Below are 57671 nucleotides of genomic sequence, written 5' to 3'. Positions count from 1 at the left end.
GCGCGACGGCGGGACGGTCCTGCTGCTCCCGCTCGGCCCCGGTGAGGACGCCGCCGAACTGGCCCGGCAGACCGCCAAACACCTCGGCGGAGCCCTGCGTGAACCGGTCACGGTGGGCGCCTCCTCGCCCGTCCCCTCACCGCTCGCCGCCCCCGGCCAGGTCGCCACCGCGTACGAGGAGGCCCGCCGCTGTCTGGACGCCCTCCGCCTGCTGCACCGCTCGGGCGAGGGCGCGGCCGCCGAGGACCTTGGCTTCCTCGGGCTGCTGCTCGCCGACACCCGGGACATCGAGGGCTTCGTCGACCGCACGATCGGTCAGGTCATCGCGTACGACCGGCGCCGGGGCACGGACCTGGTGCGCACGATGGACGCGTACTTCGCGAGCGGGATGAGCCCGGCGCGTACGAAGGACGACCTCCATGTGCACGTGAACACCGTGGCCCAGCGCGTCGAGCGCATCGGCCGTCTCCTCGGCCCCGACTGGCAGTCCCCGGCCCGCGCCCTGGAGATCCAACTGGCCCTGCGCCTGCACGCGATGTCGGCGGCGGTCGCCCGCTGAGCACAAGGGGAAGGCGCCGGCCCCAGGACGGGGGACCGGCGCCTTCATTGGTGCGATGCGCGCGCTCAGACGTCGGCGCGAACGGCGGTGGTGTTGGTGTCGGCAGGGGCGTCCTCTGCGACCTCGGAGAGATCGCGGTTGCGGGTCTCCTTGGCGCAGGCGATGGCGACGACCGTGAGGAGGGCGGCGGCGATCACGTACAGGGAGATCGGGGTCGAGGAACCGTAGTCGCTGAGCAGCGCGGTCGCGATCAGCGGTGCGGGGGCGCCGGCGGCGACCGAGGAGAACTGGGCGCCGATGGAGGCGCCGGAGTAGCGCATCCGGGTCGCGAACATCTCGGAGAAGAACGCGGCCTGCGGCGCGTACATCGCCCCGTGCAGGATCAGACCGACGGTGACGGCGAGCAGCAGCGAACCGAAGGTCCCCTGGTCGATCAGCATGAAGAACGGGAACATCCAGGCACCGACACCGACCGCGCCGATCAGATAGACGGGCCGCCGGCCGATCCGGTCCGACAGCGCGCCCCAGGCGGGGATGACGGCGAAGTGGACGGCGGAGGCGATGAGGACGGCGTTGAGCGCGGTCTGCTTGGAGAGGCCCACCTGGGTCGTCGCGTAGACGAGGATGAACGCGGTGATCACGTAGTACGAGATGTTCTCCGCCATGCGGGCGCCCATCGCGATCAGTACGTCCCGCCAGTGGTGCTTGAGGACGGCGACCAGCGGCATCTTCTCGACCTGGGAGGCGGCGGCCTTGCGTTCCTCGGCGGCGGCGAGCGCGGCCTTGAAGACGGGTGACTCGTCGACGGAGAGGCGGATCCACAGACCCACGATCACCAGCACACCGGAGAGCAGGAACGGTATGCGCCAGCCCCATGCCAGGAACGCCGAGTCGGAGAGCAGCGCGGTGAGCGCGGAGAGCACGCCGGTCGCGAGCAACTGCCCGGCGGGCGCACCGGTCTGCGGCCACGAGGCCCAGAACCCGCGCCGCTCGGCGTCCCCGTGCTCGGAGACGAGGAGCACGGCCCCGCCCCACTCACCACCGAGCGCGAACCCCTGCACGAGCCGCAGCGCGGTGAGCAACAGGGGCGCGGCGGACCCGACGGTCGCGTGCGTGGGCAACAGCCCGATCGCGAACGTGGCCCCACCCATCAGCAACAGACTGAGCACCAGCAGCTTCTTGCGCCCGAGCCGGTCACCGTAGTGCCCGAACACCAACGCCCCGAGCGGCCGGGCGGCGAACCCGACGGCGTAGGTGAGGAAGGAGAGGAGGGTGCCGACGAGCGGGTCGGAGTCGGGGAAGAAGAGCTTGTTGAAGACCAGCGCGGCGGCCGAACCGTAGAGAAAGAAGTCGTACCACTCGATGGTGGTGCCGATGAGACTGGCGGCGACGATGCGACGGAGGTTGGACGGTTGTGGGGGAGCAGTCGCGGGGGAGGACATCGGCACCACTTCCTGAGGTATGACGGGGACGTTTTCGTGTTGCCACACCGTAGAAACACGCAGGTCACCGGCGTATGTGGCGGGACACCATAGTTCAGGGTGCCGGAGTGCGCGTGGCCACCATGGAGGCAATTCCTGGGCCTCGTCGACGGTATTGATAAGGCCACGAAGGAGACTGTCCGAGTTGCACCATTCCGGAAGGTGCACGTCCGCAGACCGGCACCTATACGGTCCAGCCGGGAGACACGCCAGCACGGACCGCTGACGTCGTACCGGTAGGGATCGCCGCCCCGTGGGACCTTCTCCCAGTCGATCGGGAGCGTCCTTCCCTGCGCCAGTCGCACGTGCACCGGCCCCGCATCGACTCCGCTTAGGCCGGATCCCCGACCCGTCGTAGTGCCACCACGACGCCGACTCATACATCGGGGCTGTGCTGCCCACGTCGAAGATCACCGGGCGCGGCTCGCCCCCGTCTGCCGGCAGGACGCCTACGTGGCCCTCGTGCGACTCGAACCCGTCCCGTTCCCAACTCATCGCGCCTCCCCGCTCTTGCATCGTCCCGCGAGCCCCCCGGTCGGCGACCCGCACTCCACGACGCAGAACCCTGCGGCCTCCCCGCAGCCGAATCCGGCATATGCCCCGGGTGATTGGCTCGCGCTGTGCGGGCGCGCGCCCCCTCCCTGCGCGCCACCGTCCCGTGCGGCGATCGCTGCCGTGCGGAGCCTCGACTCAGGTTCGCGGCACCGGCTCCGCACGCGCGTGGCGTGGTGACAGGGTCAGTCCGTGATCACCGGTTTCGTACCCGGATCAAGCTGCTCATTCAGGCAGGTCTGGACGCGCTGATAACTGGGGTCGAGAGCCCGTCCCTGGCCATGCTGGCTGGACTCCTCCGGAGCGAAGAGCCCGAAGCGCCAGGGCTCTTCGACCAAGTACGTAGGTGGCTCCGGAGGTGATGGTGATGACCTGTTCCGCGGAGGTGAAGGGGCCGAGCTTCACGTTGTAGGTGCCGGTGCGGGGATGCGCTGTCTCGACCGAAGCGGCCGAGCCGAGAGACCAGGGAGCGGCCGTGCTCGTCTCGAACCCGGGGTTGCCGACGACGTTGGTCCCGTTGCAGGCGCTGTCCGAGAAGGAGGATGCCTGGTGGAAGCCGCGGTCCGGGGCACACGCCTGAGGAAGCGCCGAACCGAAGTAGTCCTGGCCGCCGTTGCCCACCAGGACTGCGCCGGAGCGAGTTCCCGGCGGCCCACTGCACGACCAGGAACAGCAGCGAGAAGATCAGCGTGGCGACGCTCAGCACGCCGAGTCCGACGACCTTCAACACGTCGACGGAGCGGTCGGAGATCACGTGATACCCGCCGTCAAGCCTCGGCAGCACCAGGGTGAGCACGGCCCCGATCGCGGCGGCCGACAGCTGCGCGGCACCGGCGCGCAGCGTACGCCGCGGACGCGCCCGGCCGACCGATCCGGACCGAACAGCAACGTCGGCAGGTCGTCCACAGAGGCTCCGATCACGCGCAGGCTCGCCAGAGGGAACCTTCGGGCCGTGGCCCGGCCGAAGAGAAGACGACATGCCGTCGTTCGCCCGACAGGACCCGAGGTCACGGCCGGTACGGGCGGCCGGTACCGCGGCCCGTACGGGCAGGTTCCGCGAAGGTCGTCCGATACGGCCCTCCCTGTGCCACCTTCCCTCTGTGTCTACGACACCCGAGACCTCCGTCCGCAACGAGCGCGACGGTCCCATCCGTACGGTGATCCTCAGCCGTCCCGATGTCCGCAACGCGGTCGACGGCCCGACCGCCACCCAACTCACCGACAGCTTCCGCGAGTTCGAGAAGGGCGAGGAAGCGTCCGTCGCCGATCTGTGGGGCGAGGGCGGCACGTTCTGCGCGGGCGCGGGCCACAAGGCCGTCTGCACGGATCGTGGCAACCAGGTCCTGGCCGAGGGCGACGGGCCGATGGGTCCCACCCGGCTGCTCCTCACGAAGCCGGCGACCGCCGCCGAGGCCCACGGCATCGGCCTCGTCAACCGCCTCGTACCGACGGGGGAGGCCCACCGCACGGCGGAACGACTCGCCCACAAGTTTGCCGGGTTCCCGCAGTTGTGCCTGCGCCACGACCGGCTCTCCGTGCGAGAACAGCACGGTCTGAGTGAGCCGGAGGCGCTGGCCGCCGAGTACCGGCACGGCCTGGTCCCGCACACGGCGGGGGAGACCCAGACGCAAGCCGACCGCTTCGCGGCCGGCGCTGGCCGCCACGGCTCGGTTCGCCGACTGACCGCGGCAGGCGGGTCGCGCGCCGGGCGGTGAGTTGCGTCGCCTTTCGGTCAACCATGCTGCTGATCATGGGATTTGACGAGCCGTGATGTTAGCTTCGGCCGCAGTCAGACGGAGTCGGGGGACTCATGGTGCAGGGACGGGGCAGGGGTGCGTACGCGTACCCAGGTGTGGCGGGCGCGGCGTGCGGAACGGGCGGAACGCGCCGATGAGTTCGCCCACCCCGAGCCCGACCGGCACGGCGTCACCGAGTACCAGCCCGAGCCCGCAACCCACCACGACACCCACACCCGGTACGACACCGACGCCCGGCACGACGCACCTGCCGTCGCCGAGTCAGCCGTCGGACACGTCCAGCCCCCAGCCGACGCCGTCACCGAGCCCGAACGCGTCACCGACCCCGCCGACCTCCGGTCCGCCGCCCCAACTGCCTCCGCCGACCCCGCCCTCGGTGACCAACCCGTGGACGGCACCCGGCGGCTTCGACGTACAGCCGTTCCACCTGTACCAGGTGTCGGCGGCCCTCACCGTCGAGCAGCAGTCGTTCCACAAGGCGCTCGTGCAGTTCCTCGACGTCCACGCCGGCTACTCCAAGGTCGGCGGATCCGGCACCGTTACAGCCGAGTTCGCCACCCAGTACGCCGCGGTCGTCACCCTCCTCCTGGAGGTGCACGGCAAGGCCGTGGTCGCTGTCGGCGGCGCGGCGGTCGGCTTCACCACCACGGCCAACAACTTCCGGCAGGCGGACGCGGCGACCCACCCGCTCAACCCACCCTTCACACCACAGCCGCCGCCGCAGGTCATCACCGCCCCGCCGGCGTACACGGCCCCGCCACCCTTCGGCGTGCGCGACGGCAACCCCGTCGACGACTTCGCCGACGTCTTCGACGGCGACATCCCCGGTTCCCTGATGCGCACCGTGATCGAGGAGGCCCTGCGGACCGGCCGCGCACTGGAGATCCTGCCGCTCCCGAACTACCTCAGGGTCAACGAGCTCTCACAGGCCTGGCTGCCGTACCAGACGAGCATCGGCACCATCCAGGGACAGCTCACCGGCACGATCGACGCCATCACGGACAATGCCAACGGGGACTGGCACGGGGCGATGCTTCAGTTCGTGTCGTCGCTCTGGGGCACGACCGCCTGGGGCAAGAACACGGCCGGCTACGAGTGGGCCCACAAGCCGCCGACGGGCGCGGGCACGAGCCTCCCGGTCTTCGGCGTCCTCAGCACCACGGCCCAGGTCCTGGCGCAGGCCATCCGCTCGTACGCGGAGGCCGCGGAGAAGGTCCGTACCGAGCTGCGCGAGATCCTGTACAAGGCCATCAAGGACGCCTTGGCAATCCTCGACGTCACCGACATCAAGAGCTTGGGGGACTTCTTCGAGCGCCTCAAGAAGATGTGGAAGGGCCTGGGCGCGGCGGTGCTCGTCGCCATCGACACGGACGCCGTCAACGCGGCGGTCGACACCTACGAGACCGAGCTGCGGGCCCAGATCCAGAAGGTGAAGGCCCTGCTCGAACCCCTGCGCGAGGCCTCGCGCGCGGTGCCGACCTTCCAGTCGCAGTCGGCGCTGGCAGAGGCGTTCGGGGCACGCTCGCTCTTCGAGTTCGACAGGTCGATCGTCCCGCTCAACGAGCAGTCACGGGACCCGAACAACCGGTTCGGCATAGACCTCGCGTCGATGGAGTGGGAGACCAATCCCTACCAGGCCTCCCCGAGCGACCCGCTGAAGCCGGGGAAGGACGCCCACACGATCGACCGGCACGTCGGCCTCACCCCGGACCAGCTGCGGATGCGCGTACGGGACCAGGGCGTCGACGCCTCGGCCTTCCGGGACCTGCCCGCAGCCCAGAAGCATGTCCAGGCGGCACTGAACGACCCCGCCAACATCCGGAGGATCGAGGACTGGATGGAGAAGCAGAAGCGAAGGGTGGCCAACGGGACGTTCAGCCCGGCCTCCTCGCCGGACATTCGTGTTTTCACCGTGAGAGACGCGAACGGGAACAACGTAGTGACGGGGTCCTCCGTCTCGCAGTCCGATTTCGCCTCCCAGGGCTTCAACGCCCAGCCGGCCCAAGTCCACAGCGTGAAGCTGGTCCTCAACTACTCGCCGGAGGCTGGGACGTTCTACGTCCGGACCGCCTACCCGACCCCCCCGTAGAATGCGCTTTGTGACCACGAAACATCACGAGTTCCTCACCGAGGGCGCGGTGGGGCTCCTGCTGGACGTCGCTGCCTCCTCGCGCAACCCGGGGGCCGCGCCGCTGGAGGACGAACTCCAGCGGCTGTCCCGGTTCCTGCAAGACTCCAGCGCGATCGCCGACGTGATGCCACTGGTGGCCTTGGCCTCGCTGCTCGACCTCCTCGCCGACGAGGTCGGCATGGAGGCGTTCGAGGCAAGGCCCGTCGCGTATCGCCAGACGCTGGCGCGCGCGGCCGGCGACGATGCGCCGGCGGACTTCCTGCGCTCGCTGGCCGCGCTCGTCCGCGACAGCGAGCTCCGCTCCTACCCGGACATGACAGAATTGCCGCTCGCCTTCTGGGAGGCGCGCGGACGCTTCTCGCAGACATCGCACTTCCTCTCGCTGATGTACTCGGGGGAGTACGACAGCGTGGACGAGGCCGTGGACGAGATGCTGAGCAGCGAGCACCCGGAGGACTGCCATGAGCGACTCGGCAACCTCGCCGGCGAGCTGCAGCGCATCATGTACCTGTTCCGCACGCCAGCCGAGTTGGACGCCGCTTTCGCCACTGTCATGCCGTACGTGACCCACGCACGCGTCCGCCTCCTCCTCGACGCCGTCCACGCCCACTTCGCCGAGCAGCACTGACCCTCCCAACCCCGGAAGGATCAAGCGCCATGCCCATCGAGCCGACCCTCGCCGTGTCGGACGAGGACCTGAAGCGTCTCGCCGACGACCTGGACGCCGTGCGGACGCACATCGACGGGGTTGTCCGCCGGATGGAAGCGCTCGTGGACCGGGCCGAGGTGCGGCGGCGCAGTGGGGCGGCGACGGAGTGCGCATGCCTCAGGTGACCGAACCGACTGACGCCGTCCTCACCAGCGGGGTGCTCGCCCGCCTCGTCTCCCTCGCTGTGGCCTCGCGGAACCCGGGGGCCGCCCCCTTGGAGGACGAACTCCAGCGCTTCTCCCGGCTGATGCAGGACTCGCACACGATCGCCTGGGTCATGCCCTTCGACGCGGTCGCCTCGCTCCTCGACGGACTGGCGGACGAGTACGGCACGGAGCGGTTCGCCACACGGCCCGCCGTGTTCCGTGATCGGCTCGCCCGGGCGGCCGGCGACGAACCCGTCGACGCCTTTCTGCGCTCCCTGGCGGAACTCGTCCGCGACTCCTGGTTCGGCGTCATTCCCGGCTACGACGAACTCCCATTCTCGCAGTGGGAGGCACTGGCCCGTTTCGACGTCGTCAACGAGTTCGCGTCACAGCTGCCCACCGGTGAGTACGGCAGTGACCCGGAGGCCGAGGCGCGTGACCTGGTCTCCATGGACCACCCCGAGTGCCACGGCAGAATCGCCGACCTCGCAGGCCGGCTCCAGCGCGTCCTGTACATGTTCCGCTCGCCCGCCGAGCTCGACGAGGCCTTCGCGCCCGTCATGCCGTCGGTGACGTACGCACGGCTGCGCCTCCTCCTCGACGCCGTCCACGCCCACTTCGCCGAGCAGCACTGACCCTCCCAACCCCGGAAGGAGCAACCGCCATGCCCATCGAGCCGACCCTCGCCGTGTCGGACGAGGACCTGAAGCGCCTCGCCGACGACCTGGACGCCATGCGGACGCACATCGACGGGGTGGTGCGCCGGATGGACGCGCTCGTGGACCGGGCTGAGGCGCGATGGCGCAGTGAGGCGGCGACGGAGTACCGGAAGCTGCATCGCGAGGCCGGTGCCGACGCCGTGCGGGTCCGGGAGATCCTGGGCGTGCTGGCGAACGCAGTCCGGATGAGCCGGGACGGGTTCACGCGCCAGGAGCTGGACATCCTGCGGGGGTTCCGGGCCGAGATGAGCAAGGTCGACATCGACGCCGAGGTACGCGAACTGTCCGGCGAGGGACGGAGCGGCGCGGGCCCGGCCGGCGGAGCGGCGCCGACCAGCAGGATCAACGACATTTGAACGCGTACCTGAAACAGACGTAAGGCAGGGGGAAACGTGAACGACGACGGCTCGATATCCGTCGACGTGGTCGCGCTGCGCGAGATAGCAGGCGACCTCGAGGACATCGTGAAGAAGCTCAACGAGCGACTGAGCGCGCTGTACGACCGTACGGTGCCGGTCGTCCTCGCCTGGGAGGGGGAGGCCCGCGAGGTGTTCGTGGACGAACTCGACCGATGGGACCGGCAGATGGAGGACCTGCAGGCCGCGCAGAAGTGGCTGCACGCCGTCGTCACCACCGGGCAGGCCAACTACTCTGCCGCCCAGCGGGCTACGCTGCGCGGCTGGGGCGGGGCCTGACATGACGACGCCTCCCGAACTTCCCATACCCCCCGCGTCGCCCGTCCCGGCCCGCGCCGACCGCGCCGCGACGTACCCGGACCGGGTGACCGCCCAGTGGGCCACCCAGCAGGTGATCGCGCTGAACGAGCAGGTCATCCACCGCTGGCTCGCCCAGTCCACCCGGCAACGGCTCGTGATCGAGGCCGCCTGGCCCACGCGGCCCGACCCGGTGGGCACGCTGCTCACCACCGGGATGGCGCTGGCCGGCCAGGAGCCGATCCCGGTGCGCGCCGCCCGGGTCGTGCTCCGCAGGAAGGTGTCCGGCGAGCCCGGCGCGTACCCCTTCACCGTGCACTCCTCGCTGCCCATCGACCTGTAAGAGGCCTGCGTGTCCCTGAACCCCGCCGAGCACGACCGCAAGTACGGCGAGCTCGACCAGGTCGTCCGCGCCCACCTGGGCCTTGGTCCGCACGCCCCCGAGGCGGTGGCCGGCTATCTCCGGCAGACCTGGCGCACCCGGCCCTGGGCCATCGCTGTCGCGGCCGAGCAGCTACGCGTATACGCCGCCAATCCGCCGGGGCGGCTGCGGTTGAGGCTCGGCGAGTACTACCGGCTGCCCGACGTGGGGCTGCCGCCGGAGGAGATCCGGGACTGGCTCACGGGCCTCGCCGACCGGCTCGACGAGAGCCTGGCGACCGGCCAGGCGCCACCGCCTGCCGCGCCCACGACGCCCTGGGAGTGGCGGGCCCGCTTCCCCGAACTGGCGCAACTGGTCGGTGGCTGGTTCACGCAGGACTTGCCGGACGAGTTCGGCGACCACCAGGCCGCGCTCGCCGACTACCTGGAGGGCACCGACACGGGGCTCGTCGCCCAGCTGACGGGGGAGTTGCACGACCTCCTCGCCCTAGGCCTCGACGAGGACGGCCTGGCCCTCGCGCTGGTGACGCTCGGCGCGGAGGTCGAACCCCCGGCACCCTTCACCCCCGGCGCCTGGCTCGCCACCCTCGCCGTACACCTCCGCGGCTGACCTGCCGGAGCTCGATGGACTACGGCAGGGTCCAGCACAGCGCCGCGTACGCGGCCCTGACGCGGCGGAGTTCGCGCCGCCAGCCCGGGGCGGGGATTTCGGAAGGGCCAAGTGCGCTCAACCGCCATGAGCGTCACGGTCGGATTGCACCGGCCCTAAGCGACCTCGCCGATCCTTCGTGCAGGGCCCCTCGCCCCGTCGTGGTGGATCGGTGTGTGGGCTCCTCTCAGTGAGACGCCGGAGCCGCCGCGCCGGGCGGCCACGATCTCCGCCGCGATCGAAAGGGCCGTCTCCTCCGGTGTCCGTGCGCCCAGGTCGAGTCCGATGGGTGAGCGCAGGCGGGCCAGTTCCAGTTCGGTGACGCCGGCTTCCCGAAGGCGCTCGTCGCGTTCCAGGTGGGTGCGGCGCGAACCCATGGCGCCGACGTACGCCACGGGCAGCTTCAGCGCCCTCTCAAGCAGGGGTACGTCGAACTTGGCGTTGTGGGTGAGGACGCACAGCACCGTCCGCGAGTCGAGCGGCGTCGCCTCCAGGTAGCGGTGCGGCCAGTCGACGACGACCTCGTCCGCCTCGGGGAAGCGTTCCCTCGTAGCGAAGACGGGGCGGGCGTCGCACACGGTCACGTGGTGGCCGAGGAGTTTCCCGACCCTGACGAGCGCCGACGCGAAGTCGATCGCCCCGAAGACGATCATGCGGGGAGCGGGGACGCTGGACTCGACGAGGAGCGTCAGCTGCCGCCCGCAGCGCGAGCCGTCCTCGCCGATGACGATGTCTCCGGTCTGCCCGGCGTCCAGCAGGGCGCGGGCCTCGCCGGCTGCCGCCCGGTCCAGGTCCGGGTGGTCGCCGAGCCCGCCCTCGTACCTGCCGTCGGGGTGTACGAGAAGGGCGCGTCCGAGCAGTTGGGGCGGCCCCTCGGCGACGCGGACCAATGCCGCCGGCGATCCTTGCGCGGCGGCGGCGCAGGCCGCGGTGAACACCGCGCGGGCGGGCGACTGGGCCAGGACCGGCGTGACGAGGATGTCGATGATGCCGCCGCAGGTCAGGCCGACGGCGAAGGCGTCCTCGTCGCTGTAGCCGAAGCGCTCGACGACGGTGGTGCCGTCTTCGAGGGCCTGCCGGCACAATTCGTAGACCGCGCCCTCCACACATCCGCCGGAGACCGACCCGATGGCCGTGCCGTCACTGTCGACGGCGAGGGCCGCGCCCGGCTGCCGGGGTGAGCTGCCGTTCGTGGCCACGACCGTGGCGACGGCGAACTCACGTCCCTGTCGGGCCCACCGGTCGAGCTCTTCGGCGATGTCCAGCATCGCGGTCTCCTTCGCTGGGGGACTCAAGGAATCAGGGATGTGTGTACGTGAAGGACGGCAGGACGGCGGTCGAGAACGCGCCGCCGCCCGCCGGTTCATCGATGGGGCTCTCGCTCGAACCCGTGCCGCTCGCGCCACAGCGCCGCGAGGCCGTCCATCGACGTCAGAGCAGTGCCTCGGGACGAATCGGCAGGTCCGTCAGGCGTTTGCCCGTCGCGTTGAACACCGCGTTGCCGATGGCGGGCGCCACCCCGACGATGGTGATCTCACCGAGTCCCTTCACACCGATCGGATCGGCCTGCGGGTCCTCGGTGTTGATGAAGGCGGCGTCGAGGTCGGGGACGTCCGCGTTCACCGGCACGAGATAGTCGGCGAGGCTCGCGTTGACGATGCGGCCGTCGCGGTGGTCGGTGACGGTGCCTTCGAGGAGGGCCATTCCGATGCCGCCGACCATGCCGCCGATGGCCTGGCTGTGGGCGAGTTTGGGGCTGATCACCCGCCCTACGTCGTACACCGCGAAGATCCGCCGGACGCGGACCAGGCCAAGCAGGGGATCGACGGAGACTTCGGCGAAGACGGCTCCGTAGCCGTAGGTGGAGATCCTTGAATCGGCGTCGCCCGGGCCCCAGTTGCCAGTGGTCTCGAGGCTGGGCAGACCAGCGCGGCGCAGGATGTCCCGGTAGCTGTCCCGGGCTCCTGCGCCGACGGCCGACAGGTAGCCCTCACGGGCGTGCACATCCGCCGGATTCGCGCCGTGGAGCGGCGAGTCGGGGTCCGCCACCGCCCTGCGGATGAACTCCGCCTTCAGCGCGTTGCAGGTGGTGTGCGCGGCCGAGCCCACGCTCGCCATGGTGCAGGCCGCCGCGTGCAGGGGCGCGGTGGGGTAGCTGGAGTCGCCCAGCCTGAAGGTGACCGCCGAGGCGGGCAGCCCCAGGGCGTCCGCGGCGACCTGCATGACCGACGTGGTGGTGCCGGGGCCCATGTCTCCGGTGGCCGCGAAGACTTCGGCGGTGCCGTCGGCGTTGATCCGGGCGCGTGCGCTGGAGTCGCGCCGGTTGTTGTGGTAGCTGGCGGTCGCCATCCCCATGCCGATCAGCAGGTCGCCCTCCGTGCGCGCGCCCGGCTTGGCGCGCCTCCGGGACCAGCCGAAGCGGCGGGCGCCGGTGTCGTAGCACTCGCGCAACTTCCGTGTGGAGAAGGGGAGTCGGGAGACCTCGTCCCGGGTCGGCTCGTTGCGCAGCCTCAGCTCGATGGGGTCTACGGCCAGTTCGTGCGCGAGCTGGTCCATCGCGGTTTCCAAGGCGAAGGAGCCGAGCGCCACGCCAGGCCCTCGCATGGAGGCCGGAGAGTGGACGTCGACGGGCGTGACCCGGTAGGCGGTACGGGTGTTGGGGACGCCGTAGAGGAACTGCGGCAGGTCGGTCAGGCCGTCCGTGTAGGTCCGATAGCGCGCGTTCTCGATACGGACCTCGTAGACGAGAGCGCTGACGCGCCCGGCCGTACTGCTGCCGAGGGCCATCCGGTGCCGGCTGGCCGGTCGGAACCCGGTGCCGTAGTAGAACTGACGCCTGGTCAGAACCACCTTGACGGGCCTGTCGACCTCGCGCGCCGCGAACGCGGCCAGGATGACATGGTCGTAGGTCTGGATTCCGCTGCCGAACCCTCCGCCCACGAACTCGCTGTGCACGCGTACGTCGCCGACGGCGATGCCGAGCGCGCCGGCCACGTTGCGCGCGGCGCCCTGCACCCACTGGGTCTTGTCCCAGAGCGTCAGCCGTCCGTCCTGCCATCGGGCGATGGTCGAGGGCAGTTCGATGGGGTTGTGGTTCTCCCGGGCGCTGGTGAGTTCCAGGTCCACCTTCACCTGCGCCGAACTCAGCGCGCCCGCCGGGTCGCCGCGGCTGTAGTCGGGCTCGTCCTCGGGTGTCTGCGACGGGGCCTTCGGATCGTCGAAGTCGGTGACCGCGTCCTGCCGCTCATACGTCGCTTCGACCAGAGAGGCGCCATGGGTCGCCGCCTCCAGACTCTCCGCGACGACGACCGCGACGGGCTGGCCGTAGAAGGCGAGCCGATCGACCGGGTGGGCCAGCCGCAACTTGCCGAAGTCGGTCAGGACGCGCAGGACGCCCGGGTGGCCGAGCGCCGCGTCCACCGAGATCCGGCTCACCGTGCCACGGGCCACCGTTCCGTTGACGATCACGCCGTACAACAGGCCTTCGATACGGTGCTCGGCCGCGTAGGTGGCCGCGCCGGTCACCTTGCAGCGGGCGTCGACGCGGGAGAGCGGCTGCCCGACGACGGTCTTCGCCATCACCGTCCTCCGATCGTCATGAGCTGGCGGCGTACGGTCCGTTCGACCAGCCGCACCTTGAAGGCGTTCTCCGACAGCGGTACGGCGCCCTCGGCCGCGAGGGCCGCGGCATCCGTCCACGTCCGGCGCCCCGGCCGCTTGCCGACGAGTGCCTCCTCCACCTTGGGCAGCCGCCACGGCACGGTCGCCACACCGCCGACGGCCACCCTGGCGTCCCGCACCACGCCGCCCCTGATGTCCAGCGCCACCGCCGCGGACGCGAGGGCGAACTCGTAGGACTGTCGATCGCGGACCTTCAGATATCCCGAGCGGCGCGTGTGCGCTCCCGCGGGGACGGTCAGGGAGGTGATGAGTTCGCCCGGCCGGAGCGACTGCTCGTTCTGGGGCGTGTCTCCGGGGCGGAGGAAGAAGTCCTGGACCGGGATGGAGCGGGTTCCGGCGAGGCTGCGTACCTGGATCACGGCGTCCAGAGCCACGAGGGCAACTGCCAGGTCGGAGGGGTGAGTTGCCACGCAGTGAGTGCTCGTCCCCAGGATCGCCTGCATACGGTTGTCACCGTGCAGGGCATCGCAACCCGAGCCCGGGTCACGGCGGTTGCAGGCGGAGTGGACATCCCGGAAGTACGGACAACGGGGCCGCTGCATGATGTTGCCCCCGATGGAGGCCATGTTGCGCAGCTGAGCCGATGCGCCGAGTTCGAGGGCCTGCGAGAGAACGGGGTACGTGGCGCGCACTTCCGGATGCGCGGCGAGCTCGCTCATCCGGACCAGGGAACCGACGTGCAGCCCGTGTCGGGTGACGGTGATGTCCTTGTACGGCAGCCCGTTGATGTCGACCACGTGCGCGGGGCGCTCGACGGTTTCCCGCATGAGGTCGACCAGCGTGGTCCCGCCGGCGATGTAACGGCCGTCGCGGGCACCGGCATTGAGCGCGGCGGTGGCGGTGGACACCCGGCTGAAGGCGAAGGGATACACGCGGTCATACCTCCTTGGCCGTCTGCTCGATGGCGGAGACGATGTTCGTGTACGCCCCGCACCGGCACAGGTTGCCGCTCATCCACTCGCGGATCTCCTCCCGGGAGCCGGTGTGGCCCTCGGCGATACAGGCGACGCCCGACATGACCTGCCCCGGCGTGCAGTAGCCGCACTGAAGGCCGTCGTGGTCGATGAACGCCTGTTGCAGCGGGTGCAGTCGCTCGCCCCGGGCGAGCCCCTCGATCGTGGTGACGCGCGCGTCCTGGTGCATCACGGCGAGGGTGAGACAGGCGTTCACCCTCCGGTCGTCCACGAGCACCGTGCAGGCTCCGCAGGCGCCCTGGTCGCAGCCCTTCTTCGTGCCGGGGAGGTCCAGGTGCTCGCGGAGGAGGTCGAGGAGTGAGGTGCGGTTGTCGACCTGGGCGGTGCGCTGCTCGCCGTTGACTGTCAGGCGAACGGTGGAGAGCCGGTCGGCCGGCGCGGGTGTGACCGGCGAGGGTGTGGCTGTGGGCAGGCGTTCTGCGGGCAGCAGGGGTAGACCGGCCGCCGCTGCCGACGCCGCGACGAAGGTTCGTCGTTTGAGCGTGGTTGCCTCGTCGAACAACGTTTCCGACATGCGTGATGCACCCTCTCGGTCGAACACGTGGCAAGTGATGACACCGGGTGTCATCGTAACAGTGATGACACCCGGTGTCATGGGTGACGAGAGGGTCGCGCCAAGGAGTGGCGTGCCTGTGGCTTACGGCGCGAGCGGGGCCGCGACCGTGGCCCTGAGCTCCTCAACGGATTCACGTAGCAGGGTGTGCAGGTCCTGGGTCTCCGGACCCTCGATCCAGCATTCGCGCGCGGCTCTCCATGCGGCGGCACCCGCCGCGGCCGTAAGGAAGGCGGTCCGCGGCGCGACACCGCGCTCGCGCAACGCCTCGGTCACGGCCGCACTGGTCGCGGCGAACTTGGTCAGCTCTCGTTCCCGAAGCTCCGGGTTGGCCAGGATGACGGCTCGGCGACGCCGGGCGCCCGCATGTCCGGAGGTCACCATGTCGACAGCGGCGCCGTACCCTTCCAGGACGACGGCGAGCGGCGAGAGGTCGGCCGGCGCGGCGGCCATGGCGTCGACGATCGTCCGGTGGATCCGAGCCGAGAGCGGGAACAGCACCTCGCGCTTGTCCGGGAAGTAGCGGAAGAACGTACGCTTCGTCAGACCGGCCCGCTCGGCGATCTCGGCGACCGTGGTGTCCTCGAAGCCACGCTCCTCGTACAGCTCGAGCGCGGCCCGCGACAGTCGGCCCGCTGCGTCCGGCATCCATCTACCCATGTCGCTCATCCTAGTGATGACACTCAATGTCATCGGATATACGGCGATGGCGTCTGGGCCTGCGGTTCTCTTCGTCGGCACAGTGGCTGCGGCTCTGCGGCCGGATGCCGGCGTCCACGCCGAGGCGGTGACAGCGACCTACTTGGCGTGCCGAATGGTCCAGGCCTGGTTGGAGCCGCCGTGGCAGGGCCAAATTTGCAGATGAGCCCCTGGTTGTGGGGTGCCGGATGGGCTGTGGATGTCGAGGCATTTGTCGCTATGGGCAGAGCGGATCTCCCATTTGTTGTCGCTGCGATGCCAGAGATACCACTTCTGGTTGATGTTTCCGGTGCACCGGAATTGCTGGACTCTCGTGCCGTTCTTTGTGCTCCCCCACTCCACGTCCAGGCATTTCCCACTGTGCTTCGCCACGATGTCGAAACGGTTCCGATAGACGTTTCCGTCGCCAGTGCGAGGCGCTTGGAAGCGGAACTTCTGGTTGTCCCCGAAGTGCCTGCCCCACACGCCCAGCTTTATCTCGTCGGCGGTGCTTGCTGCGAATACGTCCACCACCAGAGGATGTTTGGGATCCGTGCCCCCGCTGGTGATCGTGTACGCACCGCTTCCGTCCCAGTTGAAGGGGTGCAGGACGGTGCGGGTTTCGGGGTCCCGGCTGGCAGTTCCTGCCCATCCGTAGGCCACGTGCGCGTTCTGCCGACGCGTTCTGCCGACGCGTGCGGCTGTACGATGCGTTGTTGACGCATAGCTTATGGCCGGGAACAGCGTAGCGGTGCCTGTATCCGTTCAGGCACTCACCTGCGCTAATCGTGTTTTCTGTGATTGGCTGTCAGGGAGTCTGCTGGCGGGCGCTCGCCCACCCATCCCCTTTGTCTGCGTTCGGAGAGAACTCCGACGCCCCCGGGGACACTCCCATTTTGGCATCGCCCTCGGTGGGGTGCCCTGTTGAACGGGGGCCACCGTCGTCTATTGGGCCGGCCCCGTAGCCCGCGTCGCCGACGGGCACCTCGGCCGGCATCCGGAGCGCGTCGTATGCGGAGGAACGGCGCGGCCACCCACGGGTGACCGCGCCGCTCCCTGCCGTGTCAAGGTTCCTGCTATGCGGCGCCGCCCTCGTGAGGGTGATTCAGCACCTGATGTAGCCCATGCCCGCCCCGACGAATGTGCGCCCAGCCGCGGCGCCGATGTCGACCGGGCTGTTGTCGTCCTTGGGCCCGGCCCAGTTTGAGTTCACGGTTCCTCCGGTGCCCGAGAGGTACCCCATGACGAGCGGGCACCGTCCGTCCGACTTGGTGTCGTAGACGGTCCCGACGACCCTGGTGTTGCCGTCGCAGAAGGCGATCCAGGCATATCCCTCGGCGCTGGAGATCCTGGTCTGAGGCCCGCAGGCGCTCGCGCCGGCGGGGGCGGCTGTCGCGGTTCCCACCGTTGCGGTCGCGGCCAGCAGCATCGCCCCACCGAGCACTGCGGCGAACTTCTTGAGGATCATGGAATCTTTCCCCATTTCGCATGTTGAGGTGAATGACGGGGGAATCCGATCACGGAATCTGACGCTCCATCGCGAAAGGTGGTGTGAATGGCCAGATGCGGCTGCCGTGATGTGGTGCCCGGCCGACGCGTGCCCAATGACGCGGTGACCGTGGAGACTTCTCCGCGGCTGACTTTCAGGCCGTACCCCACGTCGGGCAATGAACTGCCGTCGTGGTGGGGCGCGGAGGATGAGAAGCCCAGGCTGACCTGGATGTCGCACGCCGTCAGCCCGTGAACCTGCCTGACGGCGTCCAGGAGCGCGTGGCGGGATCGCTCCCAGTAGCCGCCGAAGCCCCAGGTCGGAATCCGCCACGCCACACCCATCTCGGCCAGGCCGCAGAGTCGGAAGAGCCTGGGCGGGGCCGGATCACCGGCCCGCCTGCCCTCCCTCCACCTTCACGCCCCGAAGGTCCTACCGCGGGAGCCACGCACCGCCGGCAAGAAGCCCGGCCGCCGCGGTGACGAGCGTGACAAGTCGGTACGGAACGCGCTGGACGACGAGGCGGACGCCGCCACACCTGATCTCCAGGAACGGGCGGGGCACCTGAGGCGTGCGAGGGGATGTGGAGGGCATGGCATGCTCCGTTTGAGTTGACGGTGGCCTTGTGTTCGGCTGGCATCAGCAAATCGCCGGCACCGGCAGTTGCAACACTCCGCAATTTGATCGAGAGCGTGCCGCCGAGCGGCCGCTTCGCAGTCGGCAGGGAGGGTGCAGTGGAGGAAACACCGCCGCCGGGAGGGCGCAACCGCCACCGAGGCCTGGCAAAGCTGAACAAGCTGAACGAGCTGGAGACCGCGGAGAAGAGGCTGGCCGAGTACCTGCGCGAACTCCGCGATCAGCTGGGCATCACCTCCAAGGAGTTGGGCGCGGCGCTCACGGAGAAGGACCCGGAGGCCAAGGTCAGCGAGTGGCAGCTCTCGCGGTATCTGAGCGGCTCGACGCTGCCGAAGCTCTCCTTGATCGGCCGCATGCACGAGCTGTTGTCCCAGCGCACCGGCCGGCCCCTGGACGAGGACGCGGTGCAGGCGGGGCGGGCGTTGGTCATCGCGGCGGCCGAGGCCAAGGGGCCGCTCATGGCCCGGGAGATCAAGCTCGAAGCGGCGATCGAAGACCTGAGCAACCAACGAGCCCAAGCGGCGGAGGAGCTGTCACAGTTGCGCGGGGCCGTCGCCGCCGAACGGCTCCACCTCGATGAGCTGGAGCAGGAACTGCGGGGCATGTCCGAACAGGCGCAGCGCGAGCGCCGGGAGATCACGGAGGAGCAGGAGGAGATCCGGCAACGCATTGCGCATCTGGAGGACTCCGTCCGCCAACACGAGGCCGTTCTGCGCCTGGTGCAGCAGGAACGCTCCCACGTCGACTCGATGCTGGCCGCCACGGGCAGGGAGGTCGAGCTGTGGCGGCGCCACGAGGCCGCTCCGGCCTCGGTGGCTGAGCCCAGGTCCACCGCGAGAGGGACCGCCGAGGCGATCATCACGCTTCGTGAGCAGGGGAGCGACGGGCCGGCGGATGCGTTGATCGCCACGTATGTCGCACGGGCCTCTCCCGTCGAACTCGCAGAGCTGTCGCGGGAGTTCCCTCGCACCGAGCGTCCTCTTGAGAACCGGCGGCTTCTCAAGGCAATCGCCACGTTTCGTCCGGCGAGAGAAGTTCTGGGCTTCGTCGTGCATCCGCGTTACAGCGATGTCCACTCGACCTTCCACGACTTCGAAGGCCTGCTGGAGGCGGCTGGCCACTACGCCCCGTTCGACGAACTGGTCCTCCTGGCCAAGCTCTTCGAAGAGACCAATCACCCGCGCAAGGTGCAGGAACTGGCCCGAGCTGTCGAGGAGAACCGCCCCGAGCAGCAACTGGAGGACCTGCGCAAACGGGGTCTGCCCGTACGTCGGCCGCCGAGCAGCATCCCGCCGCAGCCACAGCCGGTGCTTCCGGACAAGCGCCGGTTCTGGCAGCGTTGACTGTCGGTTCGTGACAGCCGTTGCGCGAGGCCGTACGGCAGGCACTCATCCCGCTTGCTCCTGTCGACGCCGTGAGGGGCAGCCGGGGCCCGGCTGCCCCTCACGGCTGCTCCCGTAGCGGGGGCTGGTGTCCGTCAGGTCACTCGGCGGCGGATCCACCAGGTGCAGAACCCGGTCAGGGCCAGGGCGAGGCCGACGTAGAGACCGGCCTCGGCCCATTGGAGGGCCCAGAAGTTGCCGGCGGGCTGGTACGTCATCTGCTGCTTGTAGCCCAGGGCGCCGAGGTCGGCGAGGCAGCGCTCGAATTGCTGCAGGGCCGGCGGGCCCGACTCGGTGTGCAGGCAGTCGGCGAAGGACGACGGCACCGTGGTCGGCTGACCGGCGGCGTTCAGTGTCTGTTGGGAGATGACCCAGGACCCGGGCACATCTTCGAGGTGCGCGACGATCTGTTTGGCGCCGTCCTGGATGCTGATGGGAGCGCCGCCGGGCTCGATCGGCAGGGTGGTTCGGTCCGTGGCGGCCAGGTGGGGCCGGATCCACATCGGCACGGCGATCTGGACGGCGGCGTAGAGGGCGAACGTGGTGGCCATCGCGGGCAGGGTGCGGCGGATGACGAGGCCGAGGGCGACGCCCAGGACGAAGGCGAAGGCGGCGTGGGCCATGGGGACGACACCCCGTGCGGCGAAGGCCACGGGGTCGAGCCGCGGGAAGTACGTGTCCGTCGCGCCGCCGCCGTTGACAGCCCGGTCGATGGGGCTGCTCCACCAGCTCACCGCGAGGCTGGTCAGTCCGGCAGCGGTCATGGAGGCCGCCGCGCCAAGGCCCAGCTTGGTCGCCAGCCAGCGCGTGCGGGTGACGCCCTGGTTCCACGCGAGGTAGTGGGTACCGGTCTCCAGCTCACGGGAGATCAGCGGCGCGCCCCAGAACATCCCGATGACCGCCGGCACGGCGAGTACGGCCAGCAGTCCGGCGTAGTAGAGGGTCTGGTCCGAACTGGAGACCTGGTCCACCAGGCTGCTGCCCGCGGTGCGGTAGAGGTCGGACAAGTGCGGGCCGGTGACCGCGAGGGTGGCGGCGAGTACGGCCACCGCGGCGAACATCACGGCGGCGTGGGTACGGAACTGGCGCCAGGTCAGCCAGATCATCGGAGTACCTCCAGTGCGGGCCGGGTGTCACGTACCGCGTCGGCGGGCCGGGTCATGTAGGCCAGGACGATGTCTTCCAGACCGAGCGGGCTGACGGTCCAGGACGGGTCGTGGACCGCGGTGTCGGTGCGCACCAGGAGCGTGGTCTGCCGGTCGGTGTGGCTGGCGGTGATGACGTGCTGACCGGCCGGGAGCGTGTCCGGGGCCCGGCGCGGTCCGGTGAGCCGGTGGTGGCAGGCGACCAGGTCGTCGATGTCACCGGCGACCTGCACCCGGGAGTCGACCAGGACGATGACGTAGTCGCAGGTCCGCTCCACGTCGGAGACCAGGTGGGAGGAGAGGACGACGCTCAACTCGTGCTCGGCGACGGCCTCCATCAGGTCCTGCATGAACTCTCGTCGGGCGAGCGGGTCCAGCGCCGCGACCGGCTCGTCCAGGATGAGCAGCTCCGGGCGCTTGGCGATGCCCAGAGTGAGGGCGAGCTGCGCGCGTTGGCCGCCGGACAGCTTGCCGGCCCGCTGCTTCGGGGCCAGCCCGAGGCGACGGATCCGGTCGCGCGCCACGACGTCGTCCCAGTTCGGGTTGAGGCGCCTGCCGAAGTCGAGGTGGTCGGCGACGCTCAGCGCGGCGTAGATCGGGGTGTCCTGGGCGACGAAACCGACCTTCGCCAGCTGTTCCACACCCGCAGCGGGACGACCACCGCACACCTCGATGGTGCCGGCCGACGGCGTCAGCATGCCGGAGGCCAACTTCAACAAGGTCGACTTGCCGGCGCCGTTGGGGCCGACCAGACCCACCACCCGGCCCGCGGGGACGTCCAGGTCGCAGTTCTGCAGCGCCCAGCGCTGCTTGTACCTCTTGCCCAGGCCCTGAGCTCGCATGACGGCGCTCACGCTACGTCCTCTCCGGCGGCCTTACGAAACGTGTTCACGAACAGCGCCTCGATGCTCTCGTCGTCGAGCCCGGCCAGCCGGGCCTTGGTCAGCCAGCGCTGCAGGTCCTTCTGAAGAGGCCCGTGCGCGGCGAGCGAGGCGTCGGCCAGCGTGCGGGTCACGAATGTGCCCACGCCGGGGCGGGCGGCCACCAGGCCGTCGTGCTCCAGCTCCCGGTACGCCTTGAGCACCGTGTTCGGGTTGACCGCCATCTGCCTCGCCACGTCCTTGACCGTCGGCAGCCGGTCTCCCTCCTTCAGCAGCCCCAGGCGCAATGCGTGCCGAACCTGCTGGACCAACTGCTGGTACGGGGACAGGCCGGACCGGCTGTTCAGGTGGAACTCAATCACCGGTTCCTCCATTTACCTAGTTGCCTAGCACTATAGACCTCTACGTCGGCCGTGAGGCAAGGCTTTCATCGCGGGCGCCGGCTCCGCCGGGCGCCGAGGGGGCCAACCGCGCATGGTTGGCACCCGCCAGGCCTCGCTCGGGTGTCGAGAGACGACCGCCTGCCGACACGTGAACCTGTGATGACGAACCCGCAGGTGGGTACTGTCGAAAGCCCGAGTCGGAAATCAACGTCGGTGAACGCACGACCGATTGATTTCGCCGCGCCGTACGGCCGGGGCGCTCGCGGCGGCCCGGCCGCAGGGCCCGGGCCGCCGGCCCACCCGCTGTGCTGCCTCGGCTGGGGCCCGCGCCGGCTGCCCGGTCACTACGGGGGCCGTCATGCTCGCGGCCCCGGCCGAGGACGTGCCGCTGCACCGGTACATGCCGGGCTCTCTGCTCGTCGAGTCCGCCCCGGCCGCGGCGGTCCCGGGCGCCCATGGCGCCCCCGCACCGCGCCTACTTCGCGGACCAGAGCCCGAGGTTGTTCCGGCCCGCGTCCGCCGCGCGCTGCAGGGCGTCCGAGGGGCCCAGGATGCCGTGCGGCAGGTACGCGGAGCGGACGTTCAGCTCCCAGCCGTGCACCTGGACGGCGAGCGCCGCCAGAGCGAGGGTGTCGAGCGGCAGCAGCGTGCGCGGTGCCGGGTCCGTGCCCACGCTCTCGCGGTGGACGGCGAGGCGGTCCGCCAGGGCTTGCTCGAAGGCGTGCTGGTCGTCGTCGAGCAGAACGCGCAGAAGTCGCTGATCCGGCGTCAGCGGCCCGGCCGCGTCGAGCCGCTCGGCAGCGTCGGCCCGCTCCCGCGGGTCCGGCTTGCGCAGCGGAACGGTCGGCCAGTCGCGGGGCAGGTGCCCGCTCGACTCGGTCACGTAGGCGCAGAGCGCCTCCATCGCGGCCATGTCGGCCGGCTCCGAGGTCGAGGTCAGCTTCGAGTACGGCACTCCGTCGCGAATCGCGGGGGCGAAGTCATCGCGCAACAGCAGTGCCGTGACCCGCTGCCAATCCCACACCAGTCCGCTGACCACGACGGCCGCGAACGTGTCCAACCACGTCCGGGCCGTGGGAGCCTCGTCGATGACGTCCCGGAACGCCAGCTCCTCGCTGGTCAACTCCTCGCGGACGAGCGAGAACTTGATCTCCTGGTCGCCGTCGGGGAAGCAGCCGAGGCTGATCACGCCCAACGAGCACTCCGCAGCCGTCAGCAGCGCGCGGCGCGAGAGCTCGTCGAGCCCGGGCTCCGTCAGCGCACGAGCGGCGACGTGATCGAGCAGCTCGTCGGCCATTCCCCGCAGGCGGTGGAGGTGGAAGCTGTCGTAACGCATGCTGTGCCACCTCCCGAAGGCCCGCCCATGGATGTCGTCGAGCGCCTCCGCCATGCGCCCCTCGCTCACCTCGTGATGCGCCACTTCCCGCACGAGTGCCGTCCTTTCAAGATCGATCAGCAGTCGGGCGGCACGCTATCAGCGGCCTCGGACAGCGCTACCGCAGTGTTGCGGGAGCCGGGCCGTCGGGCCGGACGGTGAGGCCGTACGAGGCGCCGGTCGGCGTCGAGCGGAAGTGCGGGACGTGGGCGGGCAGGAGGTGTTCGAGGAGGACGGTCGACTCCCGGAGCGCGAACTGCAGACCCAGGCAGGCCCGGGGCCCGATGCCGAACGGGAGATAGCTCCCAGGGTGTCCGGGCCGTCGACCTGGGGACGTGAAGCGCCCCGGGTCGAACCGCTCGGGGTCCTCCCAGATGTCCGGGTCCCGGTGCGTGAGGTACGGGCAGACCAGGACGTCGGTTCCGGCCTCGATCTCGTATCCGGCGAGGACGTCGTCCTCCGTCGCGCAGCGGGGCAGTACCCAGGCCGACGGGTAGAGCCGCAGCGTCTCGTGGACGAGCGCCTGGACGGCCTGCCGCCGTTCGGGCGAGCCCTCGGCGCCCGCGGCGAGGGCCTGCTCCCGCGCCTGCGGGTTCCGGTCCAGGAGGAGGTGGAGCCAGGTCAGGGTGGTGGCGGTGGTCTCGTGGCCGGCGACGAGGAGAGTGACCAACTCGTCCCGGATCAGCCGGTCGGTGTATTCGGGGAGCCTGCCGGCCGCCTCGATCAGGACGTGCAACAGGCCAGGGCCGTCGGGCCCGGCCTCTCCGTCTCTTGCCGCCGCGATGGCACGGCTCGCCACGGCGTCGATGCGGGCCAGGTCGGCGGCGACGGCCCCCTGAGCGGCGACCGCATCGGTGGGCAGGCTGGGCAGCGCGGCCACCACGGCGGGCAGGGCGGCCAGTTCACGCTCCGTGTCGGGGTCGAGGGGATGCCCGGTCAGGGAGCGCCAGATGGTGTCCAGGGCGAAGCGGCGCATCTCGTCGCCGACGTCGAGGACCTGCCCGGTGCGGGCGTACGCGTCCCAGCGCACCGCGGCGGACCGGGCGGCCTCGCCGATCCGCTGCTCGTAGCGGCGCATGCCCCGGCCGGTGAACTGGGCCTGCAGCAGCTTCCGTTGCCGCTGCCACGCCTCGCCCGTCGCGGCCAGGACGCCGTCGCCGATCAGCAGCCGTGCGCGGTGCGAGCGCTTCACGTACCGGCCGGGGTGGAGCGCGAGCACGTGCTGCACGGCCTGCGGGTCGGTGACCAGGACGGTCGGCCGCGGACCGAGCCTGAACGCGGCGACACCGCCCAGCTGTTCGCGTGCCCGGGCGAAGAGGTCGACGAGTTCTCCGCCGTCCTTCTGCCACTGCTCGACGACTTCGGGTTCCAGTTCGGGGACGGAGCCTGGGCGGGCGGTGGTGGCCACGGGTCTGCTCCTGTTCGGCGGCTGGACGGTACGTGCGCGTCACGCACTGTAGGGGAGCGGGCGCACCGCCCGCTCCCCCACAGGTCGGGTTTCAGACGCGGTCGGCCGCGATCAGCACGTACTGGAACGAGCCGTCCTTGTACGAGTTGATGAACGCCTCCTCGATGCCGGTGACCAGCGACGACGTGGCCCGCAGCTCCCAGTAGGGCAGGGTCGCGGGCGTCAGGTCGACGACGGCCTGCGGTACGAGACGGTTGTCGGCCATGGCGCGCAGGTACTCACGGCGGGAGTGGATGTTGCACTCGAAGTGCGCGTTGATCTGGGAGACCCACTTCGAGGGCTGTCCGTAACGCGGGTTCCAGCAGCCGGTGATGGTCACGTAGCGACCGCCGACCTCCAGGACGCGGGAGTGCTCGGCGAAGAGGTCGTGCAGGTCGACGTACATGCTCGACTCGTTGTTCCACGAGGCCGCCGCCTGCCCCGTCTCGAACGGCGTGTCGAGCATGTTGCACACGCGCGCGTGGACGCTGTCCTCGATGCCGAGCTCACGGGCGCGCTGGTTGGCGAAGTCGGCCTGCGTGGCCGAGAGGGTGACGCCCTCGACCTTGCACCCGAACCGCTGGTGGGCCATGACCATCGAACCGCCCCGGCCGCAGCCGGCGTCCACGAGCGTGTCGTCACGCCCGATGGAGCCGAGGTTGTCCAGGAGGACCTCCGCCTGGGCGGACTCCAGGCGGTGGAGTTCGGCGATCAGCTTCTTCTCGTACGCGCTGTCCTCGGTGTCCCCGAGGGCGGCGTGGTCCACGTCGCCGATGCCGTAGTGGTGGTGGTAGAGCCCGTCGACGTCCCCGAGGCGCAGGTTCACGGGCCTGGCCTCGTTGTTCCAGTAACGGGCGATGTCTCCCTGGTAGGGCGTCGCCGGGGCCGGGATGAACGCGGAGGGGCCGTTGGCGGTGGTGACGGTGGAGAGTTCGGTGTTGGTCACAGATCGATCCGTTCTTACCAGAAATCGGGCAGGCTGTATCGGAAGGTGTTGGTCTGGTGCCAGTAGTGGTTGCCGTCGACCCACGCCGCCACGCCGTGCAGGAAGCGCAGGACGTTCGGGACGGGGCAGGCGACGGCCAGGTCGGCGGCCGCGTCCTCGAAGGCGTGCATGAGGTCGTTGTGGACCTCGACCGCCTTCAGGTAGGCGTCGCGCTCCGAGCACTCCTCGCGCTCGGCGATCACCACGGGCAGATTCAGGTGCAGGCCGGGACTCTTGAGCTCCTTGGTGTAGGAGTACAGGTCGTTGACGATGGTGGTCGCATTGCCGGCGAGCGCGATGACCCGTTGCATGGCGGGCTGCGCGTGCAGATCGGTCGGCAGTTCGTAGCCGCCGACGGTGTCGGTGATGGTGGGGCAGGGGCGGAAGTTGTTGAACTGGCGCATCGCCAGGTACTCCCACACCTCCGGGACGTGGTCCGTCTCGGCCCACGCGGCCTCGGCGAGGTACCCGAGGTGCAGCCGGGACATGTCGTGCCGGAAGCGGTCGGCCTGGGAGGGGGTGGACTGCTGGACGAAGTACTCCATCGCGGAGCGGTAGGCGCGTCGCGGGGCGTCCGCGTGGAGCGACTCGGCCCACTGCGGCTGGTAGTCCGCCGTCGTGTACAGGGGGTCCAGGGCGGTGTGCGCGAGGAGGAGGCGGCCCCCGAGGCCGATGGGCGACCCTCCGTGATCCTCGCAGTAACAGTCGTCGACCGCGTTCTCGGCGACCATCAGCCGCGTGGCGATCATGAGGTGGTCGACGGTCGGAGCGTCCGGATGGCAGGCGACCATGTAGCGCCCGACGGAGAAGCCGTCGAACTGGCCCTCCCACTCGTCGGGGAACAGCTCGACCTCTTCCACCGCCCAGTCCTTGATCCTGCGACTGACCTCCTCCACGAGCACCGGGTCGGGCTCGGCGACCGGGTGGTGGTAGAGGCCGGGGATCGGCCTTCCCGCCGCGGCTTCGCCCGGTTCGGCCGCTGTCGTCGGCGCCCCGGACGACGACGAAGGTGCCGGGGGCTCCCCGCGTCGGCTCGGATAGAGGCCCGACGTGCCCAGACCGGTGGGGCCGCGCAGGATCCGTTCCAGGGAAGAGAGGGCGGGGGAGAGCCCGGGATCGGGCATCCGAAACTCCTTGGTGGGGTGGGGGCTGTCGTCGCCGGTCGTCGGACGGAGCGTCTGTCGGACGGAGCGTCTGTCGGACGGAGCGTCTAGTGGTGCCTGCGGGCGATCTGTACGTTCTCCAGCACGCCGAGCGCGTTGGGCACGAGGATGGCGGCCGAGTAGTAGGCGGTGACGAGGTACGACATGATCGACTGCTCGTCGATGCCCATGAAGCGCACCGAAAGGCCCGGCTCGTACTCCTCCGGCAGGCCCGTCTGGCGCAGCCCGACGACGCCCTGGTCGTCCTCGCCGAGGCGCATCGCGAGGATCGAGCTGGTGTTCTCCCTGCTGATGGGGATCTTGTCGCAGGGCAGGATCGGGACCCCGCGCCAGGTGAGGACCTGACGCCCGTCGAGCTCGGCGGTCTCCGGGTAGAGCCCGTGGGCGTTCCACTCGCGCCCGATCGCGGCGATCGTCCGGGGGTGGGCGAGGAAGAGCTTGGTGCCCCGGCGGCGGGTGAGTAGCTCGTCGAGGTCGTCCGGGCTGGGCGGGCCGGAGTGGGGCTGGATCCGCTGCTTGTAGTCGGCGTTGTGGAGCAGACCGAACTCGCGGTTGTTGATCAGCTCGTGCTCCTGGCGCTCGCGCAGCGCCTCGATGGTGAGCCTGAGCTGCTCCTCGGTCTGGTTCATCGGCCCGTTGTAGAGGTCGGCGACCCTCGTGTGGACCTTCAGCACGGTCTGGGCGAGGGAGAGTTCGTACTCGCGCGGCTTGAGCTCGTAGTCGACGAACGCGCCGGGCAGCCGGGCCTCGCCCTTGTGGCCGGCGGACATCGCGATCTCGGCCTCGCCGTGGTGGTTCTGCCGTCGGCCCGGCAGTGAGCTGAACTGCCGGATGTGGAGCTGGAGATGGGGCGCCGCGGAGAGCACGGCGGCGAAGTCGGCGCGAGACAGGGTCAGCAGGGTGCCCGCGCTCTCGGCGGTGGCGGAGTAGTCCCAGCTGCCCTCGCCGTCCAGGAGGGCGTGTTCGCCGAACCGGTCGCCCTCGGCGAGCATGGCGACGGCGACCTCGTCGCCGTACTTGCCGACAGAGGTCTTGTTGATCCGGCCGCGGGCGATCAGATGGACCTGCCGGGCGGGTGTGCCGCGTTCGACCAGCACCTCGCCCGCCTGGAAGTCGCGCTGGACGCACCGGCCGGCGATCGCGGTCAGCACCTCCACGTCGTCGAAACCGCGCAGCAGGGGCAGTTCGCCGAGCTCCTGGGGGATCACCCGTACGTCGGGCCCGTCCTGGACGAACTCGATGCGCCCGTCGCCGACGGTGTAGCTCAGCCGTCGGTTCACCCGGTACGCGCCGCCCTTGGTGTCCACCCAGGGGAGCATCCGCAGCAGCCAGCGGTCGGTGATCTCCCGCATCTGCGGAACGGACTTGGTCGTGGTGGCAAGATTGCGGGCGGCCGCGGTGCTCAGGCTGGACTGGGGGGACGGCGGCGCCTCCGCTTCCGGGCCGGTCTCAACGGTCATCGGACGAGATCTCCTTAGGCGCGGCTGGTGATCGGCGTACGCGTACGCCGACGGGTGAGAGGGGGGTGGGGCGAGGGGTGGAAAGGGGGTCGAATCATCGGGAATCCGTCCGGAACCCGGTGAACAGTAGCTGCGGAATTGCCCTGGTCACCCCTTGATCCCGGGGGGATTACCTCGATGAAGTGACCTTCATTCGTACGGGGTTTATCCGGGCGAACGACGACATTCGAGCCACCTGACCGATATCGCCACCTGACCGGGAGCCGCCCGACCGGCCCTCACCCCCGGACCGGTACGTGTCAGGAGGTCGCGCCGTATGTGACTGGCGTCACGCTCTCGGGCCGTGATGAATCCGGGAGGGGAACCGCTTGATCATCCGGAGAACGTAGCCGGATCGGCAGGAGGGCGATGACGCATGGAGCGCGAAAGCGGGAGGCTGTACGCGGCCGACATGGGGCGCCTCGCGTCCGAGTTCGTCGAGCACGCCACGGCCAGGGCTCGGCTGCCGCTCGACTACAGCGCGGCGAGCCTGCGCATCGTCGACCGGCTCATCGACGGGCTGCGCCGCGGTGGGAGCGGCCGGGAGCAGGTGAGCGGTGCGTTGGTGGGGCTCGGCGCGTACGTGGGAGAGGTGCTGGTGCGCGAGGCCGGAGCGGTGTGGGTGGACCTTCCTCCCGAGCACTTCCTTCGGACCGTCTTCTCCCAACCTGTCGGGGTGAGGATGCCGGACGGTCGCGTGTGGAACCCGCTCGGCCGTACCGTGAACCGCTTCGAGGTCGGGGCGGAGGAATCCGTCGGTACGTACTTCCTCACGCTGCACGGCCGGAGACCGCGCCGCACGATAAGTCGGCTGGGGAGCGTCGCCGGTGGGGTGCCGACCGGCGCGTGCTGACGTTCTGACAGGATGGGCATGGTTCGGATCACGGCTATGACCGACGGTCACGTGTGCGTACGCGGGTCAAGGGGAACGTGTGGGGGAGGGGACGCGGCAGGCGCGCGACGCCGAGCTCGACGTGGAGCTCGGGACGGCCGTCGAGCGGGCGCGGGGCGGCGACGAGGCAGCCTTCGCGTACGTGTACCGCATCGTCCACCCCGGTCTGCTCGGGTACGTGCGAGGGATCGTCGGTGAGGACGCGGAGGACGTGGCGTCCGACGCGTGGCTGGAGATCGCCCGGGACCTCGGCCGCTTCCGCGGGGACGCGCTCGGGTTCCGCGGCTGGACCGCCACCATCGCCAGACACCGCGCGCTGGACCACCTCCGTCGGGTCCGCTCACGACCCCGCCCGGCCCGTCTCGAGCCGGACGTCCTGTCACTGCCCGCCACCGGGGACACCGCGGCCGAGGCGTTGGAGGCGCTCTCGACCGACGAGGTCCTCGCGCGGGTCGCGGAGCTTCCGCAGGACCAGGCCGAGGCCGTGCTCCTGCGGGTGGTGGTCGGCCTCGACGGCCCGACGGCCGCCCGGGTCCTGGGCAAGCGCCCCGGTGCGGTACGGTCCGCCGCACACAGAGGGCTGAGAAGGCTCGCGAAGGAACTGACGGGAAGAGGGAGGCCGAAGGAGTGACCGATGACCGGCGCCATGCCGCCCTGGAGCGGTCCTTGCGGGACGCCTTGCTCGTGAGCCCGGCAGCCACCGGCGACGACCCCGTGGATCGAGAGGGCGCGTCGCGGGCCCTCGCCGCCTTCCGTACGGCACGGGACACCGGGCTGCACGCGTCCCGTCCCACGCGCCGTCGTGACGACTGGACTCCTTCCCCGCGACGGCGCGGATCCGCGCGGTCGCTGAAGGCGGCACTGGCCGGGCTGTTCGCCAGTGTGACCCTGGGCGGCGTGGCGATCGCCTCCGGAAGCCTGCCCGGCCCCTTCCAGGACTCCCCGACCCCTGCTCCGGCACTGGCGCCGGAAGCGCGCGGCAGCAGTCCCGTGCCCGGCCCGTCGACGGCGGTTCCGCAGGACCCCTCGACGTCAGGTGTCCCCGGCCGTCCCGATGCTCCGACCGCGCTCCTCGACCCGAAGGAACGCGAGGCGCTGTGCCGATCGTTCGAGAAGCGCGAGTTCGAGAAGCGGGAGTCAGGGAAGCGCGAGTCCGAGAAGCGGGAGCTGGAGAAGAAGGACGGGGCCCGAGGTTCGCAGGCATGGCAGCGACTCGTGCGAGCGGCCGGCGGCGAGGAGAACGTTTCCGGCTACTGCGGGCCTGCCGGCGGAGCGGCACCATCCGGCCGGGGAGCCGGGGCCGGTGGGTCCGAGAAGGGCGGGCAGGGGGCTCTTCGGCCGACCGCTGCCACCGGTTCCGAACAGCCCCGCCCGGCGCACCCCTTGGGGAAGACCCGTACCGCCCAACCTTGAGAAGAGACCGGACGCCCCTGCGGCCGGTCCATGACGCCCATGAAGTCCTCGGGAAGGAAAGCCCTGGCCCGATGGCCGGGCGTGCCGTCGACATCGGCGTATGCGGACCGTCACACTGTGTGCGGAGGTGACGCACGTGTCGGAATCGGTGGAAATGCGGGCGGCGGTTCGGGAGACGTACGGGTCGGCCGACCTCAGTTCGGTCCCGGTGTTCGCCGGAGGGTTCATCAACTTCGGGTACTGGCGGTCGATCGACCTGGCCGGACCGATCGCGGTCGACGACCGCGTCCGCAGCCAGCAGGACCTGTACCGGCACGTGCTCGACTCCGTCGGCCCGCTCGCCGGCGGCCGGGTGCTGGAGGTCGGCTGCGGGCTCGGCGTCGGGTGTGCGCTGGCCCTGGGCGAGTACGAGCCGGAGCACATCACCGGCATGGACATCCACCCGCAGCAGCTGGAGCGCGCCCGACGCGCCAACGCGGCTCTGCTGGACGCCTCCCCCTCGAGACTCCGGTTCGTCCGGGGCGCGGCGGAGGACATGCCGTTCGGCGACGGCGCGTTCGACCGCGTCCACAGCGTCGAGGCCGCACAGCACTTCGACGACCTGACCGCCTTCGCCCGCGAGACGGTACGGGTCCTGCGGCCCGGCGGGCGGGTGGCCGTCGCGAGCTTCTTCACCCCGGACGACGACCCGGGCCACGGCGCCCGGCTGGCGGACCTGCTCAAGTCGTACGCCGACGGCCTGGACATCGCCCGCCCCGTCACTCTCCTGACCGAGGCGTTCACCAGGGCGGGCCTGGCGGACGCGCGGGCCGTCTCCATTGGCCCGGAGGTGTGGGAGGGCTGGGACCGCTGGCTGTCGGACCAGTGGAAGCCGGGCACCTGGCCGCGGAACTTCCTGAAGGCCTACCAGCAGGGTGATCTCGACTACTACGTCGTCACGGCCACCCGCCCCCAGGCCTGACCCGCACCCCCGGGCCTGACCCGCACCCCCGGGCCTGCCCCACACCCCCGGGCCGGCGCTCACCTCCCCTTCGGCAGGTAGTACGGGGGCCTCGGGCGGTGGTGGGCGGCCACCGGGGGTGACTGGGAGGCATCGGCGTACGCGCGGGCCACCTGCCCGTCGTACGAGCGGTACTCCACTCCCGTGGCCCGCCCCGGCCCGTCCAAGGGAAGACGTAGTCGTCGGGGAAGGGTAGACCGACGTGCTCGCGCTGCTCGTCCGCGTCGGCGGCGACCCCCAACTCCTCCTCGGCGGCTCGGTAGTGGGGCTCCAGGTCCTCGTACGAGATCGGTCACCGACGCCCGTACCCGAAGGCTTCGGTGTCGAAGTCCTCGGGGAGCATGCGCGGTGCGAGGCCCGTCCAGACGTTGCCCGTACCGCCGTTGACGCGCACGTATCCGCCGGCGTACGGGAGCGGGCCGTCCTGGTGCAGGTGGCCGGCCGTTCGGAACCGGGTGGTGCGTCGGTGCCGACGAGGTCCGTCACCTCGGGCCAGGGGGCCGCCGGATGGGCACGGTGGGCCGGGAAGGGGGCGTCTTCCCGTGCGTGGTCGCCGGCGCCCGCTTCCAGGACCAGGACCCTTCGGCCCTGCCCGCCGAGTCGGTGCGCGACGAGCGAGCCCGCGACCCCGGCCCCGACGACGATCACGTCGTACCGGCTCACCGGCCGCCCCCCTCGACCCGCTCGCCGGAGCCGGACGGGTCGCGCACCTCGGCCCAGCTCCCGTACCCGCCGGGCTCGGTGGCGGGGGCGCTCATGCGTACCGCTCCGCGCCGAGCTGCTGCGCCGCCACCGACCGGTACACCTCGGTCAGCGCGGCGGCCTCCAGGGCCACTTCGTCGAAGCCGGTCAGTCGTACCGACAGGGCGGTGAAGCGCTGTTTCTCGTCTGTGTGGGGCACGCGAGCATCGGTGCCCCCGCCGCACGTCGGCCGATGCGGCGCGCCCCCGCAGCGGCTTGATCACGGCGCCGGGCACTCCCTCGCAGGGATGGTGGCGTCCGGCCTGGTGTTTCGACCCGCGTTCACAGAAGTGGCGCGGTCGGGTCCTCAGCGGCGGCGGCGGAAGCTCCGGCGCCAGCTGACTCCACCCGGCAGTCGCACCGACGCGCTGTGCCCGCCCCCGCTGTGCCGGGTGACATGCGCCCGGCGCGGGCCGAAGCTCAGCGACCAGCCGTGCGTACCGATGTTGAGGCGGAGCAGCTTCGGGATGATCGTGATCTGCTTGTGGTAATAGATCGACATGTCGGCCTCCTCGACTCCATGCTGCGCGAAGGTCGCGGCGGGCCGGTCACGGCCACGCCACGACCTTGTCACCGCGTCAGCGGGCGGTCGCGGGGTGCGGACACTCCGGCAGCGCCGGCCGGTCTCTGGTGCGTACGGCGGGGAGCCAGGCCGTCGGGGGCGTCGAGCCGGACGGGAGGCGGACGCGGTACCAGCGGGTGGACCAGCGGTCCTCCTCGTCGATGATGGGCTGCCCGTCGGCCACCTGGCAGTCGGCGACGAGGACGTCGCCGTGCCACACCCTGGTCGGTACGACGTTGTCCGCGGTGTACGGCCGCGCCGGATCGATCGCCAGTCCCAGACTGCACTGCCGGTCCCGGTCGACCCGCTCCCGGCAGCCCCGCTCCGCGTTGAACACCCGGACCGTGCCGGCCGTCGCGCCCGCACGGCCCGGCGGCGTCGACGCGCCCACCCGTACCGCGTCCGAGCTCAGCGTCGCGCCGGCGATCCCGCACAAGGCGGTGGCCAGGACGGCGGCGCGGGCCCGACCCCGCCGCCGCGCCGCCCCAGGCGTCCCCTGCTCCGCGGCGATGCGGGCGAGCAGGCTCTCGGCGGTGTGCGGGGCGCGTGCCGCGTGGCTCGGGGCGAGGCAGTCGGCGGCCAGCGCGCGCCAGAACGGCGGTACGGCGTGGTCCATGCGCAGCGGGGCCCGCCCCTCGCCGTACTCCTGGACCGCGGCGCCCCGCGCCATGGGTGTGGCCCCTGGGAACGGGGACGCGCCCGATGCGAAGACCTCGTGGATGACGATGCCCAGGGCCCAGATGTCGGCGCTCGGCCGGACCCGCACGCCCAGTTCGCCGAGGGGGGCCCTCCAGCGCTCGGGCGGGAGGTAGTCCAAGGTGCCCATGGGTGGCGCGTACCCGTGGGTCCCCGTCAGCTCGGTGGCGAGGCCGAAGTCCGAGAGCTTCACGGAACGGTCCCTGCCCAGCAGGACGTTCTCCGGCTTGAGGTCCGCGTGGACCCAGCCCGACCGGTGGAGATGGGCGAGCCCCTCGCAGATCCCCGCGATCAGCCGACCGCGATCGGCCTCGGGCACCCCCGCGTCGACGAGCTCCCGCAGACTCCCGGCGGCCCGCTCCATGACAAGCACGAGCGCGCCCTCGAGGGAGGGCCGGTCGGGTGCGGCGAGCACGAACGACTCCAGGAGGCCGATCAGGCGCGGATGCCCGGCCCTGCGCCCGAGCTCGACCTCGCGGCGCGCGGACTCCACGATCCGCTGCGACTGCCGCGGCGCGAGCCCGGCCGTCGGCATGATCTTGAGCGCGACCTCGGTGGGGACCTTGCGCCGGCTCGCGGGGCTCCCGCCGGCCCGGATCTCCGGGTGCTCGTCGGCCGGACGCGCCGCGTAGACCGTGGACCAGCCTCCGGCCCCGATGAGTTCGGTGACCACCCACTCGCCCACCCGATAGCCGGGCGGGAGGAGGTCCGTCCGGTCGCATTCGGTGGTGCCCCCGGGGCCGTGCGGCGCCGTCATCGGGCGGCCTGCCGCTCCCGCCCGCCGGCCGCCGTCAGGGGCGGAAGCAGCGCGAGGTGCTCCTCCCGTACGAGACCGAACCGCAGCGCGAGCCCGACGATCTCCTCCCGCTTGCCGTTGCGACGGTCGCCCTTGCCGGGCTCGTGGGCGTCCTGGACGCCGATGCGAAGCTTCTCCTCGGCGAGGTAGTCGATGTGCGAACTCACCGCCCGCGGGGTCAGCGTGCCGCAGGTGGCATGCCCCCTGAGCCGCTCGACGATCTGCGGAGTGGTGGGGACCGCCACGCGGGACTGGTCGCGCAGGCGCGGTTCGCAGAGCGCGACCAGGACCAGGAAGTACGTGGCCGTCTCGTCCAGGGAGTACGCGGTGACCGTCCGGTTCCCCCAGGGGACGCCCATGGCGTCCGGGTCCAGATAGACGTGGTCGGGGGCGAACACCTGGAAGGAGACGGGGACGTCACCGCGCGTGGGCAGCACCACGCGGGAGAACTCGAAGGGGATCGGCGCCCCGACGCGTCGCGGCGGAACCCTGAGGTATTCGCCCGCTCCCTCCGGGTTCTCCACGAGATAGCTGTGGGTCGTGCTGTGGTTCGTCAGCTGCCAGTGGTCGTCGGTCACGCGGATCTCCCCGGCGAGCCGGGAGATCGCCGGGTCGGCGAGGCACAGCTCGACGGGGACCGCCGCGGAGCCCCGCCCGAAGCGGGCGACCTCCCCGGGGCCGAGCCGTAACGTCACCGCGTCACCGTGCGGTTCGCCGCCGTCGGCGCCACCGCTTCCCTGCGGCAGATGGACGACTACGCCACTCACCGCTCCCCCCGTTCCCCCGCGTCGCTTGTCGGACGAGCGGAACGATACTCATCTCTCAGAGTCTCTCAGGGTCTCTCAGGGGAGTTCATCTGCGTACTTCGGCCACGTGGGCCGGAATCGCCCGCAGGGTCGCGCCGAGCGTGGGGAGGTCACCCGCGGCCGGGGCACGGCGCCTCGTTCCAGTCCGCACAAGGTGGGGAAGGGCGCCGTACGGCGAGGCAGGGACCCCCGGTCAGGGGAGTTTCGCGACGCGGACGAAAGAGTGAAGCCGCCCTTCACTTGGCGGGATCCGCACCCTTCCGCCGAGCAGGCATCCGCACCTTTCCGTCGAGTCGGCAGCCGCGTCCTTCCGCCGAGCCGGCATCCGCACCCTTCCGCTCAGAGAGCGGGGCTGCCCGACATCAGGGGTGCGACCGCGCGATCGCCGAAGGCCGTCCACGGCTGCCACCCGCCGCTCGGCCGCTCCTGGACGCGGGTCCGTATCCGGCCCGCGACGGTGACGGCGAAGACGTGCAGCCGACCGGTGGAGTCGGGCGTGGCCGTGGGCGTGGCGGCGAGCCTGATGCCGGGCTCGCCGAACTCCCCGCCGGGATGCCAGTCCCCGCCCGGAGCCACCTGCCAGCGGTGGCCGAGCCGGGCGCCGCCGGGCGCCAGGGAGAACGCCTCCAACCGCCCGTCGGCGTTGGCGGCGAACGCAGGGGCGGCGGCGCTCCAGCCGAACAGCGGCACCCACTCGCCCCAGCCGCCGCTCGGTACGGTCTGCCGCCGGGCGAAGGTTCCCACGCCCGAAGGCCCGATCGCGGCGACGGTGAGCCGGCCGCTGCCGTCCCTGGCCACCCGGGGCGCGGCACCGGCCGCGGTACCGAACGCGTGCCATGCCGCGGTCCAGGGGCCGCCGGGGGCTTCCTGCCAACGGTGCCGGATCGCGGCGCCGCCGGGGGAGAGGACGAACGCCTCCAGCCTGCCGTCGGCGTTCGCCGCGACCACCGGTGGCGCGCCCGCCGCCCCACCGAAGGCGGGCTCCCACGGGTCCCAGGCCGGCGCCCCGGGCGAGCGCTGCCGCCGCCGGGCGAAGGAGGCGCCGCCGGGGCTCGCCGCGAAGACCTCGAGGCGGCCGTCGGCGCCGCGGGCCACGGCGGGCGCTGCGCCCGCCGGGCCGCCGAACTCCTCCCACGCGTACCAGCCGCCGTCCGGCCGCTGCACCCGGTGGTGCAGTTTGACGCCGCCAGGGGCCAGCGAGAAGACCTCGAGCCGGCCGTCGGTGTTGCGCCCGAGGGTGGGCACCGCGCCGGCCGGTCCTCCGAACGTCTCCCACTCCGACCAGGTGTCGGTGGACGCGTCGGTCTGGACGCGGCGCAGCATCGAGCGGTCGCCGGCGTCGAGGGCGAACACGGTGAGGCGGCCGGCCACGTCGAGGCCGGCCACCGGGTTGTCGGGGCTCTGCCAGGCCGGTGGTGTGTCCCGCCACTCCAGGGGTGCCACGTACAGCCCGTTCCGGAACCAGCCCGCGGCGCTGGCGTACCACGCGTCCCCGTCGGCGACCACCTCGACGGCGTGACCGGGCACATGTCCCGCGTATCCGGCGAGTTCGAAGTGGAACGGGTCCCGCGAGGCGAGGACGTCGGTGCCCTCGTAGCCGTTGCGCGGGCCGATGAACAGGTAGAACCAGCCGTCCCGTTCGACGACGCACGGCGACTCGGTGACCGAGACGGTCGCGTCCGTGCTCGCGTCGGTGAACGCGACGCCCGGCTCGCTCCAGCGCACCAGATCGGCGGAACGCCGGTACGCCACGACATGGTGGCCGCCCGCGTCCGAGAGCTCGGTGTAGTACATGACCCACTCGCCGCCGATCCGCAGCACCATCGGGTCACGCGCCGCGAGCCCCCGGAAGAGCGGGCCGGACGGTTCGCGGGTCCAGGTGAACAGGTCGGTCGACGTGGCGAGGTTGATCGCGGCGCCGCTCGCGCCGCCCGCGGCGTAGAACATCCAGAACCGGCCGTCGGCCTCGACGACGTGCGGCGCCCAGAGGTGTTCCTCGCCGAAGTAGGACGGGTCGACGGTGAGCGCGTCGGCGTGGGTGGTCCACGGACCCTGCGGGCTCGGCGCGGAGGCGTGGGCGAAGGAGATCTCCGCCGTGCTGTCGGGGGACTCCCCGCGCGGCGCGCTCTGGCCGACGATGCCGAACAGGTGCCAGCGGCCGTGGGCCTTCACCAGCGTGTGATCGTTGAGATAGCGCGGGCCGGCGGAGCCGGACGGGTCGTAGACGTACGAGAAGGGTCCCGCGCCGACCCAGAGCGGAGGCGGGGCGTCCGCGGAGGCCGCGGCGAAGGCCGGACCGACGGCCGGACCGAAGGCCGGGACGGCGCCCAGGAGCGGGAGCGCGCCGGCTCCGGCCGCACCGCGCAACAGGCTCCGTCTGCTGATCGGAAGCATGGGTCCTCCGGAAGTACCGCGTGGTCGGCCGTGCCGTTGGGGGCACGGCCGACCACGGGTCGGTCGTGGTGGGACGCTCGGGGACGGGGTCGGACGGGGCTGACCGGTCGGACAGGTCTGATGGGGCCGACAGGTCTGATGGGTCAGTCGAGGCCAGGGCCGGCGGTGTCGTTGACCCAGAGCCACTCGGACCAGCTGCTGAAGCCGGTCTGCCAGGTGTGGAAGGTGCCGGTGCGGTTGGTGCCGAAGACCTCGATGCGGCCGTCGGCGTTGGAGGCGGCGGTGACCTCCGTACCGCCGGTGCCGAAGGGGGCCCATTCGCTGAAGGGCGCGTTGACGGCGGTCTGCCAGCTGTGCATCGCGGTGGTGCCGTTCATCGCGAAGACTTCGACGCGGCCGTCGGGGGTGCGTTCGCTGGTGAGCTGTGCGTCGACGGGTCCGCGGGTCTCCTCCCAGCCCGACCAACTGGTCGGGCTCGTCTGGTACTTGTGGAACACCCCGCGCGGGCCGGAGGCGAAGACCTCAAGACGGCCGTCGGCGTTGTGGTCGACGGTCAGATCACGGCCGCCTTCGCCGAAGTTCTCCCACCCGGACCAGCCGCCGTTGGGAGCGGTCTGGTACTTGTGCTGGAAGATCGTGCCGTTGAGGGCGAAGACCTCCAGGCGCCCGTCGGGTGCCTTCCCCATCTCCACCCGGCTGTCGGCGGGGCCGCCGCCCGTGTCCTCCCAGCCGGACCAACCGCCGTTCGGGGCGAGTTGGTACCGGTGGAAGAGTCCGATCGAGCCCGACGCGTAGACCTCGATACGGCCGTCGGCGTTGACGCCGGCCGCGATGTCGCGGCCGCCCTCGCCGAAGGTCTCCCACCCGGACCAGCCGCCGGACGGGTTCAGCTGCCAGCGGTGCTGGAAGATGTTCCCGTTGATGGCGAACAGTTCCAGGCGGCCGTCGGCGTTGGGTGCGATGGCGAGTTGGGCGTTGCCCGGTCCGCCGAGGGATTCCCAGGACGACCAGTTCCCGTTGACCTCCTGCTGCCAGGCGTGGTGGATGCCGTTCGCTCCGGCGGAGAACACCTCGAGGCGCCCGTCCGCCGAGCGCGCCGACACGACCCGGCCCGACTCCGCCGGATACACCAACGGCTTGGGCCGGGGACCGCTGCCCGGGGTGCAGGGCAGCACCACACCGCGCTCCGCGAGGTAGACCTCGGGGTCGATGTGGTACGAGGTGGCCGGGTCTCCCCAGATCCGCAGATGCAGGTGGGAGCCGGTGGAGTTCCCCTCGGATCCCATCAGGGCGATCTGCTGACCGGCCACGACGCGGTCGCCCTCGAAGACGTCCCGCCGGGACATGTGCCCGTACTCGGAGATCCTGCCGTCGGCGTGCTGGACCCGGATCCACTGGCCGTAGCCGGTCTCGTACCCGGAGATGGTCACCTCGCCGTCGTCCACGGCGTAGATCGGCGTTCCGACGTTGTTGGCGATGTCCACGCCGTTGTGGCCGCTGTGGTAGTGCTGGGTCACGGTGCCGGCGGTCGGGCAGGCCGCCTGCGCGGCGACGGCGGTGCGGGCCGGAGCCGCGGCCACGGCCGGAGTCGCAGTCGCAGCGGCAGTCGCGGCTGCGGGTGCGAGCACCGGCAGCAGCAGGGCGGCGGTCGCCGCGAGTACACAGGTCAGTGCGCGTCGGGAGAGTCCGGGAAACACGGGACGCTCCTCCCCTCGGCGGTCTCGGGGTCAGTGGGACGGACGTACGGTGCGAGGCGCGCGGTCACGCCTTGCGCAGCCGGCCGATGACGCCGTCGATGTCGCGCGCCAGCATGTCGTGGCGGACGAAGTGGCCGCCGGGCAGCTCGTGCCACTCGTGCGGGATGCCCGCGTTGCCGAGGGCGGCGCGGAACTCCCGCTGCCCCGCGAGCACTTGGGTCTCGTTGGCCCGGTCGAACCAGTTGACCGGATCCGGGCTGGTGCCGGCGACCAGGAAGACCCGCTTGTTGCGGTAACTCTCGATCCGCTGCATCGGGTTGTCCGCGTTCACCCGGGCCTCGTCCCAGAACGGCGCGCCGTAGACCGTACCGCCGCCGAGGTCCGAGCCCGCGGAGGTGACGTTGGCCCAGTGGACCACGAGGCCGTTGTCCCTGCGCAGGCTGGCGGGTCCCGAGTGGGAGCTCACCGAGGCGAAGTGGCCCCAGTACTTGGCGGCGTACTTCAGGGCGCCGAAGCCGCCCATCGAGAAGCCGGACACGGCACGGCCGTCGTACTCCGCGAAGGTGCGGAAGTTCGCGTCGATCCACGGGATCAGCTGGTCGATGTGGAACGTCTCCCAGTTCCGCGGGCCGGTGTTGGAGCTCACGGGGTTGGAGTACCAGCCGGCACGGCCGCCGTCGGGCATGACGACGATGATCGGCTTGCCCGCGGTCCAGTCGCGGATGCGCTCGCGGTCGAAGGTGATGAAGTCCTGGCCGTCACCGCCTCCGTGGAGGAGGTAGAGCACGGGGTACCTGCGCCCGCCGCTCCAGTGGTAGTCGTCGGGGAGGAGCACGTTGACGGCCGGATTCCAGCCGATCGCGTTCGTCTGGAAGCGGTAGTACCACATGCGGGGATCGGCCTCGCCGCGCTCGACGATGCGCAGGCCGAAGCCGTCACCGACCGCGGCGGCGCTGGTCGCGGTGGCGAGGACGCCAGCGCTGCCGAGGGCAAGAGCGGCCGAGAGGCCCCCGGCGGTCTTCAGGATGTTCCTACGGGTGGGGTGCTGCGCGCTCAACGTGGCCTCCTGGTCCGGAGTCTGACGATCTGTCCTGGCGCAGCGGAGTTCCCCCGTCACGCCGCTTTCGGTTGGAAGGTAGCAACGGCACGGGCCCGGGAGACCCCGGAAGATTACGGACTGACAGGCGCGGGCGCGTGGGCTAGGGGGCCCGGCAGTGCGGGTGGTGCCCAGCGTCCCCCTTCGTGTGAGTCATCGGGATTTCATCGCTCCTCCTTACCGTGGCCGCGTTCGGACGAAGGCCCGTACGACAGGGGAAGGACGGCTCGATGGCGCGGAGGAGAATCAGAACGAGGCTGCCGATGGCGGTCATGGCCGCGGTCGCGGCGATGAGCACGCTGGCGGCAACGGGGTCGACGGCCACCGGTTCCACGGCCACGGGGTCGACGGCCAGGGGGCCGGCCGCCGTCGTACCCGGTCCTGACAAGCCGACCATCCGCTACACCGAGTACGGAATCCCGCACATCATCGCCTCGGACTGGGAGGGGCTGGGAACGGGGTACGGGTACGCGGCGGCCAAGGACAACATCTGCACCCTGGCCGACACGTATCTGATGGTCAACGCCCAGAGGTCCCGGTATCTGGGGCCCGACGGCAGGGCGAGCCCCGGCCAGAACCAGAACAGCACCAGCAACCTCAACAGCGACCTGTACTTCCAGCGGATCAAGGACGACCGGGTGGTGGAGCGGCTGCTCGGCCGGCCCGCCCCCGACGGTCCGGAGCCGGAGGTCGAGGAGGCCATTCGCGGCTACGTCCAGGGGTACAACAGGTACTTGGCCGAGACCGGCGTGGACGCCATCTCCGACCCGGCCTGCCGCGGTGCGGCCTGGGTGCGGCCGATCACCGAGCTCGACGTCTACCGGCACGCGCACGCCGAGATCATCATGGGCAGCGCCGACCCGCTGCTGGACGGCCTGGTCAACGCCGCACCGCCGGGGGCCTCGGCCGCCGTGCCGACGGGGGCCTCGCCCGCTGCGCGGCCTGGACCCTCTGCCCCCGGCGCGCCGCCGGCGTCCTCGCCCGCGAAGACCGCGGCGAAGATACGGGACGCACTGGCGGTGAGCCGCCAACAGAGCATGGGCAGCAACGCGTTGGCGGTCGGCTCGCAGGGCGTGTCCGGCGGGACGAGCATGCTGCTCGCCAACCCGCACTTTCCGTGGCAGGGCAAGAACCGGATGTGGCAGAGCCAGCTGACGATCCCGGGGAAGGTCAATGTCTCCGGCGCCAGCCTGCTGGGACTTCCCGCGGTGAACATCGGGCACAACGACGACGTAGCCTGGAGCCACACGGTCGCCACGGTGGCCCCGTTCGGTCTCTTCGACGTCCAGGTCGATCCGCTGAACCCCACCAAGTACCTGGTGGACGGCGCCTGGGAGCAGATGACCTCGCAGCAGGTCGCGGTCGACGTACGGAACGCGGACGGCTCCCTCGGGAAGGTCACCAGAACCTTGTGGTCCACCCGCTACGGCCCGATCACCACCTCGATGCAGGGCGTTCCGTTGCCCTGGGTGGTGAGCGCGCACGCCGTACGCGACGTGAACATGGAGAACCTGCGGGCGTTGAACACCTGGTTCCGCCTCGACCAGGCCAAGGACGTCGACGACGTGGTGAACACCCTGGAGACCACGCAGGGCGTTCCGTTCTTCAACACCGTCGCCTCCGATCGCAAGGGCAAGGCGCTGTACGCGGACATCCAGGCCACCCCGAACATCACCGACGAGCACGCGCGGTCGTGCCTCACCGCCACCGGCCAGCTGCTCTTCAACCAGTCCCTACGGCTGCCGAACGTGCCGCCGATCTCCATCCTCGACGGCAAGCGCAGCGCGTGCGACTGGCCCGACGACCCGAACGCGGTCGCGCCGGGGCTGCTTGACCCGCACAAGCAGCCGCGGCTGATCCGGTCCGACTTCGTCGGCAACGCCAACGACAGTGCCTGGCTGGCCAATCCGGAGCAGCCGCTGTCCTTCCCCCGGGTGATGGGGGACATGGCGGCGCCCCGATCGCTGCGTACCCAGGAGCTGATCCTGACCGCGCAGAACCGGATCAACGGCACGGACGGCCTGCCGGGCAGGGGCTTCACCCCGGAGACCATGGGGAAGCTGCTGTTCGCCGACAACAGCAGGGCGGCCGACCTGGCCCTCAACGCCACGGTGTCGATGTGCCAGAGCGTCCCCTTCGGGCTCATCCTGGTGGACGGCAACCTGGTGAACGTGAGCGAGGCGTGCCCGATCCTGGCCGCATGGAAGAGCCACGACTACACCGCCGACAGCCGCGGATCCTGGCTGTTCGCGAACTACTGGTCCTTCCTGCTCGGTCAGCAGGGCATCGAGAAGCTGCCGTGGCGGGTTCCCTTCGACCCCAAGGACCCGGTGCACACCCCCAACTCCCTTGATTCCGGGAGCTCCGCCGTCCGTGACGCCTTCGGCCGGGCCGTGCTCGCGCTCCGTAAGGCGGGCATTCCGCTGAACGCCCCGCTGTCGGACATCCAGAAGGTCACCCGTGGGGCCGAGCAGATCCCGATCCACGGCTCGATCGGTCAACTCGGCGTACTGAACGTGATCACGCCCGGCCAGGTCGACGGAAAGCTGGACGTCGTCTTCGGGTCCAGCTTCATCCAGACGGTGCGCTTCACCGCCGAGGGCCCGCCCGAGGCGTACTCCGTGATGGCCTACTCGCAGTCGGCCGACCCGACCTCCCCGCACTACGCCGATCAGACCAGGTTGTTCTCGGCGGGCCGGTGGGTGACCGAGCGGTTCACGGAGGAGCAGATCGCCGCTTCACCGCACCTGCGGATCAAGGTTCTGAACTGAGAACGCCGACAACCTCACGAGGGGAACGCTGTGACAAGGAGAGCGAACTGGCGGCGACTCGCGGTGGCGTGGATGCTCGCCGCCGCGGCCGTGGTCGCACCGACGGGTTCCGTGGAGGCCGCCGACGGCTCCACCGTACCGCCACCGATGACGGACGGGTTCGGCCTGACCCAGGTCGGTACGGCGACAGGAGGCGCCACCGACTTCTACCTCACGGTGACCACACCGGAGGTCGCGGGCGAGCAGCACATCAAGATCATTCTGCCGAGCGGCTACTACGACGATCCGGGCAGGCGCTACCCGGTGATGTACTTCCTGCACGGTTCGCCCGACGATCCGGTCCAGCAGAACTACCCGGCGCTGTCCATGTCGGACTCCATGATCACCGTCATCCCTGACGGTGGAGCCCGGGGCTGGTACGCCAACTGGCTCAACCAGAAGACCCAGGCCGGTGCCCAGAACTGGGAGAACTTCCACCTCAAGCAGGTGATCCCGTTCATCGACGCGAACCTGCGGACCATCGCCACCAAGAAGGCAAGGGCCGTCGCCGGCGTCTCCATGGGTGGGTTCGGCGCCTTCCACTACGCCCAGGTCCGCCCCGACCTGTTCAGCCAGACCGCTTCCCTGTCGGGGGACATCGATCTGTCCGCCCGGTCCATGGACCTGCGGCTGGCCGTCGTCGCCTCCCTCATCGACGCGCAGGGCGTGATCTGCGGCTCGGCGTCCGGAGTCTGCGACCCCGACGACTCGCCCTACAAGCCCGGCGTGGACAGTGATGCCGCGTTCGGCTCGCCGTACCCGGTGTTCAACGCCGACCGGCGGTGGAACGAGGTCGACCCGTCACAGCACATGGACAAGCTCCACAAGGGCGGAGTCGGGGTCTCCATCTACGTGGGTAACGGAGGCGGCTCGCCCCTCGAACCGGAGTTCTGGGTCCAAGGTGCGGCGCAGAACGTCAAGGCCCGCATGGACGCCCTGGGCATGCCCTACTACTACGTCAACTACGGCGACGGTTCCGCCTGGGGCACCCGGTGCAACGGCGGTCACAACGGCGGATGTTGGGAGCAGGACCTCCGCGACCTGATTCCCCGTCTTGAGAGGACCTTCGCCTCCTGACCCCGCCCGGGTCCGGCCCGTACGTGACGACGAGCGCACGCAGTCGTCAGGTACGGGCCGGGCCTCCGTCACATACGGGCCCGGGCCTTCGGCATGTACGGGCCCGGGCCTTCGTCACACCTTGCAGCGGTGCTGCTCGGCCTGGACGGCGAGCTCGCTGCGCTCTCGGCGGGCCGCGTCCGCCTCGTCGCGTACCGTGTCCAGACGCTCCTCCAGCTGGGTGACCCGCTCGCGATAGCGCTCCAACTCGGCCCGTACGAACGCGGCGTCGGCCACCTTCTGCGCGGTCTCCTCGCGGATTGTCTCCGTCTCCTCCTCGAACCGCCGTGTGGCCTCGTCCAGTTCGGCGACGGCCGTCGGGAGCCTGAGCCGGCAGCGGGGCGCCGGCTTGGCCGCCTTCTTGGCCGCCTTCTTGGCCTCGGCCGTGCCACGAACCCGGGCCCGCCCGCGCATCGTCGTCGGATGCGCGGGCGGGCCCGGGTGGTGGGAAAGCGTGCGGGTCCGCTAGTTGATCGCAGGTCCGGCGTCGTTCAGCCAGCGCCATTCCGACCAGGTGGAGAACCCGTCCTGCCACCGGTGGTAGACGCCGGCGTGGCTGGTTCCGAACACTTCGATGCGGCCGTCGGAGTTGTTGCCCGTACCGATCGCCGTGCCACCGCCACCGAAGGTCTCCCACTGCGAGAACGCCGCGTTGGGAGCGGTCTGCCAGGAGTGGCTCGCGGTGGTGCCGTTGATCGCGAACACCTCGACCCGGCCGTCGACCGACCGCGACGTGGCCAGCTCGGCGTTGGCCGTCCCATGGGTGTCCGTCCAGCCCGACCACGAGGTGGGGCTGGTCTGCCAGCGGTGGAACACCCCCTCGGCGTTGGAGGCGAACACCTCCAGCCTGCCGTCCTGGTTGTAGCTCGCGGCGACCGCGTGCCCGCCGGTGCCGAAGCCCTCCCAGGCGGACCAACCGCCGTTGACGCCGGTCTGGTACAGGTGCTCGAAGGTCGCGTCCGACAGCGCGAACACCTCCAGTCGCCCGTCAGGCGCGTTCTCCATGGCCAGGCGCGCGTTGGCCGGGCCACCGCCGGTGCCGTCCCACGGGGCCCAACCGCCGCTGGGTGCGGTCTGCCAGCGGTGGAACACACCCGCGGGGTTGGAGGCGAACACCTCGATACGTCCGTCGGCGTTGGTGCCCGTCGCCACTCGGTACCCTCCGTCACCGAACTTCGCCCAGCTGGACCAACCCGCGCTGGGCCCGGTCTGCCACATGTGGTCGAACGTGGTGTCCGACAGCGCGAACAACTCCAGCCTGCCGTCCGCGTTGGACGCCACCGCCAGCTGCGCGTTGCGCGGCCCGCCCGCGAACCGCCACGGCGACCAATTGCCGTTCACCTCGGTCTGCCAGGCGTGGTACACGCCGTCGGCACCGGCGGCGAAGGCCTCCAGGCGCCCGTCGGCGGACCGCCCGGACACCACCCGACCCGAGCCGTACGGGTGCTTGGGGCCACCACCCGTACCGGACCACAGGGCGTTGGCGATGAGTGCCGCGTCGCCGGCCTCGATTCCGTACAGGTGGCGCAGGTCTTCCCGCGGCTGCTGGACGTTCCAGGCGACGTGACCGACCTCGTGGTTGTTCCACGAGCCGCCCTCGAACTTCTGCTCCATCGCGTTGAGGAAGGAGTTGGTGGCGTAGGTCGGGTTCAGGCGCTGCTCCCGGGTGCCCCACCAGTCCTGCTGCTGGAAGAGACCGAGGCTGGTGTGGTCGACGGCCTGGGAGTAGTTGTTCATGCTGGCTTCCACGATGATCGTGGCGATGGCGATCGTCGCGGCCTTCGGGTTGAGCCCGCGGTCCTTCACCGCCTGCGTGACCATCCGGGCGCAGGACATCTTGTACGCGTCGAGGTAGCCGGCCATCTTCGCGTCGAGCTGCGGGTTGAGCTGGTCGGCCATGATGCCGTCGGTGGCCGAGGGGCCGGCCGGATCACACGGGACGGTGGGAATGGCCATCCCCTCGGCCACCCCCTCCGGGCCGAGGAAGTACCGGGAGACGCCGTACCGGTCGTCGCCCGGGCCGGGCCGGGCGACGCCGGCAGGTGCGGTCATGCCGATGACCAAGGCCCAGAGGCCGGTGATGACGGCGAGTCTGGTGAGCATGCGGGATAAGCCGGTTCTTGCCATGGTGTGCCTCTCTGTCGTGAGGTGAGGTTCGGTGGGAGAGGGCCTCATCGGCCGAGGCCGGCTCCGTCACCGCGCAGGATCATCTGCCGCGCCCGCCGCAGCATCCGGCTCGGAGGAACCCCCAGGTCGTCGGCGAGGCGGCGACGGGCGCGGTCGAACACGGTCAAGGCATCGGCCTGTCGGCCGTCGATGCAGAGCGCCCGCATCAGGGTCACGGCCAGCGGCTCGTGCAGGGGGTGCGCCGCGGACAGGGCGAACAACTCGGCGATCGCTTCCGCCTCCTGACCGAGCCTCAGCTGCCACTCGACCTTCTGGCGGACGAGGGCGATCCTGCGTTCGGTGAGCCGCAACCGCTCCAGCTCGGCGAGCGGCCCGGGCAGACCGGCCAGGGGCTCACCGCGGAACAGAGCCAGCGCCTGCGCGCACAGCCGGACCGCCTCGGCCGGTTCGCCGGCCCGAGCGGCCGCCCTGATCTCGGAGACCAGCAGCTCCATACGGGTCAGGTCCACGTCGACCGCGCCGGAGACCAGCCGGTAGCCGTGCCGGGAGTGCTCGATGACCGCGCGATCGGCGTCCTCCGTACGCAGGGCCTTGCGCAGGCGGTAGACGTACACGGGAACGACGTTGGTGGCGGGCGGCTCCATTCCCCATACGTCGTCGAGGAGTTCCCGCCGACTGAGGGGCCGCCCGGCGCACAGCGCGAGCGCGGCGAGGACGGCCTGCTGGCGGAGATGTCCCAGGCCGAGGGGCCGCCCGTCCCGCCACGCCCGCAGTGGCCCGAGCACGGAGATCTCCACCACCGGGCTCGCCGACCGCGTACGGGGGCCACGCCCGGGGACGGTCAGGCCGCAGTCGAAGGCGTGGACGATGGCGGCGGCCCGGTCCCGCAGACCGAGCCGCACGAGGATCCGCGCGAGGTGCTCGGCCACGGCGCTCTCCGGGATGGCGAGCGCGGCGGCAACCTCGTCGTCCCGCAGCCCACACCCAACCGCGGCAAGCACCTCACACTCCACCCGCCCGAGCACGGCGAGGCTCGGACGGTCGGTGGCGGCGGTCGTCGGCATCACTGCTCCCCGGCTCCCTACTGGTCGGTCTGGCGTGCGCCGTCGACAAAGTAAGGGGAGCCGGGTGGGGGAGGGCATCCGGAACGATCCGGAGTGACACGCGCGACGAAGGAGAACCGGTTCAGCCCTCGAGGCGGTGTGCCAGGTCGAGCAGGTCCGCGAGGTGTAGCACCCGTCCGTCGAAGCCGGGGAGGGGGACGTGGAGCGGTCGGGTCCAGCGGGTGGGGATCGTGTCGAGGCCGTAGTGCGCCCCCGCGAGGGCTCCGGTCACGGCGGCGACGGTGTCCGTGTCCCCGCCGAGGTCGACCGCGGCGCGCAGCGCGGTCTCGAAGTTCGTGGTCGTACGCAGGGCCCAGACGGCGGAGCCCAGGCAGGGCCAGACGGCGCCGTTGAACTCGGTCGCCCGATCGGGGTGCCAGTCGGGGGCGAGGACGGTCGCGTAGCACTCGCGGTGATCGGGGTGGACGAGGGTCAGGATGTCCGGGAGCACGGCGAGGGGGTCGGCGCCTTCGAGCGTGACGTGGACGAGTTCGTGGAAGATCGCGGTGCCTTCCCAGGCGGCGCGGTCCCCATGGGTGAGGGCCGCGATGCGGCGGGCCGCGTCCATGGTCGCTTCCCGGCCGGCGGGCGCGAAGTGGACGGCGGAGGTCGACGCCCGCATCAAGGAGCCGTTGCCGGCGGCCCGTTGGTTGACCTGGAAGTGGATCGCGGCGGCGAGGTCCCAGGGCGCGCCGTTGCTCAGGACGTCCTCGGTCTGCAGGCCGATGTCCTTGGGTTCGGCCGCTGCCCAGCGCTGGAAGCGGGCGAAGATGTCCGGCAGGTCGAGCCCGCCCCGCTCCAGCAAGGACTCCGCGACCAGGACCGCCATCTGCGTGTCGTCGGTGGCCTCACCCGGGTCCCAGCCACCGCCTCCGCACATCTCGCCGCCGGCACCGGGCGCGGGAAAACGCGCGGAGAACGCTCCCGGGGGACCGAACTCGAAGGGCGCGCCCAGGGCGTCGCCCACCGCCGAGCCGATGACCGTGCCGGCGGCCCGCTTCATCCGCTGTATCCGCTGCGTCTGCTTCATCCGCGCAGGCTATCGATGCCTTACGAGCGGTCGCGGGGGTGAGGGGTGGTGCGTGAGGGGGCTGTGCTGTCTCACCCACCACCGGTTCGTGGGGTCAGACGTCCCAGGTGACCGGGAGGCTCTTCACCCCGTAGATGTCCGCCGTCTCCGGGCGCAGGGCGACCTCCTCGGCCGGTACGGCCAGGCGCAGTGTGGGGAAGCGCTTGAGCAGGGCGGCGAACGCGACCCGCATCTCGACGCGGGCCAGCTGCTGGCCCAGGCACAGGTGGATGCCGTGGCCGAAGGCCAGGTGGCCGCCGTTCTCCCGTCGGATGTCGAGCGTCTGGGGGTCGGTGAAATGCTCGGGGTCGTGGTTGGCGGTGTGGTACGACAGGACGACCGTCGTGCCGGCCTCGATGGTCTGGCCGCCCACCTCGACGTCCACCAGCGCCGTTCTCATGAACGACTTGGCGACGCTCAGATACCGCAGCAGCTCCTCCACGGCCTGGTCGGTGAGGGTGGGATCGGCGCGCAGGGCGTCCAGTTGCTCGGGGTTCTGCAGCAGGGCGAAGGTGCCGAGGGCCAGCATGTTGGCGGTGGTGTCGAACCCGGCCGCGAGCAGGATCAGGCTGATGCCCTTGAGTTCCTCGTCGGTCAGGTCGCTGTCGGTGAGTTCGCTGAGTACGTCGTCGGTGGGGTTGGCGCGCTTGGCGGCCACCAGTTGGGCGAGGTACTCCTGGGTCGCGGTGTAGGCCGCGATCAGGTCCTCGTCGCTCGTCTCCCCGTTCATGAACGTGTCGATCTGCTCCTGGAAGGAGTCCCGGTCCTCGTACGGAACCCCCAGCAGCTCACAGATGACGATCGTGGGGATGGGCTTGGCGAACGCGGCCACCAGGTCCGCCGACGGCCCCTTCTTCTCCATGGCGTCCAGGCACTCCGCGGTGATCTGCTCGACGCGTTCGGTGAGCAGGCGCATCCGCCGTGCGGTGAACTTGCCCACCAGCGGCTTGCGGTAGCGCCCGTGGTCCGGTTCGTCCATGAGGAGGAACTCGCCGGGCGGCGCCGGAGGGAGGTCGAAGTCGACCACGTTCATGAGGTCCTTGCGCGAGCTGAACCGCTGATCGGCCAGGACCGACCTGACCAGGTCGTATCCGGTGATCAGCCAGCCGGGTTTGCCACCGGGGTGGGTGTAGCGGCTGATCGGGCCGTGCGCGCGGGCGTCGATCAGCTCTGCCGGCGGGTCGAAAGGGCAGCCGCTCGGACGCTCTGTCGGCAGCGCCTCGACGGTGTGGACGGATTCGCTCATGGCCATTCCTCATCTCGCGACATGACGTGTTTGACGTTGATCGAAAGCTACGTTGCGTTCAGTGCGTCGTCAATTGCTTGAACGGCGTTATCCCTGGCAGGGGGAGGGAAATTGATGCAATGACGAGTGAAGTGAACGCAATGTCGCGTTGCAATGGTGAGTGGCGAAGGCAATGCCCGCGGCAGGTCGGGACGGGGGCGGGCCCTGGTCGCGGTGTGGCGTTCGTGGCGAGTCCGAACGGGGCGATCCCCCGACGGAGGCGCGCAACATTCTTGCGGAATTTGCGATAGTCTTGCGTTCATGACGCGACGACTTGCTCAAGTGGCCAAGAAGGTGGGAGTCAGCGAGGCGACGGTCAGCCGTGTGCTCAACGGCAAGCCCGGTGTCTCCGAGGCGACGCGGCAGTCCGTCCTCACCGCGCTCGACGTGCTCGGGTACGAGCGGCCCACGCAGCTGCGCGGCGAGCGGGCGCGCCTCGTCGGCCTGGTCCTGCCGGAGCTGCAGAACCCCATCTTCCCCGCGTTCGCGGAGGTGATCGGCGGCGCGCTCGCGCAGCAGGGGCTGACTCCCGTGCTCTGTACGCAGACCAAGGGCGGCGTCTCCGAGGCCGACTACGTGGAGCTCCTGCTCCAGCAGCAGGTGTCCGGCGTGGTCTTCGCCGGCGGACTGTTCGCGCAGGCGGACGCGCCGCACGACCACTACCACCAGCTGGCGGAGCGCAACATCCCGGTGGTCCTCATCAACGCCTCCATCCAGGGGCTCAACTTCCCCTGCGTCTCCTGCGACGACGCCGTCGCCGTCGAGCAGGCGTGGCGCCACCTCGCCTCGCTCGGGCACGAGCGGATCGGACTCGTCCTCGGCCCCAGCGACCACGTCCCGTCACGGCGCAAGCTCGAAGCGGCCCGCGCGGTGGCCGAGGCGGCGGGCGCGAAGCTGCCCGACGAGCACGTCGTCCGGTCGATCTTCTCCCTCGAAGGCGGGCAGGCCGCCGCCACCCGCCTCCTGGAGCGGGGCGTCACCGGCATCGTCTGTGCGAGCGACCCGCTCGCCCTCGGAGCCATAAGGGCCGCGCGCAGGCGCGGGCTCTCGGTCCCCGCGCAGGTCTCGGTCGTCGGTTTCGACGACTCCGCCTTCATGAACTGCACGGAACCGCCGCTCTCCACCGTCCGCCAGCCCATCGAGGCGATGGGGCGCGCGGCGGTCGAGCTGCTCAGCGCCCAGATCCAGGGCACCCAGACGGACCCCGGTGAGCTGCTCTTCGAGCCCGAGCTCGTCGTGCGCGGGTCGACGGCGCCGCCGCCGCTCGGCTGATCCGGAGGAGTCCGCTCCTCCCCACCCTCTCCTCATCGTTCCTCGGCTCCGGCGCCGGGGAGGCACCCCGCCTCCTTGGTGCCGGAGCCGTTTGTCGTTGACCTGCGCCGATGCGGGGCCCCACGGGGAGGTCGTGTCACGGCTGTTGACAAAGCGGTGACCTGATAGAAATCTGACACCCCGACGGGTGCAAAAGATTAACGAAACAGCTCAATAAATCTGTAGGTAGCCGTCATTCATTGTCAGAGTTCCGCTGGGTTCCTGGCGAGAGGCACTTCGACGCGGCGCCGGGGCCCAGCAGGCGGAGAGGCCCATATGAGAGGCAGAATCCTGAGCTGGCGGTTGACGGTCGGCATGCTGATAGCCGCCCTGGTCGCCGTCGGACTCCTACCGGTCACCGCACACGCGGCAGCCGCCGGACCCAACCTGGCGCTCGGCAGAACGGCCACGGCCGGCGGCGCCCACGGCGCGTACCCGGCAGGCAACGTCACCGACGGAAGCCAACAGTCCTACTGGGAGGGCCCGATCGGGTCGTTCCCCCAGTGGGTGCAGGTCGACCTCGGCGCCGGAACCCGGGTCGACAGCGTCGCCCTGAAGCTCCCCACCACCTGGGAGGCCCGCTCCCAGACCCTCGCCCTGCTCGGCAGCACCGACGGCAGCACGTTCACCACCCTCGCGGCCTCCCAGGCCCGCGTGTTCGACCCCTCCCAGGCGAACACCGTGACCCTCGGCCTCACCTCCGTCACCACCCGGTACCTCCGCATCCAGGTGACCTCGAACTCCGGCTGGAACGCCGCCCAGCTCTCCGAGCTGGAGGTCTACGGCGACGGCGGCCAGGGCCCTGTCGACCCGCCCCCGGGCACCAACCTGGCACGCAACAAGCCGATCGAGGCGACCTCGACCACGCAGACGTACGTCGCCGCCAACGCCAACGACGACAGCGCCACCACCTACTGGGAGTCCGCCGGCTTCCCCTCCAGCCTGACCGTCAAGCTCGGCGCCGACGCCGACGTGTCGGCCGTGGTCGTCAAGCTCAACCCCGACCAGGCGTGGGGCCCCAGGACCCAGTCGATCGAGGTCCTCGGACGTGCGCAGGAGGCCTCCGCCTTCACCTCGCTCAAGGCCAGGGCCGACTACGCCTTCAGCCCCTCCTCCGGCCAGAACACCGTCACGATCCCGGTCACCGGCCGCCACGCCGACCTGCGCCTGACCTTCTTCTCCAACACCGGCGCCCCCGGCGGCCAGGTCGCCGAGTTCCAGGTCGTCGGCACGGCCGCGCCCAACCCCGACCTCACCGTCAACGACCTGACCTGGACCCCGTCCTCCCCCTCCGAGACGGACTCCGTGACGGTCGCCGCCACCGTACGCAACGCCGGTACGGCCGCCGCACCCGCCACCACGGTCCAGGTCAGCCTGGAGGGCGCCGTGGCCGGTTCCGCCCCGGTCCCCGCGCTCGCCGCCGGCGCCTCGGCGACCGTGCCCGTCACCGTGGGCAAGCGCCCCATGGGCTCGTACACCGTCTCCGCCGTGGTCGACCCGACCGATACCGTCGCGGAGCAGGACAACAGCAACAACAGCCGGACGGCGGCGGCGAAACTCGTCGTCGGCCAGAGCCCCGGTCCCGACCTGCGGGTCACGGGGATCACCACCAACCCGGCCAGCCCCGCCGTCGGCTCCGCCGTCACCTTCACCGTCGCGGTCAACAACCGCGGCACCACCGGCGCCCCCGCCGGAACCGTCACCCGGCTGACCGCCGGAACCACCACCCTGAACGGCGCCACGGGCGCGATCGCCGCAGGTCAGACGGTCAACGTCGCGGTCTCCGGCACCTGGACCGCCACCAGCGGCGGGGCCACGCTCACCGCCACCGCCGACGCCACCGGGACCCTCGCCGAGACCGACGAGAACAACAACGTCTTCACCCGCTCCCTCGTCGTAGGACGCGGCGCGGCCGTGCCGTACACCGAGTACGAGGCGGAGGACGCCCGCTTCGAGGGCACCCTGCTCACCGCCGACCAGAAGCGGACCTTCGGGCACACCAACTTCGCCACCGAGTCCTCGGGCCGCCAGTCGGTGCGCCTCAACTCCCAGGGCCAGTACGTCGAGTTCACCTCGACGAACCCCTCCAACACGATCGTGGTCCGCAACTCGGTCCCCGACTCCGCCGCCGGCGGCGGGGCCGAGGCCACCATCAGCCTCTACGCGGACGGCGTCTTCGTCCGCAAGCTGACCCTCTCGTCCAAGCACAGCTGGCTCTACGGCACCACCGACGACCCCGAGGGCCTCACCAACCGTCCGGGCGGTGACGCGCGGCGGCTCTTCGACGAGTCCCACGCGCTGCTCACCCAGACCTACCCGGTGGGCACGAAGTTCCGCCTCCAGCGCGACGCGGGCGACTCGGCGGCCTTCTACATCATCGACCTGATCGACCTGGAGCAGGTGGCCCCGCCGGCCGCCAAGCCGGCCAACTGCGCCTCCATCACCGAGTACGGCGCCGTCCCCAACGACGGCATCGACGACACCGACGCCCTCCAGCGCGCCGTGACCGCCGACCAGAACGGCCAGATCCCCTGCGTCTGGATCCCCGCGGGCCAGTGGCGCCAGGAGCAGAAGATCCTGACCGACGACCCGCTCAACCGCGGCCAGTTCAACCAGGTCGGCATCCGGGACGTCACGATCCGCGGCGCGGGCATGTGGCACTCCCAGCTGTACACGCTGACCCCGCCGCACCAGGCGGGCGGCATCAACCACCCGCACGAGGGCAACTTCGGCTTCGACATCGACCACAACACGCAGATCTCCGACATCGCCATCTTCGGATCGGGCCAGATCCGCGGCGGTGACGGCAACGCCGAAGGCGGCGTCGGCCTCAACGGCCGGTTCGGCAAGGGCACGAAGATCAGCAACGTCTGGATCGAGCACGCCAACGTCGGCGTCTGGGCCGGCCGCGACTACTCCAACATCCCCGAGCTCTGGGGCCCCGGCGACGGGCTGGAGTTCACCGGCATGCGGATCCGCAACACCTACGCCGACGGCATCAACTTCGCCAACGGCACCCGCAACTCCACCGTCTTCGACTCGTCCTTCCGCAACAACGGCGACGACGCGCTGGCCGTCTGGGCCAGCAAGTACGTCAAGGACACCTCGGTGGACATCGGATCCAACAACCACTTCCGCAACAACACCATCCAGCTGCCGTGGCGCGCCAACGGCATCGCGGTCTACGGCGGCTTCGGGAACACCATCGAGAACAACATCATCTCGGACACCATGAACTACCCGGGCATCATGTTGGCGACCGACCACGACCCGCTGCCCTTCACCGGGCAGACCGTGATCGCCAACAACGCCCTGCACCGCACCGGTGGCGCGTTCTGGAACGAGGACCAGGAGTTCGGCGCGATCACGCTCTTCGCGCAGGGCCAGCCCATCCCCGGCGTCACCATCCGGGACACCGACATCCTCGACTCGACGTACGACGGCATCCAGTTCAAGACGGGTGGCGGCGAGATGCCGGACGTGAAGATCACCAACGTCCGGATCGACAAGTCGAACAACGGCTCCGGGATCCTCGCGATGAGCGGGGCGCGCGGCAGCGCGACGCTGACCGGCGTGACCATCACCAACTCGGCCGAGGGCGACGTCCTCGTCGAGCCCGGCTCGCAGTTCGTCGTCCACAGGAACTGACCCTCACGCCCCACTCCACCCGTGCGGCGGCCCCTTCACGGGGGCCGCCGCCACCGAGCCTCGCCGCCGGTCGGGCGCGAGGCCGAGAACGAGGACTGAGAGGACAGATGAGCATCTCCGACTGGAGACCACGGTTCCTGAGCGCCGTGGTCGCGACCAGCCTCCTGGCACTGGGCGGTCCGCTGATCTCCGCGCAGGCCGCGGGCGGCCCCAACATCGCCCTGGGCGACGCGGCGGCGGCCAGCAGCGCCGTCGCCGAGTACGGCGCCGCGAACATCACCGACGGCAACCAGGGCTCGTACTGGCAGAGCGCCGGCAGCAGCCTGCCCCAGTGGGTCCAGGCCGACCTCGGCACCACGACCCGCGTCGACGAAGTGGTCCTGAAACTGCCCGCCGGCTGGGAGAGCCGTAACCAGACGCTCTCCGTCCAGGGCAGCGCCGACGGCACCAGCTTCGCCACCGTCAAGAACTCCGCCTCCTACACCTTCAGCCCGGGCACGGCCAACACCGTCACGGTGACCTTTCCCGCCACCCAGACGCGGTTCGTCCGGATCAACATCACCGCCAACACCGGCTGGCAGGCCGCCCAGCTCTCCGAGCTCGAGGTGCACTCCGCCGACGCCTCCTCCCTCGACCTCGCGAGCGGACGCCCTCTGACCGCGAGCAGCCACACCCAGGTGTACGCGGCGGGCAACGCCAACGACGGCAACCAGGCCACCTACTGGGAGAGCGCCAACAACGCCCTCCCGCAGTGGATCCAGGCCGACCTGGGCGCCGCCGTCCGCGTCGACCGGGTCGTCCTGAGGCTGCCCTCCGGCTGGGAGACACGCAGCCAGACCCTGAAGATCCAGGGCAGCACCGACGGCACCGCCTTCACCGACCTGACCGCCGCCCAGGCGTACACCTTCGCCGCCGCGGGCGGGCACTCCGCGACCATCACCTTCGACGCGACCACCACCCGCCACCTCCGCGTCCTCGTCACCGCGAACAGCGTCCAGCCCGCCGGACAGCTCTCCGAGCTGGAGGTCTACGGCCCGCAGACGGGCGACACCCAGGCCCCGTCCGCGCCCGCGAACCTCGCCCTCACCCAGCCGGCCTCCGACCAGATCAGGCTGACCTGGAACGCCGCCACCGACAACGTCGGCGTGACGGGCTACGACGTCTACGCCAACGGATCCCTGCTCACCAGCGTCGCCGGGGGCGTGACCACCTTCACCGACACCCGGCCGGCGAACCAGACGGTGACCTACCTCGTCCGCGCCAAGGACGTGGCGGGCAACCAGTCGGCCGACAGCAACACCGTGACCCGTACAGCCGAGACAGGGGACACCCAGGCGCCGACCGCGCCCGCGAACCTCGCGCTCACCGAACCCGGCGCCGGCCAGATCAAGCTGACCTGGAACGCCTCCTCGGACAACGTGGGCATCACCGGCTACGACGTCTACGCCAACAACACCCTCCGGGGCAGCGTGGCCGGCAACGTCACCACGTACACCGACACCCAGCCGGCCTCCGCCACCGTCACGTACCACGTCCGCGCCAAGGACGCGGCCGGCAACCAGTCGGCGAACAGCAACGCCGTGACCCGCGACGGCACCGGCGGTACGGGCTCCAACCTCGCGGTCGGCAAGGAGATCGCCGCCTCCTCCACCGTGCACACCTACGCCGCCGTGAACGCCAACGACAACAACGTGGCGACGTACTGGGAGGGCGCGGGCGGCAGCTACCCCCAGACCCTGACCGTGAAGCTGGGCTCCAACGCCGACCTCGACCACCTCGTCCTCAAGCTCAACCCGGACGCGGCCTGGGCCACCCGGAGCCAGACCGTCGAGGTCCTCGGCCGCGAGCAGAGCGCGTCCGGTCACAGCAGCCTCGTCGCGGCGAAGAGCCATACGTTCAACCCGGCCAGCGGCAACACCGTCACGATCCCGCTCTCCGCGCGGGTCGCGGACGTCCAGCTGAAGTTCACCGCCAACTCCGGCGCCCCGGCGGGCCAGCTCGCCGAGTTCCAGATCATCGGCGTACCGGCGCCCAACCCGGACCTGGAGGTCACCGCTCTCACCGCCTCGCCCGCCTCGCCGGTCGAGTCGGACCCGATCACGGTGAGCGCCACCGTCCGCAACAGCGGTCCGGCCGCCGCGCCGGCGAGCGCCGTAGCGCTGCGCCTCGGCGGCACCAAGGTCGCCACCGCCCAGGTCGGTGCCCTGGCCGCCGGCGCCCAGACCACGGTCAGCGCCTCCATCGGCGCGCGGGACGCCGGTTCGTACCAGCTGAGCGCGCTCGTCGACGAGGCGAACGCGGTCATCGAGCAGAACGAGTCCAACAACACCTTCACCAGCTCCACCGCCCTCGTGGTCAGGCCGGTCTCCAGCTCGGACCTGGTCGCGGCCTCCGTGACGACCGCGCCGTCCAGCCCCGCGGCCGGTGACGCCGTCACCTTCAAGGTGGCCGTGAAGAACCAGGGCACCGTCGCGAGCGCGCCCGGCAGCCACGGCGTCACGCTCACCCTGCTCGACTCCACCGGCGCCACGGTCAGGACGCTGACCGGGGCGCACGACGGAGCCGTCGCCGCCGGGGCCACGGCCCAGGTGAGCCTCGGCCCCTGGACGGCCGTCAACGGCTCGTACACCGTGAAGGTCGTCCTCGCCGACGACGCCAACGAGCTGCCGGTCAAGCGCGCCAACAACACCTCCACCCAGCCGCTGTTCGTCGGCCGCGGCGCCGACATGCCGTACGACATGTACGAGGCGGAGGACGGCACCGCCGGGGGAGGCGCGCAGGTCGTCGGCCCGAACCGGACCGTCGGCGACATCGCGGGCGAGGCCTCGGGCCGCAAGGCCGTGAACCTGGACGCGACGGGCGAGTACGTCGAGTTCACCACCCGCGCCGACACGAACACCCTGGTCGCCCGCGTCTCGCTGCCCGACGCCCCGGGCGGCGGCGGCATCGACTCCACGATCAACGTGTACGTCGACGGGGTGTTCAAGAAGGCGCTCCCGGTGACCTCGAAGTACGCCTGGCTGTACGGAGCCGAGGCCGCT

Annotated in this window: 48 protein-coding genes and 1 pseudogene (2 of these 49 cut by a window edge); 20 read left to right on the top strand and 29 right to left on the bottom strand. The window is 70.7% G+C overall.

The features are described from left to right. Positions 1–559 carry the 3' end of a helix-turn-helix domain-containing protein gene (locus ACGFYP_RS06240; protein WP_393486967.1) on the top strand. The gene continues 1340 nt to the left of window position 1, outside the view, so only the last 559 of its 1899 coding nucleotides appear in the window; its start codon lies beyond the left edge, outside the window; its stop codon occupies positions 557–559. 65 nt (positions 560–624) lie between these two features. On the opposite strand, the gene ACGFYP_RS06235 is transcribed toward ACGFYP_RS06240, so the two are convergent. Beyond that, the gene (locus ACGFYP_RS06235) at positions 625–2001 is read right to left on the bottom strand and encodes an MFS transporter (protein WP_393486965.1); all 1377 of its coding nucleotides are present in this window, start codon (positions 1999–2001) and stop codon (positions 625–627) included. Positions 2002–3692: 1691 nt separating this feature from the next. On the opposite strand from ACGFYP_RS06235, the gene ACGFYP_RS06230 reads away from it, so the two are divergent. Continuing rightward, positions 3693–4307: an enoyl-CoA hydratase gene (locus ACGFYP_RS06230; RefSeq protein WP_393486963.1), complete on the top strand. Its 615-nt coding sequence runs from the start codon at positions 3693–3695 to the stop codon at positions 4305–4307. A gap of 303 nt (positions 4308–4610) precedes the next feature. On the opposite strand, the gene ACGFYP_RS06225 is transcribed toward ACGFYP_RS06230, so the two are convergent. Further along, on the bottom strand, positions 4611–4733 hold the full coding sequence (locus tag ACGFYP_RS06225; RefSeq protein WP_393486961.1) for a hypothetical protein: 123 nt from the start codon (positions 4731–4733) through the stop codon (positions 4611–4613). On the opposite strand from ACGFYP_RS06225, the gene ACGFYP_RS06220 reads away from it, so the two are divergent. From ACGFYP_RS06220 to ACGFYP_RS06185, 8 genes are read left to right on the top strand one after another with little or no spacing between them, the layout of a single operon-like run. Beyond that, positions 4726–6438 carry an RNase A-like domain-containing protein gene (locus tag ACGFYP_RS06220; RefSeq protein ID WP_393486958.1) on the top strand — a complete coding sequence of 571 codons (1713 nt, stop codon included), beginning with the start codon at positions 4726–4728 and terminating at the stop codon, positions 6436–6438. The genes ACGFYP_RS06225 and ACGFYP_RS06220 overlap by 8 nt on opposite strands. A 10-nt stretch (positions 6439–6448) precedes the next feature. Next, a complete protein-coding gene (locus ACGFYP_RS06215; RefSeq protein ID WP_393486956.1) occupies positions 6449–7108 on the top strand; it encodes a hypothetical protein in 660 nt (219 codons plus the stop codon). A gap of 29 nt (positions 7109–7137) precedes the next feature. Next, positions 7138–7314 carry a hypothetical protein gene (locus ACGFYP_RS06210; RefSeq protein ID WP_393486953.1) on the top strand — a complete coding sequence of 59 codons (177 nt, stop codon included), beginning with the start codon at positions 7138–7140 and terminating at the stop codon, positions 7312–7314. Beyond that, positions 7302–7970 carry a hypothetical protein gene (locus ACGFYP_RS06205; protein ID WP_393486951.1) on the top strand — a complete coding sequence of 223 codons (669 nt, stop codon included), beginning with the start codon at positions 7302–7304 and terminating at the stop codon, positions 7968–7970. Before ACGFYP_RS06210 ends, ACGFYP_RS06205 begins: the two co-directional genes overlap by 13 nt. Before the next feature lie 29 nt (positions 7971–7999). Beyond that, on the top strand, positions 8000–8410 hold the full coding sequence (locus tag ACGFYP_RS06200) for a WXG100 family type VII secretion target (protein ID WP_393486948.1): 411 nt from the start codon (positions 8000–8002) through the stop codon (positions 8408–8410). A 36-nt stretch (positions 8411–8446) separates the two neighbouring features. After that, positions 8447–8749, top strand: a complete 303-nt coding sequence (locus ACGFYP_RS06195; RefSeq protein ID WP_393486944.1) for a WXG100 family type VII secretion target — start codon at positions 8447–8449, stop codon at positions 8747–8749. Position 8750: 1 nt separating this feature from the next. Then, positions 8751–9110 (top strand): RNase A-like domain-containing protein, encoded by a 360-nt coding sequence (locus tag ACGFYP_RS06190; RefSeq protein ID WP_393486941.1) that lies wholly within the window; start codon positions 8751–8753, stop codon positions 9108–9110. A gap of 9 nt (positions 9111–9119) precedes the next feature. After that, on the top strand, positions 9120–9758 hold the full coding sequence (locus ACGFYP_RS06185) for a contact-dependent growth inhibition system immunity protein (protein ID WP_393486938.1): 639 nt from the start codon (positions 9120–9122) through the stop codon (positions 9756–9758). 155 nt (positions 9759–9913) lie between these two features. Here ACGFYP_RS06185 and ACGFYP_RS06180 read toward each other — a convergent pair whose 3' ends face one another. From ACGFYP_RS06180 to ACGFYP_RS06150, 7 genes are all read right to left on the bottom strand, one after another. Continuing rightward, entirely contained in the window at positions 9914–11065 is a 1152-nt protein-coding gene (locus ACGFYP_RS06180; RefSeq protein WP_393486934.1) for an XdhC family protein, read from the bottom strand. Between the two features lie 163 nt (positions 11066–11228). Next, positions 11229–13376, bottom strand: coding sequence for a xanthine dehydrogenase family protein molybdopterin-binding subunit (locus tag ACGFYP_RS06175; protein WP_393486931.1), 2148 nt, complete (start codon positions 13374–13376; stop codon positions 11229–11231). Continuing rightward, a complete protein-coding gene (locus tag ACGFYP_RS06170) occupies positions 13376–14350 on the bottom strand; it encodes an FAD binding domain-containing protein (RefSeq protein WP_393486928.1) in 975 nt (324 codons plus the stop codon). The genes ACGFYP_RS06175 and ACGFYP_RS06170 overlap by 1 nt, the downstream gene beginning before the upstream one ends. Before the next feature lie 4 nt (positions 14351–14354). Next, positions 14355–14966: a (2Fe-2S)-binding protein gene (locus ACGFYP_RS06165; RefSeq protein ID WP_393486926.1), complete on the bottom strand. Its 612-nt coding sequence runs from the start codon at positions 14964–14966 to the stop codon at positions 14355–14357. Positions 14967–15089: 123 nt separating this feature from the next. After that, positions 15090–15665: a TetR family transcriptional regulator gene (locus ACGFYP_RS06160; RefSeq protein WP_393486923.1), complete on the bottom strand. Its 576-nt coding sequence runs from the start codon at positions 15663–15665 to the stop codon at positions 15090–15092. A 138-nt stretch (positions 15666–15803) separates the two neighbouring features. Then, positions 15804–16346 (bottom strand): RICIN domain-containing protein, encoded by a 543-nt coding sequence (locus ACGFYP_RS06155; protein WP_393486921.1) that lies wholly within the window; start codon positions 16344–16346, stop codon positions 15804–15806. A 442-nt stretch (positions 16347–16788) separates the two neighbouring features. Then, positions 16789–17151 (bottom strand): hypothetical protein, encoded by a 363-nt coding sequence (locus ACGFYP_RS06150; protein ID WP_393486919.1) that lies wholly within the window; start codon positions 17149–17151, stop codon positions 16789–16791. 701 nt (positions 17152–17852) lie between these two features. Here ACGFYP_RS06150 and ACGFYP_RS06145 point away from each other — a divergent pair. Next, positions 17853–19151: a hypothetical protein gene (locus ACGFYP_RS06145; protein ID WP_393486917.1), complete on the top strand. Its 1299-nt coding sequence runs from the start codon at positions 17853–17855 to the stop codon at positions 19149–19151. Positions 19152–19285: 134 nt separating this feature from the next. Here the strand turns inward: ACGFYP_RS06145 and ACGFYP_RS06140 are convergent, their stop codons facing one another. The 8 genes and pseudogenes from ACGFYP_RS06140 to ACGFYP_RS06105 all read right to left on the bottom strand — a co-directional run bounded on the left by ACGFYP_RS06140 (position 19286) and on the right by ACGFYP_RS06105 (position 28029). After that, positions 19286–20296 carry a transporter gene (locus ACGFYP_RS06140; protein WP_393486915.1) on the bottom strand — a complete coding sequence of 337 codons (1011 nt, stop codon included), beginning with the start codon at positions 20294–20296 and terminating at the stop codon, positions 19286–19288. Then, the gene (locus ACGFYP_RS06135) at positions 20293–21189 is read right to left on the bottom strand and encodes an ABC transporter ATP-binding protein (protein WP_393486913.1); all 897 of its coding nucleotides are present in this window, start codon (positions 21187–21189) and stop codon (positions 20293–20295) included. Before ACGFYP_RS06135 ends, ACGFYP_RS06140 begins: the two co-directional genes overlap by 4 nt. Then, positions 21186–21590, bottom strand: coding sequence for a GntR family transcriptional regulator (locus tag ACGFYP_RS06130; protein WP_393486912.1), 405 nt, complete (start codon positions 21588–21590; stop codon positions 21186–21188). Before ACGFYP_RS06130 ends, ACGFYP_RS06135 begins: the two co-directional genes overlap by 4 nt. A 484-nt stretch (positions 21591–22074) precedes the next feature. Next, positions 22075–23028, bottom strand: a complete 954-nt coding sequence (locus tag ACGFYP_RS06125; protein WP_393486910.1) for an immunity 49 family protein — start codon at positions 23026–23028, stop codon at positions 22075–22077. A gap of 64 nt (positions 23029–23092) precedes the next feature. Next, positions 23093–24382, bottom strand: coding sequence for a cytochrome P450 (locus tag ACGFYP_RS06120; protein WP_393486908.1), 1290 nt, complete (start codon positions 24380–24382; stop codon positions 23093–23095). A gap of 91 nt (positions 24383–24473) precedes the next feature. After that, complete coding sequence (locus ACGFYP_RS06115) at positions 24474–25367, bottom strand: geranyl diphosphate 2-C-methyltransferase (protein ID WP_361963333.1); 894 nt, start codon at positions 25365–25367, stop codon at positions 24474–24476. A gap of 14 nt (positions 25368–25381) precedes the next feature. Continuing rightward, positions 25382–26497 (bottom strand): annotated as a pseudogene (locus ACGFYP_RS06110) (family 2 encapsulin nanocompartment cargo protein terpene cyclase); the annotation flags it as partial. A gap of 119 nt (positions 26498–26616) precedes the next feature. Further along, positions 26617–28029 (bottom strand): family 2B encapsulin nanocompartment shell protein, encoded by a 1413-nt coding sequence (locus ACGFYP_RS06105; RefSeq protein WP_393486905.1) that lies wholly within the window; start codon positions 28027–28029, stop codon positions 26617–26619. A 415-nt stretch (positions 28030–28444) separates the two neighbouring features. On the opposite strand from ACGFYP_RS06105, the gene ACGFYP_RS06100 reads away from it, so the two are divergent. The 4 genes from ACGFYP_RS06100 to ACGFYP_RS06085 all read left to right on the top strand — a co-directional run bounded on the left by ACGFYP_RS06100 (position 28445) and on the right by ACGFYP_RS06085 (position 31334). Next, positions 28445–28921, top strand: coding sequence for a hypothetical protein (locus ACGFYP_RS06100; protein WP_393486902.1), 477 nt, complete (start codon positions 28445–28447; stop codon positions 28919–28921). Between the two features lie 79 nt (positions 28922–29000). Then, positions 29001–29591, top strand: a complete 591-nt coding sequence (locus ACGFYP_RS06095) for an RNA polymerase sigma factor (RefSeq protein ID WP_393486900.1) — start codon at positions 29001–29003, stop codon at positions 29589–29591. Next, entirely contained in the window at positions 29588–30373 is a 786-nt protein-coding gene (locus ACGFYP_RS06090; protein WP_393486897.1) for a hypothetical protein, read from the top strand. The genes ACGFYP_RS06095 and ACGFYP_RS06090 overlap by 4 nt, the downstream gene beginning before the upstream one ends. Positions 30374–30509: 136 nt before the next feature. Then, positions 30510–31334, top strand: a complete 825-nt coding sequence (locus tag ACGFYP_RS06085; RefSeq protein ID WP_393486895.1) for a class I SAM-dependent methyltransferase — start codon at positions 30510–30512, stop codon at positions 31332–31334. 793 nt (positions 31335–32127) lie between these two features. Here the strand turns inward: ACGFYP_RS06085 and ACGFYP_RS06080 are convergent. The 7 genes from ACGFYP_RS06080 to ACGFYP_RS06050 form a co-directional block, all read right to left on the bottom strand. After that, the gene (locus ACGFYP_RS06080) at positions 32128–32274 is read right to left on the bottom strand and encodes a hypothetical protein (RefSeq protein ID WP_393486893.1); all 147 of its coding nucleotides are present in this window, start codon (positions 32272–32274) and stop codon (positions 32128–32130) included. A gap of 147 nt (positions 32275–32421) precedes the next feature. Then, entirely contained in the window at positions 32422–32616 is a 195-nt protein-coding gene (locus tag ACGFYP_RS06075; protein ID WP_361963313.1) for a DUF4236 domain-containing protein, read from the bottom strand. A gap of 76 nt (positions 32617–32692) precedes the next feature. Further along, positions 32693–34129 carry a serine/threonine-protein kinase gene (locus tag ACGFYP_RS06070; RefSeq protein WP_393486890.1) on the bottom strand — a complete coding sequence of 479 codons (1437 nt, stop codon included), beginning with the start codon at positions 34127–34129 and terminating at the stop codon, positions 32693–32695. Beyond that, entirely contained in the window at positions 34126–34935 is an 810-nt protein-coding gene (locus tag ACGFYP_RS06065; protein WP_393486888.1) for a serine/threonine protein kinase, read from the bottom strand. The genes ACGFYP_RS06070 and ACGFYP_RS06065 overlap by 4 nt, the downstream gene beginning before the upstream one ends. Positions 34936–35313: 378 nt before the next feature. After that, entirely contained in the window at positions 35314–37368 is a 2055-nt protein-coding gene (locus ACGFYP_RS06060; protein WP_393486885.1) for a family 43 glycosylhydrolase, read from the bottom strand. A gap of 143 nt (positions 37369–37511) precedes the next feature. Beyond that, positions 37512–39065 (bottom strand): peptidoglycan DD-metalloendopeptidase family protein, encoded by a 1554-nt coding sequence (locus ACGFYP_RS06055; protein ID WP_393486883.1) that lies wholly within the window; start codon positions 39063–39065, stop codon positions 37512–37514. Between the two features lie 64 nt (positions 39066–39129). Then, on the bottom strand, positions 39130–40122 hold the full coding sequence (locus ACGFYP_RS06050) for an esterase family protein (RefSeq protein ID WP_361963303.1): 993 nt from the start codon (positions 40120–40122) through the stop codon (positions 39130–39132). A 269-nt stretch (positions 40123–40391) separates the two neighbouring features. Between ACGFYP_RS06050 and ACGFYP_RS06045 the strand changes: the two genes are divergently transcribed. Then, positions 40392–42932 (top strand): penicillin acylase family protein, encoded by a 2541-nt coding sequence (locus ACGFYP_RS06045; RefSeq protein WP_393486880.1) that lies wholly within the window; start codon positions 40392–40394, stop codon positions 42930–42932. Between the two features lie 72 nt (positions 42933–43004). Further along, entirely contained in the window at positions 43005–44048 is a 1044-nt protein-coding gene (locus ACGFYP_RS06040; RefSeq protein ID WP_393487506.1) for an alpha/beta hydrolase, read from the top strand. A 114-nt stretch (positions 44049–44162) separates the two neighbouring features. Here ACGFYP_RS06040 and ACGFYP_RS06035 read toward each other — a convergent pair whose 3' ends face one another. From ACGFYP_RS06035 to ACGFYP_RS06015, 5 genes are all read right to left on the bottom strand, one after another. Beyond that, positions 44163–44501 carry a hypothetical protein gene (locus ACGFYP_RS06035; protein WP_393486878.1) on the bottom strand — a complete coding sequence of 113 codons (339 nt, stop codon included), beginning with the start codon at positions 44499–44501 and terminating at the stop codon, positions 44163–44165. A 51-nt stretch (positions 44502–44552) separates the two neighbouring features. Continuing rightward, entirely contained in the window at positions 44553–46214 is a 1662-nt protein-coding gene (locus tag ACGFYP_RS06030; RefSeq protein ID WP_393486876.1) for a peptidase M23, read from the bottom strand. 44 nt (positions 46215–46258) lie between these two features. Further along, positions 46259–47278: a BTAD domain-containing putative transcriptional regulator gene (locus ACGFYP_RS06025; protein WP_393486873.1), complete on the bottom strand. Its 1020-nt coding sequence runs from the start codon at positions 47276–47278 to the stop codon at positions 46259–46261. Positions 47279–47399: 121 nt separating this feature from the next. After that, entirely contained in the window at positions 47400–48320 is a 921-nt protein-coding gene (locus ACGFYP_RS06020) for an ADP-ribosylglycohydrolase family protein (protein ID WP_393487504.1), read from the bottom strand. Between the two features lie 121 nt (positions 48321–48441). Continuing rightward, entirely contained in the window at positions 48442–49632 is a 1191-nt protein-coding gene (locus ACGFYP_RS06015) for a cytochrome P450 (RefSeq protein WP_393486871.1), read from the bottom strand. Between the two features lie 300 nt (positions 49633–49932). Here ACGFYP_RS06015 and ACGFYP_RS06010 point away from each other — a divergent pair, with 300 nt between their 5' ends. From ACGFYP_RS06010 to ACGFYP_RS06000, 3 genes are all read left to right on the top strand, one after another. Further along, the gene (locus ACGFYP_RS06010) at positions 49933–50943 is read left to right on the top strand and encodes a LacI family DNA-binding transcriptional regulator (RefSeq protein WP_361963291.1); all 1011 of its coding nucleotides are present in this window, start codon (positions 49933–49935) and stop codon (positions 50941–50943) included. A 315-nt stretch (positions 50944–51258) separates the two neighbouring features. Further along, positions 51259–54630 carry a CARDB domain-containing protein gene (locus tag ACGFYP_RS06005; protein ID WP_393486869.1) on the top strand — a complete coding sequence of 1124 codons (3372 nt, stop codon included), beginning with the start codon at positions 51259–51261 and terminating at the stop codon, positions 54628–54630. A gap of 107 nt (positions 54631–54737) precedes the next feature. Further along, positions 54738–57671, top strand: the 5' portion of a protein-coding gene (locus tag ACGFYP_RS06000; RefSeq protein ID WP_393486867.1) for a discoidin domain-containing protein. The gene runs 1353 nt beyond the window's last position; 2934 of the gene's 4287 nt are visible here — the first part of the coding sequence; the start codon lies at positions 54738–54740; its stop codon lies off the right edge, out of view.

Origin of the sequence: Streptomyces sp. NPDC048370 (assembly GCF_043200825.1) — a bacterium.
Taxonomy (GTDB): domain Bacteria; phylum Actinomycetota; class Actinomycetes; order Streptomycetales; family Streptomycetaceae; genus Streptomyces.
The sequence above is the reverse complement of the archived record's forward strand: the minus strand, read 5'-3'. Positions and strand labels throughout refer to the sequence as shown.

What these genes read in the sequence shown, in the direction of transcription:
- ACGFYP_RS06190 (WP_393486941.1), top strand. Translation starts at nt 8,751, where the DNA reads ATGACGACGCCTCCCGAACTTCCCATACCCCCCGCGTCGCCCGTCCCG.
- ACGFYP_RS06160 (WP_393486923.1), bottom strand. Translation starts at nt 15,665, where the DNA reads ATGGGTAGATGGATGCCGGACGCAGCGGGCCGACTGTCGCGGGCCGCG.
- ACGFYP_RS06035 (WP_393486878.1), bottom strand. Translation starts at nt 44,501, where the DNA reads ATGCGCGGGCGGGCCCGGGTTCGTGGCACGGCCGAGGCCAAGAAGGCG.
- ACGFYP_RS06010 (WP_361963291.1), top strand. Translation starts at nt 49,933, where the DNA reads ATGACGCGACGACTTGCTCAAGTGGCCAAGAAGGTGGGAGTCAGCGAG.
- ACGFYP_RS06140 (WP_393486915.1), bottom strand. Translation starts at nt 20,296, where the DNA reads ATGATCTGGCTGACCTGGCGCCAGTTCCGTACCCACGCCGCCGTGATG.
- ACGFYP_RS06200 (WP_393486948.1), top strand. Translation starts at nt 8,000, where the DNA reads ATGCCCATCGAGCCGACCCTCGCCGTGTCGGACGAGGACCTGAAGCGC.
- ACGFYP_RS06150 (WP_393486919.1), bottom strand. Translation starts at nt 17,151, where the DNA reads ATGATCCTCAAGAAGTTCGCCGCAGTGCTCGGTGGGGCGATGCTGCTG.
- ACGFYP_RS06210 (WP_393486953.1), top strand. Translation starts at nt 7,138, where the DNA reads ATGCCCATCGAGCCGACCCTCGCCGTGTCGGACGAGGACCTGAAGCGT.
- ACGFYP_RS06165 (WP_393486926.1), bottom strand. Translation starts at nt 14,966, where the DNA reads ATGTCGGAAACGTTGTTCGACGAGGCAACCACGCTCAAACGACGAACC.
- ACGFYP_RS06175 (WP_393486931.1), bottom strand. Translation starts at nt 13,376, where the DNA reads ATGGCGAAGACCGTCGTCGGGCAGCCGCTCTCCCGCGTCGACGCCCGC.
- ACGFYP_RS06205 (WP_393486951.1), top strand. Translation starts at nt 7,302, where the DNA reads ATGCCTCAGGTGACCGAACCGACTGACGCCGTCCTCACCAGCGGGGTG.
- ACGFYP_RS06015 (WP_393486871.1), bottom strand. Translation starts at nt 49,632, where the DNA reads ATGAGCGAATCCGTCCACACCGTCGAGGCGCTGCCGACAGAGCGTCCG.
- ACGFYP_RS06005 (WP_393486869.1), top strand. Translation starts at nt 51,259, where the DNA reads ATGAGAGGCAGAATCCTGAGCTGGCGGTTGACGGTCGGCATGCTGATA.
- ACGFYP_RS06070 (WP_393486890.1), bottom strand. Translation starts at nt 34,129, where the DNA reads ATGACGGCGCCGCACGGCCCCGGGGGCACCACCGAATGCGACCGGACG.
- ACGFYP_RS06235 (WP_393486965.1), bottom strand. Translation starts at nt 2,001, where the DNA reads ATGTCCTCCCCCGCGACTGCTCCCCCACAACCGTCCAACCTCCGTCGC.
- ACGFYP_RS06075 (WP_361963313.1), bottom strand. Translation starts at nt 32,616, where the DNA reads ATGTCGATCTATTACCACAAGCAGATCACGATCATCCCGAAGCTGCTC.
- ACGFYP_RS06020 (WP_393487504.1), bottom strand. Translation starts at nt 48,320, where the DNA reads ATGAAGCGGGCCGCCGGCACGGTCATCGGCTCGGCGGTGGGCGACGCC.
- ACGFYP_RS06105 (WP_393486905.1), bottom strand. Translation starts at nt 28,029, where the DNA reads ATGACCGTTGAGACCGGCCCGGAAGCGGAGGCGCCGCCGTCCCCCCAG.
- ACGFYP_RS06180 (WP_393486934.1), bottom strand. Translation starts at nt 11,065, where the DNA reads ATGCTGGACATCGCCGAAGAGCTCGACCGGTGGGCCCGACAGGGACGT.
- ACGFYP_RS06025 (WP_393486873.1), bottom strand. Translation starts at nt 47,278, where the DNA reads ATGCCGACGACCGCCGCCACCGACCGTCCGAGCCTCGCCGTGCTCGGG.
- ACGFYP_RS06040 (WP_393487506.1), top strand. Translation starts at nt 43,005, where the DNA reads ATGCTCGCCGCCGCGGCCGTGGTCGCACCGACGGGTTCCGTGGAGGCC.
- ACGFYP_RS06100 (WP_393486902.1), top strand. Translation starts at nt 28,445, where the DNA reads ATGGAGCGCGAAAGCGGGAGGCTGTACGCGGCCGACATGGGGCGCCTC.
- ACGFYP_RS06060 (WP_393486885.1), bottom strand. Translation starts at nt 37,368, where the DNA reads ATGCTTCCGATCAGCAGACGGAGCCTGTTGCGCGGTGCGGCCGGAGCC.
- ACGFYP_RS06030 (WP_393486876.1), bottom strand. Translation starts at nt 46,214, where the DNA reads ATGGCAAGAACCGGCTTATCCCGCATGCTCACCAGACTCGCCGTCATC.
- ACGFYP_RS06130 (WP_393486912.1), bottom strand. Translation starts at nt 21,590, where the DNA reads ATGGAGGAACCGGTGATTGAGTTCCACCTGAACAGCCGGTCCGGCCTG.
- ACGFYP_RS06045 (WP_393486880.1), top strand. Translation starts at nt 40,392, where the DNA reads ATGGCGCGGAGGAGAATCAGAACGAGGCTGCCGATGGCGGTCATGGCC.